This window comes from Pseudohalioglobus lutimaris (genome assembly GCF_002866825.1).
GTDB classification, from domain to species: domain Bacteria; phylum Pseudomonadota; class Gammaproteobacteria; order Pseudomonadales; family Halieaceae; genus Halioglobus; species Halioglobus lutimaris.
On the sequence record NZ_PKUS01000018.1, the window covers coordinates 57,672 to 113,672 of the forward strand.

Below are 56,001 nucleotides of genomic sequence, written 5' to 3' on the forward strand. Positions count from 1 at the left end.
CCAACAGCGGCGCGGGCAGGGCTGCGAACGCGTCATTTGTTGGGGCATATACAGTGATGTTGTCGGTCGTTGCCAGGGCGTCGCCCAGGCCAGCGGCGGTGACAGCGTCAACCAAAGTGCTGAGAGCCGGTGTGGCAACGGCGGCATCGACGATGGTGCCGTCAAAGTTGGCCAGGTTGGTGGAGGTGCACTCGGAGAACGATGCGGCCTGCGCACCAGTGGACAAACCCACGGCGAGTGCGGCGGAGGCGATAGCGATAGACAGTTTGTTTTTCATGGTTAGCTCCAGAATTTTTCAATGAGTAAGTGGTGGAATACGCCTGGTCGCAATTTGCTGATTGGCTTCGCCCCTCCCGCGCTGTTCCTGGCCATCAGCAATTACTTACACGTTGTTACGGTCCGAATTTGGGTCTGGATTTATCGACCCTGGGGGTTTTGGTTTTTTCTTCCCGCGTCATCGCACCTCTGTGAACTTCGATTTCAGCATTAGTTGACTCTAATATAATGAATTACTAATATATGGGTTCTTACTGGATGCAGGGTGAGCTCCGTGGACTTATCTGCTATGCAAAACAATGCCGAGGCCGCGACCGGGCTGCTTAAGTCCCTGGCTAATCCTAGTCGCTTGCTGGTGCTGTGCGCCCTGGTTAGCAGAGAGCACACCGTGGGTGAACTGGAAGTTCTGACAGGGCTTAGTCAGTCTGCCATTTCGCAACATATGGCCCGCCTGCGTGAGGCGGGAATCGTCGATACCCGGCGCGACGCCCAGCGCATTTTTTATTCTCTGGACAATCCAGAAGTGCGTGCAGTCCTGGAAACGCTGCACGACATTTACTGCGCTGATGCGTAACGATAAATGGAGAAGCGCGAGCGATGGGAGGTTGTATGGCAAAGGTAGTGATAATGGGAGCCGGTATCGGTGGCGTGTTGCTGACATATGAGTTGAAGGCGGAGCTGGGTGCTGCCGGCGTTCACCGGTTCCCACGAGGCGACATGGGCGACGATCTGCCTTGCAGACATGGGCGATAGCGGCGCCGCAGTCGTGGCAATCCCACAGATGTCGCCGCGCAATGTTATCTGGGCAAAGCAAGGCAAGTGGGTGCACCTGGCGAAGGTCGCCTTTGAGAAATATCACCTGCGTAAGGTGCGCAGAGGTAGTACTTATCCCATACATGAGAAGTTCATTCTCAAAATGATGGGCATTGAAAAACTGAAATCATGAGGACACTGTTATGAACGTTGACAAACTGGTGCTGGCAATCGCCGGCGTTTTCATTTTGCTCAGCCTGGTGCTGAGTCACTTTCACTCGCAAAATTGGTTGTGGTTTACTGCCTTCGTCGGTGCAAACCTGTTTCAGGCGGCCTTTACCGGATTCTGTCCTCTGGCTGTTATCCTGAAAAAATTGGGACGACAGCCAGGCTGTGCTTTCCAGTAATCGCTTGTCGCGGAAACTCTACAGATTATGAATCACCCCGTTGATCGCCTTATCCACTACTCGCTTCGTGGCGGCCTGCCCAAACTGATTTTCGTGGCGGGTCTGTTCGCTGGAATATTGGCGTTGCTGTATACGCCTCGTGAGGAGGAGCCGCAAATTGTCGTGCCGATGGTGGATGTGCTGGTAGAGGCACCGGGCCTGGGTGCACAGCAGGTAGCGCGACAGGTAACGATTCCGCTGGAAAAACTGCTGTCGCAGATTCCGGGGGTAGAGCATGTGTACTCGTCAACAGGGACTGGCCGGACTGCTGTTACCCTCAGCTTCCACGTGGGGGAGGATCGGGAAGATTCGATCCTGAACGCATACAACAAGCTTTATTCAAACCAGGATAGCCTGCCGCCGGTGGTCAGTCGCTGGATGATGCGACCGGTGGAAGTGGATGACGTGCCGATTGTTATGCTGGGGCTGTGGAGCGATGACCCGCAGCGCTACAGCGACTTTGAGTTACGGCGCATGGCGGATGAAGTGTCTACTTTCTTGCAGGGTATCCCCAGTACCAGCGAGGTGAATGTTGTCGGTGGCCGCCCGCGTACGGCGCGCATTCTGATAGACCCGGAAAGTATGGGTGCACGCAATACCACGGCCCAGGATATCGTCCAGGCGCTGGCCGTGTCCAATGTGCTGCGCAGTGCAGGGGACTGGTCCTTCGGCAACCAGTCCATCGAACTGCAATCTGGCGACGTGCTGCGTGACAGCGGCGAGCTAGAAAGCCTGGTGATCAATGTTATCGACGGCGTGCCGGTGTATCTGCGCGACGTCGCGCGTATCGTGGACGGCCCGGCTGAGCCCGACAGTTATACCTGGATCGGCTTCTCGCCGCATCACGCGGCAGGCGATATCGGTACGCGGCCCATGGTGGCGATTTCCGTTGCCAAGCAGCCGGGTTCGAACGCCGTCGGTGTGGCCCGTGATGTGCACGATCTGATGGCCGAGCTGCGGGACAATTTCCTCCCCGGTGAAGTGCATGTGGAAGTGCTGCGCGATTACGGGCAGACCGCCAATGAAAAGGTTAACAACCTGGCCAGTAGCCTTGGCTTCGCCATTTTTACCGTGGTGGTGTTCATAGGGGTATTTCTCGGCTGGCGTCCGGCTGTTGTTGTGGGCCTGGCGGTGCCTATTTGCTACGGACTGACCCTCGCCATGGACATGGCACTGGGTTACACCATCAACCGGGTGACCCTTTTCGCCCTTATTCTTTCCCTTGGCTTGCTGGTGGACGACCCGATTACCGGTGTCGACAACATCAGCCGGTTTATGGGGCGCAAGGATGTTACACCAGGTGAACGGGTGGTCGCCGCGATGAGCGAGATCCGGGTGCCGCTGATTATGTCTACTGTGACCATCATTTTTGCCTTCCTGCCGCTGGCTGCCATCACCGGCATGATGGGGCCATACATGGCGCCCATGGCTTTCAACGTGCCCGCCAGCGTGGTGACCAGTACGCTGGTCGCGTTTCTGGTGACGCCCTGGCTGGCCAGCAAGTTATTGAAGGAGGCGCCAGTAATCGAGAGCCCCGCGGCGGCAGACGGAGGCCTTTACGGGCGATGGATGGCGCCGCTTCTGGGCAATCGCCGGCGCGCAAAAATGAGTCTGTGGCTGGTGCTTGGGCTGTTCATCGTGACTGCAAGCTTGCCCTTGTTCCGGCTGGTGCCACTGAAGTTGCTGCCTTTTGACAACAAGGACGAAGTGCAGGTGCTGATCGACATGCCGGAAAGTGCCAGCCTCGAGCAGACCGCCGCTATGGCAAGGCAGATAGCCACGGAAGTGACCCGATTGCCGGAAGTGCGCGCAGTGGCGGCGTTTGTCGGTGAGCCTTCACCTATAGACTTCAACGGGATGGTGCGTGGCTATTATCAGCGGGTCGCGCCAAACCTGGGTGACCTGCGCATTACCCTGGCAGACAAGAGCGAGCGTGCGCAACAGTCGCACGGCCTGGTGCTGCGTTTGCGTGAGTTGCTCAAGCCCTTCAGTGTGGATGGTGTTTCCATCAAAGTGGTGGAGGTGCCACCCGGCCCGCCCGTGTTAAGTACCCTGGTCGCTGAAATCTACGGTGACGCCGTGACGCCCTACGCGACCCAGAAACAGGGCGCACATGCGCTGATGGAGCGCCTGGCACGCGAACCGCATGTGGTGGAGATCGACTCCACCATTGAGGCAGACAGGACCCGGCTGCGTTTTGTCACCGACCGACAGAAGGCTGCCATTTCAGGGATCGCCACAGATGACATTGCCCAGACTCTGGCAATGGCTAACGATGGTTACGTGGCCGGATACGTACAGCTACCGGATGAGGCCCGGCCCCTGCCCATCGAGCTGCGCCTGCACCCGCAACAACGCGTTGCGGACAGCGACTTCCTGCGACTGTTGGTGAAAGGCCGCCAGGGGGTGGCGAAGACCAGTACCGCCCAGGGCCTGGAGATTGCGCCGCAGCCGCTGGCCGCCATGGGAGAACTGGGCGCCTTTGAGGCGGGGTTGGCTGACCAGACCATTCATCGCAAGGACTTGCGCCCCGTCGTATACGTGATGGCCGAACTCAACGGTCGCACCCCGGCTGAGATCATAGCTGACGTCCATGCGGATATGGATAAGCCGGCGGGGACTGCTAATGATTGGCAGTCTCGCACCTTCCTCAATAGCGGTGCGGGTGACGGCTGGGGCCTCCCTGAAGGTACTGACGTGCAATGGACCGGTGAGGGCGAGTGGCGCATCACCAAGGATGTGTTCCGCGATATGGGTCTGGGCTATGCTTTCGCATTGGCGGCGATCTTTTTCGTCCTGCGGGTACAAACCAGCTCCACACCTCTATCCCTGATTATCATGCTGTCCATTCCGTTGACCGTCATTGGCATCATGCCGGGCTTCTGGATGATGAACCAGTTCGGCGAGCGCTGGGTGGCGGGAGCGCCGGATCCGGTCCTGTTCACTGCCACGGCCATGATCGGGATGATCGCGCTGGCCGGCATTGTGGTGCGTAACTCACTGATTCTGGTTGAGTTTATTGCCCAGGCAAGGGAGCGAGGAGCCAGTATTCGCGATGCTCTCCTGCAGGCGGGCTCCGTGCGCATGCGCCCGGTACTGCTGACTGCCGGTACCACGATGCTGGGGAATCTGATTATCACCCTTGACCCGGTATTCTCCGGCCTGGCGCTGGCAATTATCTTTGGCATCGTCGCTTCGACGGCATTTTCCCTGATCGTGGTGCCTCTGGTGTACATGCTGGTATTTGATAAACCGAATGAGGCGTCGGAGCCCGTTATCTCTCCGGCGGAGGACCTTTAATGATGAACAAACTGCTGCTTCCCCTGGCTGCCGTAGCGCTACTGTTAGCAATGATGGCGTGGATGGCGGGGTATTTCAGTGAAAAAATTGAACCCGGTCTGGCGCAACCGGCCACTGCGAACACTGCCGATGCAGTTGAAGTGCGCCGTGAGGTGGCGACGTTCACCGAGCCGGTACCGGCATCGGTAGAAGCAAAGGAGGCGACGATCATATCTTCACGATTGTTGGCTCGCATCACCTCGATCAACGTTCGCGCCGGTGATTATGTAGAGGAAGGGCAGTTGCTGCTGGAACTGGAGCAGGCCGACCTGCTTGCCCGTGCCCAGCAGGCACGGGACCGGGTTCAGTCAGTGGAGGCGAGGATGCGAGAGGCGCAGCAGAACCTCGACCGCAGTGAGGCGTTGCACAAGCGGGGTCTGATTGCGGTGGCGGCACGTGATGCCGCCCGCGCTGATGCCGCCGCCCTCGAGGCAGACCTTTCCTCAGCGCGTCAGTCGCTGCAGGAGGCAGAGGCCGCAGTGGGCTTCAGCGAAATCCGCTCGCCGATTGCAGGCCGGGTAGTTGATCGTTTCGCAGAACCCGGTGATACCGCCTCTCCGGGCGCCAAACTGCTTTCTCTTTATAATCCGTTTTCACTCTGGGTAGAGGCAAGAGTGCGAGAGCAGTTGGCGTTGTCGCTGGAAATGGGTCAGACCCTGACTGTTGAAGTGCCCTCTTTGGGCAAAACCCTGGATGCGAGAATCGAGGAGATCGTACCGGCAGCAGACCCCGGTTCGCGCAGCTTTCTGGTGAAGGCAGTTCTGCCCAGTGAAAAAAACCTGCTACCGGGTATGTACGCCCGGATGCTGGTGCCTGCTGGCGAGCGCGTGCGAATGCTGGTCCCTGCAGACCGCGTAGCGCAGGTGGGGCAGTTGGATGTGGTGTGGGTGGCGCAAGAGGGTACTGTGGTGCGCCGCTTTGTTCGGCTGGGCCGACCTGCGGGGCAGGATATGGTCGAAGTGGTCAGCGGGCTCGCTGAGGGCGAACGGGTGATGCCGCGCCCCTGATCACCATGCAAAAGATGGCGACCAGGTTCACGGTATTCGATAGTTATTCGTCGAGGAAGCTGCGCAGGTAATCAGAACGGGTCGGATGGCGCAGCTTGCGCAGTGCCTTGGCCTCGATCTGGCGGATACGCTCACGGGTGACATCAAACTGTTTGCCCACTTCTTCCAGGGTGTGGTCAGTGTTCATGTCGATACCGAAACGCATGCGCAGTACCTTGGCTTCGCGCGCGGTGAGGCCCGCCAGCACTTCCTTGGTGGCTTCCTGAAGGCCTTGCCCTGTCGCGGAGTCGACCGGCGAGGAGATGGTGCTGTCCTCGATAAAGTCGCCCAGGTGAGAATCTTCATCATCACCGATAGGGGTCTCCATCGAAATCGGTTCCTTGGCGATCTTCAGCACCTTGCGCACCTTGTCTTCCGGCATATCCATGCGCTCGCCCAGTTCTTCGGGTGTCGGCTCGCGACCCATCTCCTGCAGCATCTGGCGGGAGATACGATTGAGCTTGTTAATGGTCTCAATCATGTGTACCGGAATACGAATGGTACGCGCCTGGTCGGCGATGGAGCGGGTGATAGCCTGGCGAATCCACCAGGTAGCATAGGTCGAGAACTTGTAACCGCGACGATATTCAAACTTGTCCACAGCCTTCATCAGGCCGATGTTGCCTTCCTGAATAAGGTCCAGGAACTGCAGGCCGCGGTTGGTGTACTTCTTGGCGATGGAGATCACCAGGCGCAGGTTGGCCTCCACCATTTCTTTCTTCGCGCGTCTTGCCCGGGCTTCGCCCATTGACATACGGCGGTTAATTTCCTTGATCTCGCTGACGGTCAGGCCGCTTTGCTCTTCGACCTGCTTGATCCTGCGCTGCATGCGCTGGATGGTCTCTTTTTCAGCGTTGAGCTTGCTACCGTAATCTTTCTTGCGCGCGTGCCTGGATACCCACTTGAGATCTGTTTCTGAACCCTGGAAGGAAGAAATGAAATCCTTGCGGGGCATGCCGCAAACCTTGATGGCGAGGCGCATGATTTCCCGTTCCTGATCGCGCACGGCGGTAAGGATGTTGCGGGGAGTGTCACTGATCGGATCAAAAACGCGGGGAGTCAGCTTGAAGAACTTGAACAGTTCACCCAGTTTCTCCATTTCCTTGATGCTGGCCGGGTCCTGGCGACCCTTGGCGGCAATGGCCTTCTCGGTTTTGTTGTACTGGCGCTTGAGTGCAGTGAAGCGCTTCTTCGCCTCAACGGGATCAGGGCCGGTGTCGACCTCTTCATCATCATCGTCGTCGTCAGTCGTCGCGTTGGCGGCGGCCGCTTCTGCCATTTCGGCAGCAGAGGGCACGTGCTCAGCCGGATCCAGGTAGCCGACCATGATGTCGGCCAGGCGGCGCTCTTCCCTGGTGACCAGCTCGTATTCGTTGAGAATCTGCTTTACCGCACCAGGATAGAGTGCGAGGGCAGCCAGGAGTTCTCGAATGCCTTCTTCAATGCGCTTGGCGATAACGATCTCACCCTCGCGCGTCAGCAGCTCAACCGTGCCCATCTCGCGCATGTACATACGCACCGGGTCGGTCGTTCTGCCGGCCTCGGTCTCCACGGCGGCCAAAGCGGCAGCGGCCTCCGCTGCGGCGATGTCATCGGCCGAGGAGTCGCCCTCTGTCATCAGCAGTTCATCGGCGTCGGGAGCCTGCTCGAATACCTGTATGCCCATGTCGTTGATCATCTGGATGATGTCTTCAACCTGGTCCGGATCGGAGATGTCCTCGGGGAGGTGGTCGTTCACCTCGGCATAGGTCAGGTAGCCCTGTTCCTTGCCTTTGGCGATGAGGGCTTTCAGGCGTGACTGTTGTTGTACCGCGTCATTCATTAAGCTGGCACCTTTGAATATACAAAAAAAAATCAGCCGGCAATTATAGACATGAAACAGTGCCTTAACCACCTAAAAGCCGGGATATTTAGCTAAATATGGCCCGAATATGCCCTGATCTTCGGATTTTCTTATATGAGGGCGAATCGGCCGATTACAACGGCGTGTAGTGAAAGAAAAATCAGTGATGAATTACGCTCGTCATATCAGTGATCGCGTCGGTTTCGTTCCTCATCACGCTGCCGTTTTTCCTGCAATAACTCACGTAAACGTTGCTTTTGCAGTTCACTCACCTCAGCGTAGTTCGTGAGTTTGAGTTTGTCGACCTGCTCGGCAAGTTTTGATTGGTGTGGCAATCGGTGTGCAAGGTTATGCATGATGTCGGCAAACTGCTGCTCTATTCCCTCGGTGGGAATGAGGCGCTCCTGGCCGGCCAGTCGATTGAGCAAGCCTCCCTCCGGAGTGCCGTACCAGTGCCCCAGCAGCATGCCGGTATTGGACTCCGGTCGGCGTTGCACCAACTCTATCAGCGACCTCAGCAATATCGCGTCGTCACCGCTCAGATCCTGTAACTTTGCAGTCTGTACGTTGCGAGCGATTTCAGGCTTGTGCAAAATCAGGGCGATAGCGCTCTGGGCGAGGTTGGAGTAACCCCGCATGGGCGCGTCCGGAGGCCGTGATGGCGCCGAGTGCGGTGTGTCATCATCACCATCGAAGTGGGCATAGTCATCCATCTGCGGTGGTGGCAGATCCTGGTAATCCTGTGGTGGCGCTGAAGTCGGCTCAGCCGCCTCTCCGGGAGCGTAGCGCTCCCGGGCAGGCGCAGGCGCAGTCACTTCCAGGCGCAGCAGGCTCTCCAGTTCCAGCCCGGTGTGTTCGGCGAGCGCCTGGAACATCAGTTGTCGATACACGCCTTCGGGTAACTGCCTGATATAGGGAAGGGCAAGCTTGCTCAGCCGTGCGCGGCCGTCGAGTGAACTGGTGTCTATGCCCTCGGCAACGGCGGCGAACAGGAATTCCTCCAGTGGCTGTGCCGAGCTCAATCTTTCTTCGAATTCTGCGGCTCCGCCACTGCGTACCATTGTGTCCGGGTCTTCGCCCTCGGGCAGGAACAGGAAACGTGCCTGGCGGCCATCTTCCATGCAGGGCAGGGCGGCCTCCAGAGCGCGAAAGGCGGCCTTGCGCCCGGCTTCATCGCCATCAAAGCAAAAAATCACTTCCGGGCAGCGCCGGTATACCCGTTCAAGATGGGCTTTGCTGGTGGCCGTGCCGAGTGTCGCGGTGGCGTAGCTGATGCCATACTGGGCGAGGGCGATAACGTCCATATAGCCCTCGACAACCAGCACCCGCTCCAGTTTGCGGTTAGCCTGCAGTGCTTCGTAAAAGCCGTATAGCTCACGACCCTTGTGGAAGACGGCTGTTTCAGGTGAGTTCAGGTACTTGGGCTTGTCGTCGCCCAGCACCCGCCCACCGAAGGCGATGACCCGCCCGCGTTGGTCGCGGATGGGGAATACCACCCGGTCGCGGAAGCGGTCGTAGACACGGCCCTTGTCGTTTTCCACCAGCATGCCGGCTTTCATCAGCTGCTGCCGCTTTTCGTCGCTGTCGCCCAGCGCCTTGATCAGGTTGTCCCAGCCAGGGGGTGCGAAGCCCAGCCCGAACTGCTGTGCGATCTGGCCGGTGAGTCCGCGCTGTTTGAGGTAGCCCACGGCGTTTTCGCGCTGCGGGTGCTGGCGCAACTGCAGCTTGTAGTAATTGGCTGTCTGTTCAAGCAGCTTATACAGGGACTTGTTGCTTTCCTCCTGTCGTTCTTGTGCCTGGCCGCCGCGCGAGGGCTCACGCTGTACTTCCAGGCCAACACTGGTCGCCAGGGTTTCAACGGCCTTGGGGAACTCCAGGTTCTCGTAGTCCATTACAAAGCCGAGGGCATTGCCGCCGGCGCCGCAACCGAAGCAATAGTAAAACTGCTTGTCGGGGCTTACCGAAAAAGAGGGTGTTTTTTCTTCGTGGAAGGGGCAGCGCGCGCTGTAGTTCTTGCCGGTTTTCTTCAGTTTCACCCGTCTGTCGATCACTTCGACGATGTCGACGCGATCGAGCAGGTCATCAATGAAGGTTTGTGGGATTCGTCCGGCCATAGCGGGTTAGTGTAACGCCATTGTGATTGTTGCAGTATGCCGTTTTGGTGCAAGCGGCAGTCTCAGACTATGAACTATCGGCACACAGGTCCCTGACCCCGTCACGAAAACCGCCAGAAAGCAGCATCCTTGCCGGGCTTGGGCTCCGCCATCCCTGGCTGCGCACATTTTCGTGACGGGGTCAGGCACCTGCGTGCCTCGCGCGGGTATTGGCGCAGATTGCGTTACGGAGGCCTGGTGAGCGATCACCCCGGTGCCGGGACGTGCGCAGCCAGGGATGGCGAAGCTCGAGCCTGTCATGGACGACGCATTTTGGTGATCCCGGTACCGGGGTGATCGCTCACCAGGCCGGATAGCCTGCCTTCACCACAGGGCTCGCACAGCAGGCCCGGTGTTGTAGTGATTGGGTGAGAGCGGGTAGCTGAAACGCTATCCGAGAAGCCGTGCTTTAACCAGGCCGCTGACCGCGCCCATGTCTGCCCGACCCTGGAGTTTGGGTTTGAGCTGGCCCATTACCGGGCCCATCGCCGCCATACCGGAGGCGCCGGATGCGGCGATGGCCTCGTCGATCAGGGCGATAATTTCATCCTCGGAAAGTTGCTGGGGCAGGAATTCCTGGAGCACCGCGATCTCGGCGTTCTCCTTGTCGGCCAGTTCCGTGCGGCCGGCGTCCTGGTACTGCTGAGCAGAATCGCGGCGCTGTTTGACCATCTTGTCGAGTACCGCCAGGGCACGGGCATCGTCAACGTCGATGCGCTCGTCAACTTCGATTCGCTTGAATTCGGCCTGTATCAGCCTGATGGTACCCAGTCTGTCTTTATCCCTGGCCTTCATGGCCGCCTTCATAGCGGCCCGGATGGTCTCGGTGAGCGATTGCTCAGTCATAGGGGATTCAACGCCTAGTAGAGGCGGACGCGCTTGCGATTTTCCCGGGAGACCTTCTTCAGGTGACGCTTGACCGCAGCGGCTGAGGCACGCTTGCGTACGGTGGTGGGCTTTTCGTAGTGCTCACGCTTGCGTACTTCAGCCAGAACGCCGGCTTTCTCGCAGGAACGCTTGAAACGACGCAAGGCTACGTCGAAAGGCTCGTTTTCCTTGACCTTGATTTGGGGCATTAACTCTACACCTGTCTCTGTTGTTTGTTACGGGCACCGGTTAATGGGCCGGTGAACGCCTGAAAGGGCGCGCATTCTATACTTATCGGAAGGGGTTTGCAAAGGCCTGCGGGCCGCTGAAGCCGGTAATATTCAGGGCCGGGCGGGCTGATATGGGAAAATCTGCGCGGCGCGGTGGGAAATCGCCCGGAAATCAGGCTGGTTTGCGTCTTTTGCAGCCAGTATCATGCGCTCGTTAGTCAAATGAGACTCCTTTTATGTTGATCCTGGGCCTGGAAACTTCGTGTGACGAGACCGGTGTTGCGCTGTTTGATACAGAGCGCGGTCTGCTGGCGCACGCTCTGTTCAGCCAGGTCGATATTCACGTCGAGTACGGTGGCGTGGTGCCCGAGTTGGCCTCCCGTGATCACGTACGTAAAACCTTGCCGCTTATTGAGGAAGTCATCAATGATGCAGGCATTACCGCGGCCGAAATAGAAGGTGTGGCCTACACTGCCGGCCCCGGCCTGGTTGGCGCCCTGATGGTAGGGGCGACTCTGGCCAGGTCCCTGGCCTGGGGCTGGGGTGTTCCCGCCCTGGGTGTGCATCATATGGAGGGCCACTTGTTGGCACCCATGTTGGAGGAGGAGCGCCCCGACTTTCCGTTTATCGCCCTGTTGGTTTCGGGAGGGCATACCCAGTTGGTAAGAGTCGATGGTATTGGCCGCTACCGGTTGCTGGGCGAGTCCCTGGACGATGCGGCGGGTGAGGCTTTTGACAAGACCGCAAAAATGCTTGGCCTGCCCTATCCCGGTGGTCCGCATATTGCCCGCCTGGCGCAGCAGGGTGAGCCCGGGCGCTTTGACTTCCCCCGGCCCATGGTGAACCGGCCCGGGCTGGACTTCAGCTTCAGCGGGCTCAAAACCTTTACCTTGAACACTGTGGAGGCCTGTCGGCAGAATGGGGAGCTCAGCGAACAGGAGCGCTGTGATATTGCCCGGGCTTTTGAGGACGCTGTCGTCGCCACGCTGGTGATCAAGTGCCGTCGTGCGCTGCAGCAGGAAAACCTGCACACCCTGGTAATGGCCGGTGGCGTCAGTGCCAACGCGAACCTGCGAGCAGAACTGAAACGGGCGCTGGCGAAAGAGCAGGCCCAGGTGTTCTACCCGGCGCCGATGTTCTGCACTGACAATGGTGCCATGATTGCCTACGCTGGCGCCCAGCGTTTGCTGGCGGGTCAGGTGGATGGCGCAGAAACCCGGGTGCGACCGCGCTGGCCCATGGAAGAGTTGCTGCCCGTCGAGGGTGCCGCATGACCGATATTGTTTATATCCGCGGCTTGCAGGCAGAAGCTGTAATCGGTGTCTATGACTGGGAACGCTCAATCCGCCAGACCCTGATCCTGGATCTGGAACTGGCCAGCGATAACCGCGCTGCCGCCGCGACGGACGCCATCGAGGACGCGGTTGACTACGACGCCATATCAGGGCGTATCCTGGGCTACGTGGGAGACAGCGAATTCCAGCTGATCGAAACCCTGGCTGAGCGCATCGCGGAGCTGTTGCAGCGCGAATTTGGCGTGACCTGGCTGCGGCTGCAGTTGGCCAAGCCGGGCGCGGTAAAGGCTGCGGACAGTGTTGGCGTGATCATCGAGCGCGGCAGTCGTTCCTGATGGCGCGCGTCTACCTTGGTTTGGGCAGTAATATTGAGCGGGAACGCTACATCACCGCTGGCCTGGATGCCCTCGACGGTCTGTTTGGCGCGCTGCAGCTGTCCCCGGTCTATGATTGCCCTGCAATGGGTTTTGAGGGGCGACCGTTTTTGAATCTGGTGGCCGGCATTGACACGGAATTCAGTCCGGCGGAGCTCGCCCGCACCCTGCGTCATGTTGAGACGGAGCATGGGCGCCCGGCAAACGCGCAGCGCAATTCACCCCGTCAGCTTGATATCGACATTCTTACCTACGATGATCTCACCGGCGTGATTGACGGGGTGGAGCTGCCGCGCGCCGAGATTCTCTACCACGCCTTTGTATTACGTCCGCTGGCCGACCTGGTGCCGGATGAATGTCACCCGGTGTTGGGAGAGACCTATCGCTCGCTCTGGGAGGCCTTCGACCAGGGCTCACAGCAGATTGCCCCGATCGTTTTCCACTGGCGTGGACGTCAGCTGCCCAAGCCCTGAACGCCGGCTCTAAGTGACTCCAGCCTGCTTGCGCGTTCGCCGCTGATGGCTTCTCCTATTGCCTTGCCGTGCAGGCCCTTGTCGGCGAAGTCGCTGGCGTTGACTTGCGCGGCCAGCTGCTGTGCGCGACGCAGGTAGTCAGCCTGTGGGTAGGGCTTGTCTTCACTTCCCAGGCGCCCGCGTGCATCCGCTTCACAGGACAGCAGGAAGGCCTCGAAGCGCTCAGGCCGGCGCAGTGCATCGGTGACGGTGAGCAACTTGAGTAGTGTTTTACCGCGTAACTCCATGGCCCGGTGACTTAGCAGGTGGTACTCGCAGACTTTCAGCGCCAGCTCTCGGTACAGGTTCGGTGCCTTGAGTCGGCGACAGGCGGCTTCAACCAGCTTGACGCCGCGGTGTTCATGGGCGATATGTCGTGGCAGCTCCTGCTCAGGCGTAAGACCTTTGCCCAGATCGTGTAGCAATACGGCGAAGCGTACGTCGTTGCCGCCATTCAGCCTCACGGCCTGCTGCAGTGCCAGCAGCGTGTGTGCGCCGGAATCGATCTCCGGGTGATGCGCCTCCGGTTGCGGCACACCAAACAGCGCATCCAGTTCGGGTAGCAGTTTCGCCAGCGCGTTGCACTGCCGCAGCACTTCAACGAAGACCTCCGGGTTGCGTTCACCCAGGGCACGATCCATTTCGATCCACACACGTTCGGCCGGCAAATGCGCCAGCTCGCCCTGCCCGACGATTTCGGTCATCAGCGTCATCGTCTCTTGGGCAACGCTGAAGCCCAGGTGGGCGTAACGGGCGGCGAAGCGGGCGGTGCGTAAAACACGCAGGGGGTCCTCGACAAAGGCGGCTGACACATGGCGGAGCAGGCGCCGCTCGAGATCGTGTTGACCGCCGTAGGGGTCAAACAGGTTGCCGTCCTCATCCAGCGCCATGGCGTTGATCGTCAGGTCGCGTCGCAGCAGATCCTCCTCCAGAGTGACGTCTTTGTCGCAGTGGACGGCAAAACCAGTATATCCGTGACCCTGTTTGCGTTCGGTGCGGGCAAGTGCATGTTCGTCGCGGGTTTGCGGATGCAGGAAGACGGGGAAGTCCTTGCCTACCTGCTGGAATCCCAGGGCCAGCATTTCATCGGGGGATGCGCCCACCACCACCCAGTCCTGTTCGTGGACGGGATAGCCGAGCAGTTGGTCACGGACAGCGCCGCCGACAAGATAGGTTTGCATAGGGTGAGTCTACAGAAAGCGGCAGCCGCTGGGGACCTCGCTCGCCTAATCAGGTATGGTTTGGTTGCCACTTTCGCAGCGGCAGCGGGTCCAGGCACCTGTCTCGAGACAGTAGAGTGATAAGGAGCCGCCCCAGACGCAGCCCGTATCCAGCCCGATTGCATTGGGTGTGTCGGTTTTCCCCGCCAGTGAGGCCCAGTGGCCGAACAGGATGCGATCATTGACTGTCTTGCGTCGCGGGTGACTGAACCAGGCTGATACTTTTTTGCCGTTACAGGGTGCTTCGGGGCCCTTGTGAACCAGATCCAGCCAGCCCTCGTCCGTACAGTAGCGCATGCGCGTCAGGTAGTTGGTTATCACTCGCAGACGGGCCATTCCCGTCAGTTCCCCGGACCATACGGCGGGTTCGTTGCCGTACATGGTGCGCAGGAACTCTACGCAATTCGGGCCGCGCAGTACTGTTTCGACCTCTTGAGCGCGCTTTACAGCTTTCTTTACTGACCACTGCGGGGGGATCCCTGCATGGACCAGAGTATAGTCATGCTCGTGGTGGATCAGCGGTTGGTGAATCAGCCACTCAATGAGCTCCCCACGATCCGGCGCTTCGAGAATTTCGTCCAGCGTGTCAGCTTTTGACGGGCGCCTCGCGCCGCAGGCAATCGCCAGCAGGTGCAGGTCATGGTTGCCCAGGACCATCACCAGGCTGTCCCGCAGCTGGTAAAAGAAGCGCAGGGTCTCCAGGCAGGACGGGCCTCGGTTAACGATGTCGCCCGCCGACCATAATACGTCTGTTGCAGGGTCAAACTTTACCGTTTGCAGCAGGCACTTGAGGGGTTCCAGGCAACCCTGTACATCGCCGACTGCATAGGTGGCCATGTCAGTTCAATGCCGTCGGCGTATGCAGGGTGAACGGTGCTACAGGCACTTCGAATGTGGGCAGTTCACCGGGCGATACGTCCATGGGCTCCCTCACCACCATATAGTAGCTGCCCTGCATATAGCCCAGGGGAGTGGCCAGCGTGGCACCGCTGGTGTAGCGGTACGATTCACCTGGAGGGATCACCGGCTGCTCACCCACTACGCCCTCACCGCGCACCTCCTGTATCTCTTCGTTGGCATCGGTGATGATCCAGTGGCGTGAGACCAGCTGTACGGGCAGGTCGCTGGCGTTGCTGATAGTAATGGTATAGGCGAAGGTGAAGTGCCCTTCATCCGGAATGGAATGATTGGGAAGGAAGGTGGTCACCACACTGACACCGACCAGCGAGGGGTTGAACGGGATGTTAGACATTGATGGCGTTAGTGATATCGATAAATTTTATTAGTTCCAGGGTTTCTGCCCGTGCGCCCGGGTCGATTCCCAGTTGCTCCAGCGCGCCACTATCTATAAGCCCTTTAAGGTTGTTGCGCAAGGTTTTCCTGCGCTGGGCAAAACAGGCCTGCACCACCTGACGCAGCCGGGCCTGGTCGCATTGCGGCCACGGATTCTGCGTCCAGGGGGTAAGTCGCACAATGGCGGACTGTACTTTCGGCGGCGGATCGAACGCCTCGGGCGGCACATCGAACAAATGTTCCACCTCGCACTGGTATTGCGTCATGATGCCAAGTCTTCCCCAGTTTTTGCTACCCGGCTTTGCGGCGAGTCGTTGCACGACCTCCAGCTGTAGCATGAAATGCATGTCGCGGATGATCGTTGCATTCTCCAGCAGCTTGAAAATCAACGGTGTGGAAATGTTGTATGGGAGGTTCCCCACTACACGCAGCTGCGCATCGCCACGGGCCAGCGAGGCGAAATCGAACTTCAGCGCGTCGGCGCTATGCAGCGTAAAGCGCGGATGGATGCTGAAGCTGGCGAGCAGGCCAGCGATCAGGTCGCGGTCCAGCTCGATCACATCCAGCTGGCAGCCGGAGGGTGCGAGGGTTTCGGTCAACGCACCCTGCCCGGGGCCTATTTCAACAATGTGATCGGTCACAGTGGGCGCAATCGCCGATGCAATGCGGCCAATGACACTGTCATCGGTCAGAAAGTTCTGGCCGAAGCGTTTGCGCGGACGATGTGCGGTAGGTCGGGATGACATGGCGGCTATTGTACCTGTGACCGACGTGAATACTACTGATTGCCGTTACCGGGCAGAGAATTCTGGTAAACTCCTACTCGCCGGATACAGCCAGCTCTAGCCGAACGGAAACGACTTCAACCCATGACCCTCCGCCACTATTTCAGTCTTGTCGATGTCCAGGCTCGTATGCTGTTAAAGGCGGACTCTTCGAAATTTTCACTGGGCTTCCTCTGGTGGTTTCTTGAGCCGCTGTTGTGGGTGTCAGTATTTTTCCTGGTATTCAACCTGATCCTGGATTCAGGCAGAAAATCAGGCGACTTTATCCTCTTCCTGACCTGCGGCAAGTTTGCCTTTATCTGGTTTTCCAAGACCGTTTCGCAAGCCTCTGGCAGTATTATTGCGAGCCAGGGGCTGGTGGGCAAAGTGAATATGCCCAAGTCACTGTGGCCGATGTCGGTTGTTCAGGAGAGTCTGTACCGGCAGGCAACGGTATACCTTTTACTGCTGCTGATACTGGTTGTGTTTGGTGTTTATCCGGGCGCGCCCTGGCTGTGGATGATTCCCGTACTCGCGGTCATGTATCTTGGTATTGTTGCCTGCAGCCTGATCGGTGCCTGCCTGGTTTGCATCTCCCGCGATTTCCAGAAAGTTATTCCCCTGGCGATGACCTTTTTGCTGTTCACCTCGGGCATCTTCTGGGATGTACGGCAGATCGCTGACCAGGAAAAAGCCGCGCTGCTGTTAACGGCCAATCCGCTGGCGTTCATGATCGACGCACACCGACAGATTCTAATGCACAAGCAAGCGCCGGATCTGCTGCATCTTGGCCTTATCGCGCTGGCCTCGTCGGTGTTGATCGCACTTTCAGTAGGGTATATGAGAAAGCATAGCCAGTACCTCGCATTAAAGGTGCTGACCTGATGACGCCGGAAAACCCACAGGTAATGCTGGAGTTGCAGGATGTCTCCCTCAGTTTTCGCAGCAGCAAGGGCAGTTTCGATGACGGGGTGCATCACGTGCTGGACGGCGTGTCCTTCAAGCTATACGAGAATGAAACACTGGGAATCGTCGGGCGTAATGGCGTTGGCAAGACCACGATGTTACGTATTATGGCCGGTATTCTCGCCCCCACCAGCGGTACGGTCATTACCCGGCCGGACGTGGCGGCGTCGCTGCTTACCATCGGCCTAGGCCATAGGCTGGATCTCAACGGGCGGGACAACGCGCTGCTCTCGGCCATGCTCCAGGGGGCCAGCAAGTCTGAGGCACTTGGTTACCTGGAGGAGATCAAGGCCTTCTCGGAATTGGGGGATTCATTCGAGGAGCCGGTGAAAACCTATTCTGCGGGTATGAAGTCACGCCTGGGCTTCACCACCGCGCTGCTGACCCACGTTGATATCCTGTTGGTCGATGAGATCCTCAGTGTCGGTGACGCCGAATTCAGGCAGAAGGCGGAACAGGCGATGAAGCAGCGCATCAGTGGCAACCAGACCGTGGTCTTCGTTTCCCATTCCAACGCCCAGGTCAAGGAGCTCTGTGATCGCGTGTTGTGGATCGACAAAGGGAAAATTCGTGCTGAGGGAGACCCGGAAGACACTCTGGCTCAGTATCGGGCCTCAATGAAAAAGTAGGCCCCTGGCCTCAGAGGCGGTCACTGATCTCCCTGGCCGCCTTGCGCAGTGCAACCCAGGAGGCCAGCGCTTCTCCGAAGTCCGCCGCGAGACTGCGGAACTGGTTTAATAGCTGTGCATTGTCCTTGCCCTCGGGCAGGTTACTCATATCCTTTATCTCGGCCACGGTTTGCATGGCCTGGCTGACGTTGTTGGCGCTGTCCTGCAGCCATGACTGCCAGGCGGGCGGGCGAATACTGCCGTCTGCAAGCAGGGAGTTGAGCTTGTATTGTTCCAGGCCCTGCAGCTCGGCGACCTCCCTGCGGAACAGGGTCGCCAGGCCGCGATCATTCGTCTGTGAAAGTGCGGTGGCCATATTGGCAAGCCCCTGCAGTCTGGTTTCGGGGCTGATGCCTGACTGGTAAACCGTATGATCGGTCACATACTTGCCCATGCTGAACAGGCCTTTGCCTGTCTTTGGCTCAGGTTCCCCTTCGCCCTGGCGCGCTTCTACCGGAAGATGTGGCACACACCAGTCGTAGCTCAGGATGGTTCCCTCCGGGTGCATGTGTTCAGTCATGGCACCGAACAGGTAGTCCTCGCCGCGATACACCGGGAAGTAAGGCGGGAGCAGCTGTGAGTTATCCAGTCCGGTTGCCTGTGACATGACCGCCATCTTGGTAAAGCAGGGGCGGGTGTGGCCCAGCCAATAACTGCGCGACGCCAGAGCGCCCTCCAGTCCACCGGGAAAGGCCGCCAGATGTCTGGCGGTGTCACCCTGGGCAAAGTATATCCAGTCAGTACTGGGGGAACCCGGGTCACCCAGCGTCCCGCACTGGGTGACCAGAACAGGGGAGTGGGCGTTCCATAAACGCAGGTAGCTGGCATTGGCGTCTTCGAGCTCTGCGGCCTCAACAGGGCGGCCCTGCAGTTTCTGCGTGGCCTGGCCCATATTCAGTCCGAGACATTGGCTGTGACCCGTCAGCGGATCGAAATCGGCAACAGTGCTGGCGGACAGCATCTCCTGATGATTGGCATAGAAGTCCGCTTCTCGTTCCGGGGTGCCAAACTCTATCCCCGGCTTCCGGTGAGGCGGGAGCAGGGCGGTACACAGCACATCATCGTCCAGTACGATGGCACGGTAGCCGACGGAGAGCAGCAGGCAAAGGTTGCGGGCAAGGCCATGGGTTTTTTCCCCGGACCAACGCTGGCGATCGATGAGAAAGCGAATGGCGTCCTCCTCATCCGGTCTGGCGCTGATGAGGTCAGCCATGAACTGGCTCGCCTCTTCGGCCCCGAAGTAGAGCAGGTCGCGCGGCGACGACAGGTTGAACTTATCCACCGCTTCCCGGTTTCGCTCTGCGTTGGCCGCATCGCGCGAGTCATCTATGAGGAACAGTGCCTGATGTCGGCTCAGGTTGCCGGCTCTAAGCATTGATTCCAGCAAGCGCTCAATTGCTGTCGGGCGGTCGCAGGTAATGATAAAACCGCGGGTCGCCGGCAAATCCACCGGTGGGGATACGGGTGCATTGAGGCGTTCACAGACACTCTCCGCGGACACCATCAGGCCTGCATCCCTGAGCATGCCCAGCACGTTCATCACGTCACTGGTTTGCCCCGCGAGCTCCGGTACGGTAGCGGTCAGGTGTTCTGCGTGTCGTTCCAGCGTGCGGAACGTTCTGCAGGTCTGCATGCTTTGAGCGACCGGCGGAGCCACCATGACCTGGGCATCGCTGAACTTGTCGATGAGCAGTACCGCACCGGTGAGCATATGCACGGCTTCGCACTCGGTGAAGGCATAGAGGCCCGTAGAAGGAGTTTGTGTGGGGTTGCTCATTACTGGCTCTTGGCAAGGGGTGAAAGAACGTTGATTCTATTGGCGTGGCCCAGAGGTGTAAACCAGGCGGCGGAAGAAGCGACTGTCTCAGGCGCTCGTCCGCAGGTCATTGGTGCTCATGTCCAGGGCAGTACGCAGCGCGGTAAACAGACTGTCGGGGGCAGCCTTGCCTGCTCCGGCAAGGTCAAGGGCTGTGCCGTGATCCACCGAGGTACGGATAACGGGCAGTCCGAGGGTGATGTTGACGGCATTGCCAAAGCCGGCGTACTTGAGCGTGGGCAGGCCCTGGTCGTGATACATGGCAAACACGGCGTCACAGTTGGCCAGTGCTTTTCGATTGAAGGCCGTGTCTGCAGGCAGCGGGCCCAGCAGTTGCAGGCCCTGCCGCTTGAGCTGCTCCAGTGCGGGGATAATCACATCGATTTCCTCATGTCCCAGGTGGCCCCCTTCACCGGCATGGGGATTGAGCCCGAGGACGGCGATGCGCGGCGCTGCAATGCCGAACTTTGATTGCAGGTCACTATGAACGATATGCAGGGTTTCGCTCAGCAGTTCCCCGGTAATGGCATCGGGAACATCCCGCAGTGGCAGGTGGGTAGTCGCCAGGGCCACCCGCAATTCGTCGCAGGCCAGCATCATCACCACACGGGCAGTCCCGGTGCGTTCAGCAAGTAATTCTGTATGCCCGGAAAAGGCAATGCCGGCGTCATTGATGATCGACTTTTGTACCGGAGCGGTGACCATGGCGGAGAAGGTCTTGTCCATGCAACCGTCTACAGCGCAGTGCAGGGTGTCGATGACGTATTGCGCGTTCGCCGGATTCAGGCTGCCCGCTGTGCAGGAAGCCGCAAGCGCTATTGGGCGTACCTTCAGCGTACCGGGCTGGTGTGGCTGGGGTGCTGCGTTGGGCTCAAACTCTACCAGGTCTACTGCCAGGTTCAGTTGCCTGGCGCGAGTGCGCAGCAGTTCAGGGTCGCAGACGGCAACGATTTCTGCGTTCCATGCCTGCCCGGCAGCAGCCAGAGTGATGTCCGGGCCGATGCCAGCCGGCTCGCCGGGAGTCAGGGCAATGCGCGGAATCACTTGATGTCGACAAAGGCTTCGTCGCGGATCTGCCTGAGCCAGGCGTCCAGTTCTTCATCGTACTTGCGCTGGTGCAGGTAGTTCATAGCCTTGTTGCGCGTCGCAGTGGCGGTCATATCCTCATCACGGCGCTCCAGTACCTCCAGGATGTGCCAGCCAAACTGACTGCGCACAGGCGAGGATATCTCTCCGACAGGCGTGTCACCCATGGCCTTTTCAAATTCGGGGACCATCTGTCCAGGACTGGTCCAGCCCAGGTCACCGCCTTCCTGGGCCGAGCCGATGTCATCTGAGTATTCGCGCGCCAGGTCGGCAAAGTCCTCGCCACCCTCGATGCGTGCCTTCAGCTCGGTTACCAGTTCCAGAGCCTGTTCGTCAGTCATGATCTCGGATGGCTTGACCAGGATATGGCGCACCCGGGTCTGGCTCACCAGCATGTTTTCGCCACCGCGGCGGTCCGCCATATTGATGAGGTGGAAACCGCTGTCGGAACGCACCAGTTCTGTATCACCCTTGGCCAGCGCTGGGGCGACATCGGAGAACAGGGAGGGCAGGTCGTCCAGCTTGCGCCAGCCCAGATTGCCGCCGCTGAAGGCGTAAGGTCCGGGGGCGCTGACTGCGGTCTCAAATGGACTGCCGGCGCGAATTTCAGCCAGTACCTTGTTGGCGTAGGTCTCGGCGCGTGAGATCTCGTCCGCCGGAGCGCTGGGTGAGACCGCCAGCAGGGCATGCAGAATCTGGTATTCCGGCTGGGTCAGCTTCTGGCCTTCTTCTGTTGCCAGGAAGTTGTCGGCCTCCTGCTCTGAAATCTCTATACGTTGATTGACGTTGCCGGCCTGGACTCGCTGGATGATCATTTCCCGGCGAATCTGCTCACGCATGGCCTGGTAAGACTGCCCCTGCTCTTCCAGTGCCGCGCGGAATTGGTCCAGGCTCAACCCGTTCTGGGCAGCGACACGCTGCATGGCGCTGTTCAACTGACTGTCAGAAATGCGCACGCCAACACGCTGGCCCTTCTGTAGCTGTATATTCTCCAAAATAAGTCGGTCCAGCGTCTCGCGGATCAGTACATCTTCCGGAGGCAGTTCCACGCCGCGTGATGTCAGTGTTTCACGCACCTGTTTGAGGCGCTGGCGCAGTTCGCTGGCCATGACCACGTCATCCTCTACGATGGCGACAACCTGGTCCAGCATCTCGGTCTCAGCGCGCGCTGTCCCCATGAGCAGCATGGATGCCGTCAGGCAGCAGCCGAGCAACGTTGATTTAATATTCACTGTCGTTAAAACCTCGGATCATATCCTTCATGATGCTGCTGGCCCGGCTGCCGAAGCCGCCCATGCCCTTGAGCACGATCTGAATCTGGGTGGAGTCTTCCCGCTCGAGCAGCGGGTCATTAAAGTCGGGGTTTTCCCCGGCAGCGGTATCAAAGTACCGCAGGTAGAGCAGCCGCACTTTCCAGCAGCAGCTATCATATTCCACTCCGAACATATCTTCCACGCTGGTATTGGCCTCGACCGAATAGTTCATCGCGGCGAAAACGCGCCAATTACGGCCCGCCGGGACGAAAAATGAGACGTGGGCCTGCTCGGTGGGAGGCTGCTCGGTATTCACCGTGGTCAGCGGACGACGATAGGAGTAGCCCAGGTTGATGATACTGCCGTCATCCCGCGTATAGCTGGTAAAGAAATTGCCCGAGTTCATCTTGTCGCTATAGGGATCCCAGATCAGGCTGGCGCGCGCACTCAGCCGCTCATTCGGGTAATAGGCTACTTCGGCTGCAAGTTCAGAGCCTCCTGTTTCCAGAGGCTCGTCCGTGGCCTTCAGGCGGACCTCGCGATCGCGGAAATAGATGATCTGGCCGAGGCTGGCGCTGAACTCCTCACGGCCATCTTCCTCATCGATAAAGCGTGTAGTGAGGCCCACCGAGACCTGGTTGGCGTCGTCGATACGGTCGCGTCCGGAGAAGCGCGTGTCGCGGAACAACTGGTTGTAGGTAAAGGTCAGCTCGGCGCTGTCGAAATCGGGTTGGTCGGTCTGCTCATCAAACCCACTGTAGAGGTAGTAGAGTCTTGGCTCCAGAGTCTGCAGCATGGAGTTGCCGAAGAGAGTCGTCGAGCGATCAAAGTACAAACCACCGTCGAGATTGACCAGTGCCGCACCGGCGTCCGGGCTGTTGTCCTCGAAGTTGTCGTTCTGGTTCAGGTCGTATTTCAGGAAACGGTATCTTGCGTTGGGGCGCAGGAAACCATAGGTCCAGAGCATGGGGTAGCTCAAGCCCGCTTCCGTATACAGGCGATTGCCGGTCACCCGGTCATCATCGCTGTCGAAGCTTGAATACTGGGCCATAAAAATCGGGTCGATTTCAAAGGGGGTGCCATCCGGTCGGTAGCGACCAGTGATTTGCGGCAGCTTCTTGTAGTCGTTATTGATGTCATCCGCCAGACTCTGGAACTGCTGCACTTCCACACTGGCCAGCCAGCGATCCCCGAGGTAGTCCAGCCCGCCGAACTGCAGCAGTTCGGTCTTGCGTTTTGAATCAAGACTGGAGGTCTCCAGGTCCTTGATATAGTTGACGTCGCTGGCCTTGCTGTAGTCCACCCTGGAGCGCCAGCGCTGGTTGAACAGACCGTTTTGCTTGACCACCGCCAGCCAGCGATCGTAATTGCGGTCACTGGGGTATTCGTCTTCGTAGCGCTTGTCGTTGTCCATGAATGCGCCGCCTACCATCCATTCGCCAATCAACGGATTCAGGTAGCGCGCTTTGGCTTCATGGTTGATGCCGCGCTCCTCGATGTAGCGAGGGGAGTAGAGCAGGTCGTAGTCGGGTGCCAGGTTGACGTAGACCGGCACTGAAATGTCGACGCCACCGCGGGTGTCAGAGCCTATATCCGGCCATAGAAAGCCAGTACGTCGGCGGTCGTCCAGTGGGAATTGCATCCATGGGGAGTAGAATATGGGTACGCCGGCGATGTCCACCCGGGCACCGCGGGCTACGCCCAGTCCTTCCTGGACATCGAGTTCCAACTCGCCTGCACGAATTCGCCATTCGTCTTCACCCGGGGCGCAAAAGCTGAGTTGGCCACCGTGGATATGCAAAATACCGTCTTCATCACGTGACAATACTTCGGCATTGCCGTGCAGGTGCTGTTCGTGCAGCGCGAACTGACTGTTCTCGATGCTTGCTTCGCCAGTGCGGGCCAGGATGGTAGCTCTTTCCCCGCGCAGCAGGATGCCGGGTTCGCGCAATGTGATATCGCCTTCCAGCACCGCTGTGCGGTCAACCTGGTCGAAGCGGGCACTGTCAGCCCGAATCTGTCGATAGCCCTGGTTGGCTTCGACATTGCCGCTGAAGGTGACCGTATTCTCTGTCAGTTCGGTGTTGTCTGCGCGCGCATTGAGATCGGACTCTTCAGGTGTGACTGATGTGTCGACATCACGCAGTGGATCGAGATAGCGACCATCGCAGTTGACGCACTGGTCATCACGCAGTTCTCGCGGCACCTGACGGGCTTTCACCCAGTCCAGGGGGTGTGCCTGGGCTTGCTCGCTGTTATCCTGTGCCAGCGCCGACGGGACCAATACCATCAGGGCGACGGCCAGGCAGAGAAATTGAGTGCCAGTGCGCGGTCCGGGAGCGGGAAAACTGAGCGTCATTCTTATCAGGGTTGTTTGGCGGTGAAAGGCGAAGTCTAATGCATCGAATCCCCCTTGTCCGAGAAATTTTCCCTGTCACCGGTCCGCCGCAAGGATCGACCCGCAGTGAAGGAGTTATCATTGAGTTCCACCCCCGCAGACCCTGAACTGCTGCCCTGGGCACTGTCGGTGCTCGGCGCCTCCAGTGCCCAGGCGTTTGCGCCGATTGCCGGAGACGCCAGTGCGCGCCGATACTTCCGCCTTACCCTGGCCGAGCACAGCTTTATTGCCGTGGAGGCACCCCCACAGAGTGAGAAGAACGCTGAGTTCCTGGCTGTTCGAGCGCTACTGGATGCGGCGGGTATCCGTGTGCCGGCAATGGTGGCGGCGGATCTGGCGCGCGGTTTCCTGCTGTTGGGAGACCTGGGCGACAGGCTGCTGCTGGCAGAACTCACGCCCGCATCGGTTGACCGCAGTTACCGGGCGGCGTTTGATGTGTTGCAGAAAATGGGTGCCACAGCGGTACCTGATCCGGATTGGCCGCATTACGATGATGAACTGCTGAGCGAAGAGCTCAGCCGATTTCCTCACTGGTTTGTGGTGGAGTTGCTTGCTGCGGAGCCGCCCCCCAATACGCTCTGGGAGACGTTCAGTTCGCGTCTTACTGCCAGTGCCCTGGAGCAACCCCGCGTGCTGGTCCATCGTGACTTTCACAGCCGCAATCTCATGCCCCAGGCCGACGGTGCCCTGGCAGTGATCGATTTTCAGGATGCCGTGGTTGGGCCGGTCTCTTATGACCTGGTATCCCTGTTGCGTGACTGTTACATACGTTGGGAGCCGGAGCAGGTAAGCGCCTGGGCGCTGGCTTACCTGGCCCGGCTGCAGCAGGCTGGTGCGCTTGTGGGCGTGTCGGAGGCGGTTTTTCTGCGCTGGTTTGACCTGATGGGTCTGCAGCGTCATCTCAAAGTACTGGGCACCTTTGCCCGGCTTTACCTGCGTGACGGCAAATCCGCATACCTCGCTGATCTACCCCTGGTGATGCGCTATATTCGCGAGGTTTTGCACCAGCGCCGGGGTGAATGTGCCGACATCGCTGCCTTCGCGGACTGGTTTGAAACCGCCGTTGTGCCGGTTTTTTCTGCCCAGCCATGGGGCCCTGCGCCGTGAGAGCAATGATCCTGGCTGCCGGGTTCGGAGAACGTATGCTGCCCCTCACCGGTCACACTCCCAAACCCCTGCTGCAGGTAGCAGGCACACCTTTGATCGAGTATCACCTGCGCGGGCTGGCCGGGGCGGGGTTTGCGCAGGTGGTGATAAATATCTCGCACCTAGGCCGGCAAATAGAAGCGTATTGCGGTGACGGCTCCCGCTGGGGGCTGGAAATTACCTACTCGCCAGAGGAGCAGCCACTGGAGACTGCCGGTGGTATTCAGCGCGCGCTGCCAGTGTTGGGTGCTCAGCCCTTTCTGGTGGTCAATGGTGATGTGTGGATCGACTACCCATTCCAGCGCCTGGGCAGGTGGCAGTTGAAACCCTGGGAGACTGCCCACCTGGTCATGGTCGATAATCCGCCGCAGCACCCCCTGGGCGATTTTTGCCTGGACGCGGAGGGCAGGGTGACGTATCGGCCGGCAGAGCGTGTCGGCTATACCTACGCCGGCCTCGGTGTGTTCGCGCCGGCATTCTTTGCCCACATGGAGCCGGGTAAGCTGGCGCTGCGTCCACTACTGGATGCAGCGATTGCCGAGGGTTGCCTTGGCGGTGAGCACTTCCGTGGCGACTGGGAAGATGTCGGCACGCCGCAGCGGCTGACGGAACTGGATGCGCGCATCAGCGCGGCTGACAGACGATAATTCAGGCGTTTGCGCCTCGTCCCTGCGCGCTTGAACAGTTAGAATAGCGCTCTGTATTGGCCCGGAACCCAGATCATGAACGACTACCAGATAGCGCCCTCCATCCTCTCCGCTGACTTTGCTCGCCTGGGGGAAGAGGTGGACAATGTCCTCGCTGCCGGCGCCGATATCGTCCATTTCGATGTGATGGATAACCATTACGTGCCCAACCTCACGATCGGGCCCCTGGTGTGCAGCGCGTTGCGCAAGCACGGTGTAACGGCCCCCATCGATGTGCACCTGATGGTCAGTCCGGTGGATCGCCTTATCGGTGACTTCGCTGAGGCGGGTGCCACTTACATCACGTTTCATCCTGATGCCTCCACGCATGTCGATCGCTCCTTGCAGATGATTCGCGATGCGGGCTGCAAGTCTGGCCTGGTGTTCAACCCGGCAGCGGGCCTGGACGCGCTGAAGTACGTGATGGACAAGGTCGATATGGTGCTGCTGATGTCAGTTAACCCCGGGTTCGGTGGCCAGTCTTTTATTCCGTCCACGCTGGACAAGTTACGTGAGGCGCGAGCGCTGATCGACGCCTCTGGCCATGATATTCGCCTCGAAGTGGATGGTGGGGTTTCAGCTAAAAACATTGCCGAAATTGCTGCCGCGGGTGCCGATACTTTTGTCGCGGGCTCCGCGATCTTTAATCAGCCGGATTACGCTGAGGTGATTGCCCGGATGCGGTCTGAGTTGGCCGGGAGTTAGCTGCTTACAGGCCGCTGTTTGTTTCCTGGATCGCTCAGGAGAGGGGCTATGCCGCCTCCCTGACCGCGCTGTATGTTCTCCAGGCCGCCCTCCGGCAAGAGTACAGCGCAGGGATCGTTCTCGACCAGCCATTTGCCAATACCATGCCGCCATGTAAAATAGGCGCACTTTCAATCCGGAGACCGCTGTGCAAACAGCCCCGCGTAACAGCATCGAAACCCTCTCGATGCGTGAGATCACCTGCTGGCGATGGTAGCCAGGACCTCGTCACGACCTGTTTACGCAAACCATTCTCCGAGGAACACCCATGAATTCACAGGACTTTGCCGCGCTGGCGGCACAAGACTACAACCGTATACCCGTTAGCCTGGAAGTGCTGGCCGACCTGGAAACGCCGATCAGCGCTTATCGGAAACTGGCCGAGGGTCCCTACTCTTTCTTCTTTGAATCTGTCCAGGGCGGCGAAAAATGGGGTCGTTATTCCATTATAGGCATGCCCTGTCGCACCGTTCTCAAAGTCCATGGTTACCGTGCTGATGTATATGAAAACGGTGCTCTGGTTGAGAGTGAGGAGGTTGCGGATCCGCTGGCCTATGCCGAGGCCTTTCACCAGCGTTATCGGACAGCCCCCCGCGATGACCTGCCCGTGTTTCATGGCGGGCTGGTGGGTTACTTCGGTTATGACAGCGTACGCTATGTAGAGCCACGCCTGGCGGCCGGTCAGCCGGCGGATGAACTGGGTACCCCCGATATTCTGTTGATGGTTGCCGAGGAAGTCCTGGTGTTCGATAACCTGGCGGGTACGATTCGCCTGGTGGTCAGCGTTGACCCCGCTGCAGAAAATGCTCTGGCGTCAGCGCAGCAGCGCCTGCGGGAGCTGGTGGCAAAATTGCGTGACCCCATGCCACCGCTGCCTGAAGTCGTACTGGAAGGCGCTGACAGTGCTGAACTGGAGCAGCAGGCCGAGTCGCATTTCACCGAGGCCATGTACTATCAGGCGGTAGACAAGGTGAAAGAGTACGTGCTCGCCGGAGACGTGATGCAAGTAGTGCCGTCCCAGCGTATGAGCGTGCCGTTCTCGGCGCCTCCGCTGAATCTCTATCGCGCGCTGCGCAATCTCAATCCCTCACCCTACATGTATTTCCTGGACCTTGAGGACTTTCATATCGTCGGTTCCTCTCCGGAAATCCTCGCCCGGCTGGAGCAGGGTGAGGTCACGGTGCGGCCCATTGCCGGAACGCGGCGACGAGGCTATTCCGAGGAGGAGGATCTCGCGCTGGAAGCGGAGCTGCTGGCTGACCCCAAGGAGATTGCCGAGCACCTGATGCTGATCGACCTGGGGCGTAACGATGTGGGCCGTATTGCCGAGATCGGCTCCGTTGAATTGACCGACAAGATGGAAGTAGAGCGTTACTCACACGTTATGCATATCGTCTCTAATGTCACCGGCCAGCTCAAGGGTGACCGCACCGCCATCGATGTGCTGCGGGCAACCCTGCCCGCCGGCACGCTCAGCGGGGCACCAAAAATTCGAGCGATGGAGATCATCGACGAGCTTGAGCCGGTCAAACGCGGCGTCTACGGTGGCGCGGTGGGTTACATTTCATGGGCGGGTGATATGGACACTGCGATCGCGATTCGCACCGCGGTAATCAAGGACGGCAGACTGTATGTGCAGGCTGGCGGCGGTGTGGTGGCCGATTCTGTACCGCGGCTGGAGTGGAAGGAAACCCACAACAAGGCCCGTGCCATGTTCCGCGCCGCCTCCATGGCGCTTGCCGGAGTGGGGAGCTGATATGTTGCTGATGATAGACAACTACGACTCCTTTACCTACAACGTGGTGCAGTACCTGGGCGAACTGGGCGCGGACGTCCAGGTAGTGCGCAACGATGAAATCGCGGTCAGCGATATCAAAGCGCTCGCCCCGGAGAAAATTGTTATTTCGCCCGGTCCGTGTACCCCTAACGAAGCCGGTATTTCCATGGAGGTCATCAAGGCCTACGCCGGCAGACTCCCGATTCTTGGCATCTGCCTGGGTCACCAGAGCATTGGCCAGGTGTTTGGTGGCAAGGTGGTGCGAGCACGCCAGGTCATGCACGGGAAGACTTCCCCGGTTCATCATCGCGGACAGGGCGTGTTCCGTGGTCTGAGCCAGCCTTTTGAAGCCACCCGCTACCACAGTCTGGTGGTGGAAAAGGCCAGTCTTCCCGACTGCCTGGAAGTCACCGCCTGGACCCAGACTGAATCGGGTGCAGTGGATGAAATCATGGGCCTGCGCCATCGCGAGCTGGCCATTGAGGGCGTGCAGTTCCACCCTGAATCGATTCTTACCGCGCACGGTCATGACCTGCTGCGGAATTTTCTGGAGCAATAGCATGAATATTCAGGAGGCTATCGCCGCACTGGTGGCGTCACAGGATCTCAGTCGTGACGAAATGGCCGGTGTAATGCACCAGGTAATGTCCGGCGCCGCCACCGACGCACAGATAGGCGCCCTGCTGGTCGCGCTGCGCATCAAGGGTGAGACCATCGCAGAGATTGCCGGTGCTGCCCAGGTGATGCGTGAATTGGCGACGCCGGTAGAGGTGGATTGCCCTAACCTGGTTGACCTGGTAGGCACCGGTGGCGATGGGGCCAACCTGTTCAACGTTTCCACCGCTTCAACCTTTGTGGTGGCCGCGGCCGGCGCCCATGTCGCCAAGCATGGAAATCGCAGTGTGTCTTCCAGCAGCGGCAGTTCGGATGTACTGGAGACGCTGGGTATGCCTTTGGATCTGCGTCCGGATCAGGTGGCGCGTGCCGTCCAGGAGGTCGGCGTGGGATTTATGTTCGCCCCGGCTCACCACAGTGCGATGCGCCATGCAGTCGGCCCGCGTCGCGAGCTGGGGCTGCGTACGGTGTTCAATATCCTGGGTCCACTGACCAACCCGGCTGGCGTCAAACGGCAGGTCATCGGCGTGTTTTCCGCTGAGCTATGTGAACCGATGGCCGAGGTCAGCAAGGCGCTGGGCGCTGAGCACGTGATGATTGTGCATTCGGACGACGGCCTGGACGAGATATCAATTGCCGCCGGAACCCGTGTCGCCGAACTGCGCGATGGAAGCATAGAGACCTATCATATTACGCCGGAGGAATTCGGGGTGGCCCGTCAGAGCCTGGATGGGCTGGCCGTTGCCGATGCCAATGAGTCTGCAGCCCTCATTCGTGGCGCGCTGGCCGGAGCTACTGATCCTGCCTCGTCCAGGGCCGCCGCCATAATTGCCCTGAACGCCGGTGCCACCATCTATGTAGCTGGTATTGCCAGCACGCTGGCTGATGGCGTCGCCATGGCAGAGGACTTACTGGCCAGTGGCCAGGCTGCCGAGAAACTGAACTCGTTCATCGATTTCACCCAATTGATGCGCGCAGAAGGGAAGTAGTGTCATGTCGGTAACTCCCCCCACTATTTTGCGTAAGATACTCGCCCGCAAGGCAGAGGAAGTGAAGGAGCGTCGAGCAAAGGTGTCGCTCGCGGGACTGGAGTCACGTATTTCCGAGCAGGCGGCGCCTCGTGGATTTGCGGCTGCCATGGCGGCGAGAGTCGCCGCGTCGGCGCCAGCGGTAATCGCCGAAGTGAAGAAGGCCTCGCCCAGCAAGGGAGTCATTCGGCAAGACTTTCATCCGCAGCAGATTGCGGTCAGCTACCAGAACGGGGGTGCTACCTGCCTGTCAGTACTCACCGATATAGACTTTTTCCAGGGCGCCGATCTTTACCTGCAACAGGCCAGTGCTGCCTGCGCCCTGCCGGTAATTCGCAAGGACTTCACCGTCGATCCCTACCAGGTGGTTGAAGCGCGTGCTATTGGCGCGGACGCGATACTGTTGATCGTCGCTGCCCTGGCGGATGAGCAGATGCGAGAGCTGGCCGATACGGCCATCGAACTTGGACTGGACGTGCTGGTGGAAGTGCACGACCGGGCAGAGTTGGATCGGGCGCTGGAGCTGGAGACGCAGCTGGTAGGGATTAACAACAGAGACCTGCACAGTTTCGATATGCGCCTGGAAACGACCCTGGAATTGTTGCCGCATATCCCCGCGGGCAGGGTGGTCGTCACCGAAAGTGGAATTCATACGCCTGCCGATGTGGCGTTGATGCGCGAGCACGACGTGCATGCCTTCCTGGTCGGTGAGGCGTTTATGCGCGCCGATGAGCCCGGCGAAAAACTAAGGGAGTTGTTTTTCTAAGAGGGCCAGGCCATCCCCGGGTCTATCGCGCGGCCCGACTGCAGACGCTGACCCTAGCGGGTGCCAAAGACCACCATGGTTTTTCCGGAGACCGAAACCAGTCCGTCCTGCTCCAGGGACTTCAGTACCCGGCCTGCCATCTCCCGTGAGCAGCCAACGATCTTGCCAAGCTCCTGTCGGGTGATCTTGATCTGCATGCCGTCGGGGTGGGTCATGGCGTCGGGCTCCTTGCATAGGTCCAGCAGGGTATGGGCAATGCGGCCAGATACATCAACAAAGGCGAGATCGGAGAGCTTGCGTGTGGTCTGGCGCAGTCGCTTGCCCAGCTGGCGCGCTACGGCATAGAGGATTTCGGGGTGCTGGCTGCTTATCTGGTGGAACTTGGTATAGGAGATTTCCGCCACTTCACACTGGGTTTTGGCAACCACCATGGCACTACGCTGGGGAGCCTCGTCTTCGAACAAGCCCATCTCACCGACGAAGTCTCCCGGATTGAGATAGCTGACGACCATCAGGTGGTCTGGCTCAGACTCATCTTCCACCATTACTGAGACGGATCCATCGAGGATCAGGTAGAGTTTGTCACCGGCCTCACCCTGTTTCATCACCGAGGCCTTGGCTTTGTACTCCTTGCGTTGGCAATGGCGCAGGAAGCTCTCGACAGTCGGCATGGCTTTGGTTATTTGCGGTTTGAGCAATGGGTTATTCCCTAAAATTATGTCGCTTTGTTTTGTATTAGTTTATCCCAGACCCGGTCCAAGTAAAACGGTACTTGTTGTGCTAAGCTCCCCGACCGTTTTTCCCCAGTATGAAGAGAAAGTTCGATGAAGGCGACGGTAAAGTGGACCGATGGCGCAATGTTTGTAGGCGAATCCGGGAGCGGCCATGCGGTGGTTATGGACGGCTCTGCGGACCTTGGAGGACGTAACCTCGGACCAAGGCCTATGGAAATGCTGCTCATCGGCACCGGTGGTTGCTCCACCTACGACGTGTTGGGCATGTTGAAGAAGTCGCGTCAGAACGTCGTTGACTGTCAGGTTGAGATCGAGGCAGAGCGCGCGGATGCCGTGCCCGCCGTCTTCACCCGTATCAATCTGCACTTCGTGGTGACAGGCGTGAAGCTGAAAGAGAACCAGGTCAAGCGCGCGGTGGAGTTGTCGGCTGAGAAGTACTGCAGCGCCTCTATCATGCTTGGCGCGGCCGGGGTGGAGATGACTCACAGCTACGAAATCCGCGAGTTTGACGCGGGCTGAGACTCAGCCTCCCAGCTGGTAACCCAGCGCTTCCAGGTCCGCGTCAACCAGGGCCTGAGTGCGGGTATTACTGGCCTCAAATTGTCCCTGCGGTAAGGCCTCCATGTGGTGGCGGAAGCGGCGCTCCATTGCCGGGCCAAGCTTACGATCCAGCCATCCATCCTGCCTTGCCCGAAACGCCGCCATCCTCTGGAATTGCCGTTCCTCGGTCTCTTCCAGCAGCCCATTGCTATTATAAATACTGCGGTAGAGGCGGTTGCCCAGCCTCTTTTTCTCTATGCCAAACAGGGATGAGCCAGGGTTCAGCCTTTGCTGCAGCGGCAGCGCTGCCAGCTGTTGCTCGTCTGCGGGTAGAGCGCAAAACCGGAAAACGTCTGCGGCGAAGCGCCTGGGGTCCAGCTGAAACTGTTCGAAGCATAAAACCTTCACGCTTTCCGCGCCAAAGCGCTGCTGGTAGTAGCGGATCAAGCGATCATATTCCAGGGCTTCCAGTTGAAAACTGGGCGCGATGTGCCGCCAGTGCGGCGGGGAGTTAAGCAATTTCTTGATAGGGTAGGGGTTGCCCCAGGCGACCAGGGTCCGGTACAGGGAACGCAGCATGGAGCGCTGCTCACGGATCACCATCAGTATCCTGGCTTGCGGAAAGCAGGCCTGCAGTTTGTCTGCATTGTATTTTGCGTTGTAGCCGCCATGAGATAGCGCGCCCACCAGGTTTTCCGAGCTGCATACGGGCATCAGTGACCTGTCGCCCGCCGCCTGGTGGCAACGCTGGGAAAACGTTTCGCAAAAATCACCCGGTTCGAAGTCCAGCGGGTTTGGGCTGACCAGCCCCAGCTGTATGTCAAACGCGTTGAGCGGGTTGATGAAGCCGAACTCGGGCAGAAACAGGCACTGCTGCAGCCAGGTGGAGAGGCATTTTGGATAGCCGATGTGAACCAGGGGCGCGGTAATTGTCACGGCTTGCCTAGTCCCCGAAAAACGGGAGCTCTTCCACCGAGTCGACAGGACGCTCGGGCCAAAGGGGTTTTCCCAGCTCGCCGAGGCGTTTTGCCCTGCGCTCGCCATACTTTGACGCCGCACTGATCAGCGCCTGGGCCTGGGGGCTGATGCTGCCATAGAAGAGCGGCTCGCGCGTCAGCGCCTTGTACTTGCCGCGCCATAACTCGCTCAGCTGGCTATAGAATTTTCCGACGACCTGCTCCCGGGTTTCATTGGAGGTCACACCACCGTGAAACTGGTGGAAGCTGGCTTCCCCCATGAGCAGCAGGTAGACCGTGCCGGGCAGCAACCCCAGGGCGCGAAACATATGCAGGTTGATGGCCCCGCCGCCTTCGTAGTCGAAGCGGGTATCGGCATGCTCGATCTGCGCCAGGTTGGCCCGGGGCACGAAGTAGCAGTTGGACTCGGAGATCGGCTGCATGAACCCACGTGAATGCGCGCTGCACCAGACGCTGACCCGGAACAACTCATAGCCGTCCTCGCGCCATTCCACACTACCCAGCAAGCGGTCCTGCTCGGCAATATCGTAGCCGTTCCCTGTGCTGATATTTTGTTCTTCCGGTCCGAGGTGGTGAACGGGAATGCCAACCAGGCAATTGGGATGTGCGCGGAAGCAGGCCAGGGCATGCTCGATGACCCGGGGGGTAATCATATGCGCGCCATCTATCATGATGCCGACATATTCACCGCGCGCCTGCGCAAATCCAAAATTGAGGGCATGTACCGGCGTTTTCGCGGTTTCTTCACGCAGGAAGTAACGAAAATTGCCCTGTAGCGCATCCAGCTTCTCCGCCGCAAAGGGACGGTCTGAACTGTTCTCCACGACGATGACTTCGTAATCCTGTGCGTCGACATTACGTTGGTAAGTCGCAGACAGGGTGAACAGGGTTCTCTCCAGTTGTTCCGGCATGCGGTAAGCAACGACGACAATGGAAAGGAGTGGTTTCCTGCTCACAATCAGCTCTTGCCCGACAGCTTGCGCTTCACCGCCGCTTCCCGGGACTGGCGGAATTTGCGCGCCTGGCGCCGGCTTTTAAGGAACTGGCCGCCGATGCTGTAGAGCTCGCCCAGTGCCTGGCGGTCTTCGGGTGAGTCGGCGAAAAGCAGTTGAATGAGCTGCGACTCCTGTTCCAGCGGTTTGCCCCCGGGTTTGCGTAGCACGCCCAGGCCGTGCCCATGTTTGAAGGCAAAGGTCTGGTGTTGCTGTTCCAGTTCCTCCCAGAGTCTCCAGACCCCGAAGTCCCCCTGGCGTTCAGCAATATCGTGAAACAGGATAATGCCCCCCTCCGCGACTTTCGGATACCAGGTGTTGAAATCGTGGGATACCGCCTCGTAAGTGTGCAGGCCATCGATGTGCAGCAGGTCGATCGATCCGTCGCTGAACTGGGGCGAGGCCGCATCGAAAGTCATACGCAGCAAGTAGGCATAGTGCCGGTAGTGCTCGCGCACATGGCCTGCCAGGGCATCGTAGATCTCTTCACCGTAGCTGCCCGTGTGTTGATCACCCTCCCAGGTGTCGACAGCGTAACAGGTGCAATCCTGCGAGTGACTGCGTACAGACTGGCAGAAAACGCCAAAGGAGAAGCCGCGCTGGCTGCCCAGTTCGACGAGTAGCCGGGGCGCCTTGGCGGCGACCAGGTCATAGCCGAAGCAGGCGTGGTCCATCCAGGTACTCTGGCCGCGTAATCTGGGCTCGAAATCAACGCGCAGGCTGGGAGGAACATAAAGAGACATAGCGTGGGAACCTGGTTGCGGCCGCTGCCTGGAATGGCCAGATCAGAGCAATTTTCAAATAATTATCAATTAGTTGCGGGCATTCTACGCGCAGCCCGAAGGCCTGCGCAAGCGATCTGCTCAGGCGTCACGGTTCTTTTTGGCGGCCTTGAGCCTGGCTTTGGCGGCACGGTCACCCTGGTCTGCTGCGCGCTCCAGCCACTGCAGGTACAGCTCCATGCTCTGAGGCACACCGTGGCCGGAATAGTACATTTTTGCCAGCAGTTGCTGTGCCTTGAGCTCCCCGGCTTCCGCATGATGACGCAAAATCGGTTCGGCGCGGGAGTAGTCCTCGCGCATGTAGGACTTGATACCCAGGTGTAGAGGTTGAACCGGTTCCGCAGCCCGCACGGCTTCTCCTGGCTGCCTTTGGCGCAACCAGAGTATCAGGGCAATTACCGCTGCCAGGGAGAGAAGGAGAATCAAGTACTGCATGGGTTTCCCAGGATATCGTCTGTATCGTTGTCGGGCAGGAATTGAACAGGGCAATGCGGTGCTATACTCTTGTGCCCCATGACTGACCCCCTTCGCGGGCCAGCTTTACATCCGGAAGTTGCGTCATTATGAAGTTTTCCCACGTGCTAGTCGATATCGAGTTGACCAACCGCTGCAACGCCCTTTGCTCATTTTGCCCGCGTGACAAAACCCCGCAGCAAGGTTATCTCAGTCGGGAGAATTTCTACCAGGCGATCGATCGAGTACTGGAGCTTCCCCAGCCCCTGCCCAAGGTCACGTTTACCGGCCAGGGAGAACCGACCCTGCACGCCGATATTGTTGAATTCATGCAACACGCCACGCAAAAGGGGCTGCGTGTTGGGATGACCAGTAATGCTTCGCGCATGCACGCGCAGCTGGCGCAGGACCTGGTTGACGCCGGGCTCAAGGAAATAAGCCTCAGTATCAGTGACTTTGGTGAAGATTATGAAGAGGTCTATAACCTTGACTTCGACACGTCGATGAACAATGCGCTGAAGTTTGTGGAGATCGCGAAGGACAAGGTGCAGATCACCATTAACATTGTCGAGCACGATATCAACAAGTCCAAAGTTGAGGAGATGAAAGCCTTCTGGCGTTCACACGGCGTAAACCGCTTCCTGGTGTTCGCGCAGAACAACCGGGGTGGTGCCTGTGAAAATGGCAAGTTGTTCCTGGAAAGTCGCGCCACTCTGGATGAGGCAGAGGGGCTGATGCGCGACCACGGTATCTCCACGCTCTGCGACGCAGCCTTCAAGTTTCTGTTTGTGGGCTGGAGCGGCAATTACTACGTGTGTTGCAACGACTACGAGAAAACCACGCCCCTGGGCCATGTCACCGATATTGGTTTCACCGCGCTCAACGACACCAAGGTAGACTTGTTGGCACGCGGTGGTATTTCCGCCTGCCTTGACTGCGACCTGGATCCGACCAACCGGGTGCGTGAAATCCTGCTGGAGCGTGATCATGGCTTTGCCAGCGACGAGGATGTGAGCAAGGTGTTGCAGAACCTGCGCCGGGACCAGCAACAATTTCCGGGTATGCATGAGGATCTCGACTGGCGCGAACGCATCCTGCGCGACGATCACGGATTACTGGCACGCTCTTCCTGACGTGCGTTCCGCCTGCCTGCCGCTGTTGCTGGTTATCCTGCTGGCCGCGTGTGGTACGGAAACCCCGGGTGCAGGCGATGACAACAATAGGCCGAATATCCTGCTGATACTTGCCGATGACCTGGGTAACAATGACCTGGGTATTTTTGGCGACGGCAGCGCAACCACCCCCAACATTGACCGTCTGGCGCGACAGGGTGTGCGCTTCACGCGGCATTACGCCCACGCCACCTGTCGCCCTTCACGCGTGGAGTTGTTAACGGGGATGGCCGCCAGCCGGATTGGCGTACCCCCTCATTTGCGCGGGATAGGCCCGGAAGTCGCCACACTGCCGGAAATATTGTCAGAGGCCGGTTATGCCACGTTGCACCTGGGTAAATGGCACCTGGGCCAGGACCAGCCCTCCGCCTTTCCCGACCGCCAGGGCTTCACCGAGTGGTTCGGTTTCCTGCACGCCCTGGAAACCGGCAATGGCGTCGCGGGACCCGCCCGATCCTCCTATTACAATCCCTGGCTGCAAGGCTCCTCCCTCGCACCCCGCCAGATTAGCGGGCACCTTACCGATATACTTACCGATGCTGCTGTTACCAGGATCAAACAGCTTTCCGCCGCGACAGCCCCCTGGTTTATCAATCTCTGGTACTTTGCCCCGCACACTCCCGTGCAGCCGCCGGCTCGATTCGCCGCAAAGTTCCCGGAAACAGCAGAGGGGCGCTATCTGGCCCTGGTGGCGCAATTGGACGACTCGGTAGGTCGCCTGCTGCAGGCACTGGATGAGGCGGGTGAGTTAGCCGACACACTGGTGGTGTTTGCCAGCGACAATGGTGGTGTGAACAAGGACCGCAACAGCAACAAGCCCTACTTTGGGAAAAAGAACACGTTTTATGAGGGTGGCCTGCGCACACCGCTGATTCTCTCGCGACCGGGCACCCTGGCTCCGCGGGAAGTCCGCGCGCCGGTATTCATTCGCGACCTGATGCCATCATTGCTCGCGCATGCCGGGCTGCCGGTGCCGACGGGATTGGACGGGAAAGAGCTGACACCGTTACTCCTAGGCGGCGATGTCCAGGGGCGCGAAACGGTTTTCTGGGACATGGCCAGCTTCGACTGGTCACAGCGTGGCGTCCTTGACCTGGCCGGGGAGTACCTGGTTTACCAGAACAAGATGCAGCGCCACGGCGAGGCGGGGGCGTACTTCGCGCCCCCGCAGGTCGCTTCCGCAAAAGCCCTGGACCCGATTGAGGCTGAATATGCCAGTTGGGCAGAGTCGGTGCGCAGGGTTGCATTGACGGCGACCGAGCGGGGCGGGCAACGCCACTATACTGGCAACAGTTACCGGCGCACACCGGGTTATGGGGCGTGGACTTTACAGTTGCCAGTCCTCGTTGGTGCGGCGCCCCCGGTGTTGGCACAGCAGGAAGGCCACTTTTCCCTGCGCATCGCCGGGCGGGACCTGGAACTGGTGCTACCCGGTACGCGCGCCGAGTTTGCCCTGCCCGGTGATGGCTGCCAGTTGCTCACCATCTCCACGTATTACCAGTGGTCGGTGCGTCGACCGCGACGGTCCACCGGCCACCTGGCGGTGAGGCTGGGAGAGCGCGTTTTGCACAGCGCCAGTTTTCCCCTCAATAAAACGCAGTTGGTAGACAACTATCCGGCCTTCAAGCTTGATTCGCCTGCGGGAGAGCCAGTGATCAGTAATGCGTTCCTGTCTGCTGATATCACAGGGCATTACCAGCGAGCCCTGGGGTCTGCGGCGAACTGCGGGCAGTGAGGGAGGTTACGGCTGGTAGCCGAGGCGGTCCAGACGGTCTAGCTGCCCGGCGCTGAAATCCTCGCGCCAGTTTGCCTGAAGATAGCGACCAATAGATGCGGGAGGGGCTACCAGCGCAGCCATAGCGTCAAGCTCCCCGGTGGGAATATCCAGCGCCAGGAACTCCATGAGTTTGGCCAGCTCTGCCGCCGGCGCGGCGCAGAGTTGTTCGAATCTGAGCGTGTAGGCTCTGCCAGCGAGGTGGCGGTCGCAACTTTGCAGCGCCACTTCGTTGGCCGTTAACCAGTAATCAAGTACTGAACCCGGGGTGATCCTGCCGCCCTTGTCGCGTGTGAGCTCCACCCCCACAGCCTTGCTCCAGTTGTTGGCCTGTACCTGGTTGCCTGAGTAGGCCATATCCAGGCCATTGCGCATCAGGTGCACATATTGCATGCGTGGAAAGTACCGGGCGAGATCCGCTATCCAGTGAAAAGTCCCCGGAACCTTCCAGCCAGCCCGTCCGTTCAGGCCCAGCTGTTGGCGCCTGGTAGCGAGTAATGATTCGAATACCTGGTAGGCGTTGGCCAGCAGGGTGTCGCGGGAGAACGTTTCCAGCAGAGGCTGGGTCAGTATTTTACGGTAGGGTGGCCACTCCAGTGCGTCGCCGGCTTTGTTGATCGGTGATGCCATCGCTACACCAGCGCGTGCCAGCAGCGCGGCCACCAGTCTGGTGCCACTGCCGCCCACGGCACCCACCCCGATAGGGTCCTCGATCAATTCAGCGGGTCCGGCGTGCACATCGATATGCCCCTGAATCAGGCGTTGGTAGGGCGGCAGTAACTCATCGTTGAGAACGGTAGACATGAATCAGGGCCGGGTATCTACAGATGTTGCCAGCAGCGCCTGCCCGCGTGGAAGGCAGAGGTCACTGACATTGAAGCTGCCGCTGTCGATTGCCCTCTCGCCGCGGTATACGGTCACCTTGTGGCTGTCGACCTCGATATGCCTGATCAGGTCGTGAGTGGACCCGGCAGCGAGCACCAGCTCGAAAACCAGCCGGGTGAGCGGTTCCTTTTCGGGATACAAGTTCACCGCGCCCGCCGGGTCATCCACCGGGTCATGGGCCCAGGCCCAGTCCTCGATAACATAGGCGCCGCCCGGGCGAAGCCTGGGGAACAGCAGGTTAAAAGAGGTGCGTGTCTCGTCGACAAAGTGGGAGGCGTCATCGATGACCAGATCCAGCGGCGTGTCGCCGAACTCGGTTTGCAGTATTTCTGCCAGGGTTGCTGAATCTGCCTGGTCAATGCCGTAGAGCGGCGTCAGAGTGCGCCCCTGTGCGGACGTAGCCCGGTAGGTGTCCAGAGCCACAATGCGCTCTTCGTTCAGTTCAACAGCAACCAATTTTTTCGGGCGGCACAGCTCGTTGAAGAACACACAGCTGCCGCCCTGCCAGATGCCCAGTTCGAATATCTGCTGCGGACTGATTTCTGCGGCCAATCGCGCATAGTCGCGCACCATGTCCGCATCTTTTTGCAGGAAGTACTCATCGGGTGTGGATGGCTGCGAGCCGAACATCCAGTCGTAGCAGCGAAAAGCTGTTTCACCAACGCGGAAACGGGTTTTGTCCTGCCATTGAATCATTTGCTGCCGCCGCTAGTGGAACAGGCAATCGCCTGGTTGTGGAAGCGTTTGCCCGGTGCTGACCCTGGTGTTGCTTCCAGAGGCTGTCGTTGGCGGCGGGCCTTCAAATCCGGTAGCTGCTGCCAGTCATCACCTGGGATATGGCGGACATGGCATCCTTGACCGGGCGTGGGAAATCCTTGCCACCAGCGGCCAGCGCATTCAGTCCGTGACGTTCCTCGTCTTCCAGCATCTGCTGCAGGATAAGCCGCGATTTACGATCCTCCTCGGGCAGTTGCTTGAGGTGGTCCTTCAGGTGATTGCAGACGCGCTCCTCGGTGGCGGCGACAAAACCCAGGCTGATATCGTCGCCAATGGCGCCGGCGATCGCACCCAGTGCGAAGGACATGCCATACCAGGCTGGATTGAGTACGCTGGGTCGACTGTCCAGCTCGCGCAGGCGCTCCTCGCACCAGACCAGGTGATCTATCTCCTCGTCTGCGGCTTCGCGCATCTCATCTCGCACCTTGGGCAGTCGGGCGGTGAGGGCCTGACCCTGGTACAGCGCCTGTGCGCAGACTTCGCCGGTATGATTGACCCGCATCAGGCCGGCGACATGTTTGCGTTCATTTTCCGCCAACGGGGTATCCGTGTGACCATCGGAAGGCGAGGGGCGCCCGGCCGAATGGCCGCGATTGGTGATGGTGCGCAATACTGAGTCCGCTTCGGTAATAAAGCGGTCCAGCATAGAGAGTCTGCGATGACGCATAAGCTTGCCTGCCTGTTGGCTCAGTCCTGACTATAACGCGCGATGGCGCGCCAGCCAATGTCACGGCGCAGGGTGACACCGTCCCAGCTGATCTTGTCGGCAGCGCGGTAACAAGCCTGTTGGGCGCTGGCGATATCCTGTCCCAGGGCGGTCACACACAATACACGGCCACCGCTGGTAACAATATTGTCACCATCCTGTGCGGTGCCGGCGTGAAACACCTTGATGTCCTGTTCCTGCTCTGCATCCAGCCCGTGAATAACCGCACCCCTGGCGTAGTTGCCGGGATAGCCGCCCGCGGCCAGGACCACGCCGATGGCGCAGCGCGCATCCCACTCGGCGCTGGCTTTGTCCAGTTCCTGATCCAGGGCCTGCTCACAGAGCGCGACCAGGTCTGATTGCAGCCGTACCATAATGGGCTGGGTTTCCGGGTCGCCAAAGCGGCAGTTGTACTCGATGACCCTGGGTTCTCCCTGCGGGGAAATCATCAGGCCAGCGTACAGGAAGCCAGTGTAGTCGTTGCCCTCTGCGGCCATACCGTGCACGGTGGGCATGATCACCTGATCCATAATGCGCTGGTAAATGACATCGTCCACCACCGGTGCCGGTGAGTAAGCACCCATGCCGCCAGTGTTGGGGCCGGTGTCACCCTCACCAATGCGCTTGTGGTCCTGGCTGGTGGCCATGGGCAGTACATTCTGTCCGTCCACCATCACGATGAAACTGGCTTCTTCGCCTTCGAGGAACTCTTCGATAACCACCCGGCAGCCGGCCTCGCCAAAGGCATTGCCAGAGAGCATGTCGGTTACGGCGTCTTCGGCCTGCTCCAGGGTCTCGGCAACGATGACGCCCTTGCCGGCAGCCAACCCGTCGGCCTTGACCACGATGGGCGCGCCTTTGTCGCGCAGATAGGCCAGTGCAGGTTCCAGTTCAGTGAAGTTGGCATAGTCGCCCGTGGGGATCCCATGGCGGGCAAGGAAGTCCTTGGTAAAGGCCTTTGAGCCCTCCAGTTGGGCGGCGCCCTGGCTGGGACCGAAACAGCGCAGCCCGCGGTCTGCGAAAAAATTGACCACGCCCTCCACCAGCGGCGCCTCTGGCCCGATGATGGTCAGGCCAACGCCGTTGTTCTCTGCAAACTCGGCCTGTGCGGAGAAGTCCATCACATCAATGGCCACGTTCTGCAGACCGGGCTCGTTTGCGGTGCCGGCGTTGCCGGGTGCCACGTAGACGGTATCCACCCGGTCGGACTGAGCCGCCTTCCAGGCCAGTGCGTGTTCCCGGCCACCGCTGCCGATTACCAGTACGTTCATTGTGCTTTCCCGATGCTGTTTGTTTGCTTATTGGTTCTGGTCATACCGGTTGTTGTGTCTCAATTTTCTGGGCACGTTCCCGGCGGGGACGTGACGTTAATGACGGAAGTGCCTCATGCCGGTGAAGACCATCGCCATGCCGTGCTCATCAGCCGCGGCAATCACTTCATCGTCGCGGATGGAGCCGCCGGGCTGTATCACCGCAGCGATACCGCGCTCGCCGGCGCTGTCGATACCGTCACGGAAGGGGAAGAAGGCGTCGGAGGCCATCACCGAACCTTTTACCTGCAGGCCGGCGTGTTCCGCCTTGATGGCGGCGATGCGCGCAGAATTGATGCGGCTCATCTGGCCCGCTCCCACGCCCACGGTCTGGCCATTGCTGGCGTAGATTATGGCGTTGGACTTGACGAACTTGGCCACTTTCCAGGCGAACAGCAGGTCGCTGAGCTGTTGCTGGGTAGGTGATATCTTGCTGACCACTTTGAGGTCGTCGGGGCTGATCATGCCCAGGTCGCGGTCCTGTACCAGCAAGCCGCCGTTGACGCGTTTGTAGTCCATGGCCGGGGTCGGTGCCGACCATTGGCCGCACTCAAGCAGGCGAACATTTTTCTTCTGGGCAACTGCCGCTGCGGCCTCAGCGCTGATGCTGGGCGCGATAATCACTTCCACGAACTGGCGCTCGCAAATCGCCGCTGCCGTGGCCCCGTCAAGCTCACGATTGAAGGCGATGATGCCGCCAAACGCTGACTCGGTGTCCGTCGCGAACGCCAGGTCGTAAGCCTTGCCGATCGTCTCGGCTACGGCCACGCCGCAGGGGTTGGCGTGCTTGACGATGACGCAGGCCGGCTGGTCGAAGTACTTGACGCATTCCAGCGCGGCGTCGGTATCCGCCACATTGTTGTAGGACAGTTCTTTACCCTGTATCTGGGTTGCCGTGGCGATGCCCGCTTCAGCGGGGTTGCTTTCCACGTAGAACGCCGCTTTCTGGTGCGGGTTCTCGCCGTAGCGCATTTCCTGCACTTTGTGAAACTGGGTGTTGAAAGTACGAGCGAAGTTCTCTGAGCCGCCAGGTACCAGTTTTCCAAAGTGATTGGCGATGGCTCCATCGTAGGCCGCGGTGTGCTCGTAGGCCTTGATCGCCAGGTCGAAGCGCGTCTCCAGGCTGGTAGCGCCGCCGTTGGACTGCATTTCCTCAATAATGGCGTCGTAGTCAGATGCATTGACGACGATATTGACGAAGCGGTGATTTTTGGCAGCGGCGCGCACCATGGTGGGACCGCCGATGTCTATGTTCTCCACGGCATCTTCCAGCGTGCAGTCGGCCCTGGCCACGGTTGCCTCGAAGGGGTACAGGTTAACCACCACCATATCGATAGCGTCAATGCCATGGTCAGCCATGACGGCGTCGTCCTGGCCGCGACGAGCGAGAATGCCGCCGTGTACCTTGGGGTGCAGGGTCTTCACCCGACCGTCCATCATCTCCGGGAAACCGGTGTACTCGGACACTTCGGTAACGGCCAGGCCGTTCTCCTGCAGCAGGCGATAGGTGCCGCCCGTGGACAGCAGTTCCACACCGAGGTCACGTAGTTTGCTGGCGAATTCGACGATCCCTGACTTGTCCGAGACGCTGATCAGCGCGCGGGCGACGGTTACCGGTTCACTCATGGGGCTAGTCCTTATTGCCAATCATATTGTATTGCTTGAGCTTTTTGCGCAGGGTGCCGCGATTCAGGCCGAGCATAACGGAGGCTTTGGTCTGGTTGTTGCGCGTGTAGACCATGATCTCCTCCAGCAGGGGCTTTTCTATTTCCGCGAGCACCATCTGGTAGACGTCGGTGGAAATCTGGCCGTCCAGTTCTGCCAGGTAACGGCGCACACTGGCGGTCACCGCATTGCGCAGGTTGGTTTCGTTGCCGGGTTGAAGTTGTTCGTCGTTAGCGGCGTTTTCGCCGTCCACTGCTGCGGGTAGGGGTTCAGCCCTGCTCATGCTGCGAGCTCCTCATTGGTGTCAGTTGGAAAGAAGTGTTTGATGTGTTCAAGCTGCGCGGCTGCCGATTCCAGTTGATTAAAGCGCGCGCGGTGGGTGTGGCAGGCAGTCTGTCCTTGCAGGTACCAGCCCACGTGCTTGCGGGCAATGCGCAGGCCCATGAATTCACCGTAAAAAGTGTGCAGTGACAGCAAGTGCCGACGCAGTATGGCGAGTTGATCCCTGGCGGATGGTTCCACGAATTGCTCTCCCGCCAGGTGTGCGGCTACCTGTCCGCACAGCCAGGGTCTGCCCTGGGCAGCGCGGCCGATCATGACGCCGGCGGCACCCGTGGCAGCGATCACTGCCGCCGCTTTTTCAGGGGAGTCGATGTCGCCATTGGCAAACACCGGGAAGTCCGTTGCCTCGACAATGCAGGCAATAGTGTCGTACTCCGCCTGCCCGTTGAACTTGTCAGCGCGGGTGCGGCCGTGAACGGACAGTGCGGCAATACCGGCGTCCTCGGCGATACGGGCAATGGTTACCCCGTTGCGCTCCGCGCGGCTGGCGCCGGTGCGAATCTTCAGGGTGACGGGCACGTCCACGGCTGCAACCACAGCTTGCAGAATGTCCCGCACCAGCTTTTCGTCGGCCAGTAGTGCAGAGCCAGCCGCCTTTTTACAGACTTTCTTGGCCGGGCAGCCCATATTGATGTCGATAATCTGCGCGCCGCGGCCCACATTATAGAAGGCCGCTGCTGCCAGTTCGGCAGGGTGGCTACCTGCAATCTGCACCGAGCGCGGTTCAACTTCTGCATCGTGCACACTGCGTAATGCGGTTTTGCGTGAATCCCGCAATCGTGGATTACTGCTGATCATCTCGGATACCACCAGCCCTGCGCCCATTTCCGCGCACAGGCGGCGAAATGGCAGGTCGGTCACACCGGCCATCGGCGCAAGGGCGACCGGGTTGGCCAGCTTGTAGGGTCCAATCTGTGGCATTGAGAACACTGTGTTTAGGGTGGTGCAAAAAGAGGCGGTATTCTACTCGGATGGGGTTTGCGGTGAAAGAATTTCTGCACAAAAAACGGCCAGATTTGAGGATAGACGGTGCTTTTCGGGGTTGGGTCGCCAGGTGATGGGCGTTTTGGGTCCAAGCGGCCTGCGCCCGGTGACTCCCGGTCGGAACGGCCGGGAGTCACCGGGCGCAGGCCCAGAGCAGCGGTGCCAATACGGAGGAAGGCACAGGCCGACGACTAGTTTGCGAGGGGCAGTTCACCGCGAAGACAAACCCAGCCCTCATGCTCCCCGACCACTGACAGCTCGAGCCGCGGCGCGTAGTGCTCGATCATCCCCGCAGCCTGGGTATTGAGCAGTCCGGAGAGCATCAGTGTGCCGCCGGGCTGGAGCAAGTGCAGCAGCGTGTCCGACAGCTCCATCAGTGGCCCCGCTAGAATATTGGCGATGACCACTTCAGCCTGTGCTTGCCAGGCGGTGGCATCATATTGCCCCGGCAGGGCCACAGGGAATCGCTTTTCTGCCACGCTATTGCGCCCGGCATTATCGCGACTCGCCACCAGCGCCTGGGGGTCATTGTCCACGCCCAGCGCCCGGGTCGCGCCCAGTTTCAGGGCGGCGACAGCCAGAATGCCGGAGCCGCAGCCGTAGTCGACCACGGTAGCACCGTCCAGGTCCATGCCGTCCAGTTGTGCGAGGCACAGCGCAGTGGTGGGGTGGGTGCCGGTGCCGAAGGCGAGGCCCGGGTCCAGTAGCAGGTTGACCGCGTCGGGTTCCGGCGGCGCCAGCCAGCTCGGACATACCCATAGGCGCTGACCGAATTGCATGGGCTGGTAGTGCTGCATCCATTCGCGCTCCCAGTCCTTGTCCTCCAGAATCTCGATGCGTTGGTTGCAGTGGGAGAGCAGGTCATCGGGAAAATGTTCAAGCACCGCGCGCATGTCTGTGTCCGCGGGGAACAGGCCGGTGAGCCGGGTTTGCCCCCACAGCGGCGTTTCGCCGACTGCCGGCTCCAGCACCGGCTGGTCGGCGTTGTCTTCCATGGTGACGGCAACCGATCCGCTGGCCAGCAACAGGTTTTCCAGTGCAGGCACCTGTTCCGGGTCGGTATCCAGGCGCAGTTGAATCCAGCTCATGTTTGCCGGTGCGCGGGAGACACTGTGGGCGCCGTAATTTCAGCTGCGCGACAGCGTGCCCATCGCGCAACATCAATACCCACGGTGGCTAGTCCTCAAGCTTGCTCTCGAGGTAGTGAATGCTCACGCCACCTGCCTGGAAAGCGCGATCCCGGGTGAGATCCCGGTGCAGGGGAGTGTTGCTGCGGATGCCCTCGATCACCAGTTCATCCAGCGCCCCGCGCATCCTTGCCAGGGCCACGTCACGGCTCTCACCGAAGGTGATGATCTTGGCAATCAACGAGTCGTAAAACGGCGGCACGGTATAGCCGTCGTAAAGATGAGAGTCGCAGCGTACGCCCAGGCCGCCCGGGGCGTGAAAGGTGGTGACTTTACCAGGTGATGGCAGGAAGTTCTGCGGGTCCTCGGCGTTGATACGACACTCGAAAGAATGGCCACGGAACTCGATATCTTCCTGCTTTACCGACAGCGGCAGGCCAGCGGCGATACGCAACTGCTCTTTGACGATATCGAAGCTGGTGATCATCTCTGTGACCGGGTGCTCAACCTGAACTCGCGTATTCATTTCGATAAAGTAGAAGCCACCGTCCTCGTAGAGGAACTCAAAGGTACCGGCGCCGCGGTAGTCGATCTCCAGGCAAGCGTTGACGCAGGCTTCAGCGACTTGCTTGCGCAGGTCATCGGGTATTCCGGGTGCCGGTGCCTCTTCCAGTACTTTCTGGTGCCTGCGTTGCAGGGAGCAATCGCGATCCCCCAGGTGAATTGCGCCACCCTGGCCATCGGCGATGATCTGTACTTCTACGTGGCGCGGCTTCTGCAGGAATTTTTCCAGGTAGACCACGTCTGAGCCAAACGCGGCCGCGGCCTCGGACTTGGTCACTTCGATGGAGCTGATTAATACTTCCTCGTTGTGCACCACGCGCATGCCGCGCCCGCCGCCGCCAGCGGCAGCCTTGATAATGACCGGGTACCCCACACGCAGTGCAATTTCCCTTGTGCGATCGTGATCGTCGGTGAGCGGGCCGTCCGAGCCCGGGACCGTGGGTACGCCGGCGCGTTTCATCGCTTCGATTGCCGAGACCTTGTCGCCCATCAGGCGGATAGTGTCTGCGGTGGGTCCGATAAAGATAAAGCCGCTCTTTTCCACCTGGTCGGCAAAGTCGGCGTTTTCCGCCAGAAACCCGTAGCCTGGGTGGATTGCCGTGGCATTGGTCACCTCCGCCGCGGAAATAATGGCCGGAACGTTCAGGTAGCTCTCGGTGGATGAAGGGGGGCCAATGCAGACCGACTCATCCGCCAGGCGCACATGCATCAGCTCGGCGTCGGCCGAAGAGTGCACAGCAACCGTCTTGATATCCAGTTCTTTGCAGGCGCGCAGGATACGCAGTGCGATCTCACCGCGATTGGCGATGAGTACTTTGTCCAGAATGGGCATGTCTAGCTCCTCGGGGCGCCTTAAACGATAGTGAACAGAGGTTGGTCGAATTCAACCGGTGCTCCGTTGTCCACGAGTATGGCCCCTATCGTGCCGGACTTGTCTGCCTCGATCTGGTTCATCATCTTCATGGCCTCGACGATGCAAATTACGTCGCCTACCTTAACCTGTTGACCGACTTCGGCGAAGGAGGGGGAAGTGGGTGCGGGGGAGCGATAGAAGGTGCCGACCATCGGCGACTTCACCACGTGTCCTGAGGTGGCTGGCGCGCTTTCGACAGGGGTAGTCGGTGCTGCAGGCGCTTCTGCCACCGCTGGGGCCGCCACCGGCGCCATCGCCGGTGGGGGCGCGGCATAGATCGGGGCATGCTGGGCCGCTGCGATCAGGTTTTGGGCGCTGTTGCGACTGATACGAACGGACTCTTCGCCTTCCTTGATCTCTATTTCGTCGATATTGGACTCTTCCAGGAGCTCAATCAGTTTCTTTACCTTGCGGATGTCCATACTGGCCTCTCTTGATTAATGTTTCAGGTTTGTTCCAGGTGGCGTAAGGCCGCCTGCAGTCCAAGCTCATAGCCCTGGGGTCCCAGTCCACAAATGACCCCAAGTGCAATGTCAGAAAAATAGGAGTGTTGGCGAAACGCCTCCCTTGCGTGCACATTTGACAGGTGGATTTCAATGAAAGGAATTTGCACGGCGGCCAGTGCGTCACGCAGCGCCACGCTGGTGTGGGTGAAAGCTGCGGGGTTGATCAGGATGAAGTTGACGCCCTCGTGCCTGGCGTCCTGTACGCGCTCTACCAGCTCGTATTCCGCGTTACTTTGCACGTGGAGCAGGTGGTGCCCGCGTTCCCTGGCCTGTTGTTCAAGCAATTGGTTGATATCGCTGAGGGTGCTGTGTCCGTAGATCCCGGGCTCGCGTTCGCCCAGCATGTTCAGGTTGGGGCCGTGTAGTACGAGTATCGTCGCCATGTTGAGTTGCACCAGGGGCTGGACGGATTAACGGCAAGTTTGGCGTAATAATGGTGCACTGTCTACGGTAAACTAGGGCGATTGGTAATTTTTCGAATTTTGGCGACAATTCGCTGCTGTATTGCAGAAGTTAGCCATATTTATCCCGTAGTGGTCCCGCTGGTGACGACGACAGAATGTTTGCAGTGTAAACAGCGTGTTGCCTAGAGATGCCCCTGGTTTGTCGGCACGATCGCCGCAATTCCTTTCTTTTTCACCGAAACTGACTCCAGCGCCTCAAGCACGGTGTCGGCGGTGAGTATTTGCGGCAGTATCAGTGGCCCAGACGCCGTGTTTGCGGAGTACATCAGGTAGAGTGGAATGCCGGTGCGGCCGTGTCGGCTGATAAACTCGGCGATATCAGCATCATAATTGGTCCAGTCCGCCACCATGTAGACCACGCCGTGTTCAGCAAAGGCGGCTTGCATGGAATCGGTTAGTAGCACGGCGCGTTCATTGGCGATACAGGTAATGCACCAGTCAGCGGTCACATCCACGAACACCGGGTTGCCCGCTTTTCGCAGATCGGCGAGGCGCTGCTCAGACCATGCTACATGGCTGTCTGCCAGGGTCGAGGCATGGCTGCCGTTCTCGTCCAGCCCGCGCCAACTGCCCAGTGAAATAGCCAGTAGCGCGCAGGCTACGGCCAGGCCGCGTTTCCAGCCGCCCAGGCTCCACAGCCACAGTGCCATCGCCAGGGCCAGCGCCCCGGCCAGTACCGCCGCCATGGTATTGACGCCGGTTTGCCGGCCCGCTACCCACAGCAGCCAGATCGCAGCTGCATAGAGTGGAAACGCGAGAAACTGTTTCAGGGTTTCCATCCACGGGCCTGGACGTGGCATGAGTGCGCGCGCGGCGCCACTGTAGCTGAACAACAGCAGGGGCGCAGCCATGCCCAGGCCGAGTGCAGCAAAGACGGACAACCCGACCAGTGGTGGTTGGGTAACGGCAAAGCCCAGGGCGGTGCCCATGAATGGCGCGGTGCATGGGCTGGCGACAACCACCGCCAGCACACCAGTGAAGAAGCTGCCGGCGGGGCCGCTCCGGTTGGCCAGGCCGCTGCCGGCATTCATCAGGCTGCCGCCCAGGTGTACCAGGCCCGACAGCGACAGGGCCATTGCCAGGAACAGGTAGGCCAGGGCGACCACGAACCCGGGGCTTTGCAGTTGAAAGCCCCAGCCCACCGCCTTGCCTGCCTGTTGCAGGCCGATCAGTACAGCGGCAACGGCGACGAAGCTGACTACCACACCAGCGGTGTACACCCAGCTTTGCAGATGCCGGTCATGATCGCTGCTGCGTGCGAAACTGAGCACTTTCAGCGACAGAATAGGGAATACGCAGGGCATCAGGTTAAGAATGGTGCCGCCCAGAAAGGCGAGCAGCAGCATATAGGGCAGGGAGCCCAGGTCAGCATTTGCGGCTCCGGCCTTGCGGCTTGCCGTTGGTGTTTTGCTGCCGGGTCGCTCGATCTCGCGAGCGCCCGCACTGGCGAGGTCCAGCGTGAAGTACTGTGTGCGCGGTGGATAGCAAAGGCCGGCGTCGGCACAGCCCTGAAAGGTCACGGCGAGCACCGATCCCTCGGAGAGTGGGGGTGACGCCGTTAGCGGAATGTCGGCCTGTTGGTAGTAGACGCTGACATCGCCGAAGTACTCATCGGTGCGCTCAAGTGCCGGTGGAAACTGTGGAGTCAGTGTTTGTGTGCCGTTGTTGGCCTTGAACTTGAACGCGTGCTGGTAGAGGTAATAGCTGTCCGCGATCTGCCAGTACAGTCGCAGGCGGCCGTCATCAAGTACCTCGACCTCCAGCTGGTAGGCTTCTTCCACAGGCAGGAAGTCCTGCACGGGCGTCGCGGTAAAGGTCGGGGTGCCGGGTTGGCCCAGGCCCTGGCCCAATGCCAGAGGGGTGAAAAGCAAGAGCAGCGCTGTGATCAGTACGCGCATGGTTATCCTTGGTAGCCGAGTCGTGATGGGGCGAGTGTACCAGCCGGTAGCGCTGGGCCCAATCTACTGCCGCGTCTGTGCGGGCAATGATATAGTGTACGACGCTTGAATCTGCTGTTAGTTTCCACCTGGAGTAAATTGTGCTGTTGTTCCGCTTCTTGTTGTTCATCCTTGTGTTTGTCACCGGCCCGGCGCTGGCCGAGGTGCAGCTGTCGTCTGCCTGGATTAGAGCGCTGCCGCCCACGCAGCCGGTGACGGCAGCGTATCTCAAGGTGATGAACCACGGCGAGCAGGCGGTGACGATCACCGGCGCGCGGGTAGAGGGCGTCGGCAGAGTGGAAATGCATACCAGCCGGGAGGTGGAGGGGCTGGTCAGAATGGAGCAACTCAGTACACTGATGTTGGCACCGGGGCAGACTTTGTCTTTCGCGCCGGGAGGGACTCACCTGATGTTGTTTGACCTGGTCACCATGCCCCAGCCCGGCGACAGTCGCGAAGTTTGTCTGCAGTTGGCATCGGGCCCCGAGGCCTGTGCACGGGCAGATGTGCGCAAGAGCGCTGGGGAAAGCCAGCACGATCACCATCAACATCATTAAGAAGGCATACTTCAGATGAACGCAGTAAAAGAAACTCTTGCGGACTGGCGCGATGGCCTGTTCGATCTCCTGCCCGACACTCGCCCCGTGCGCTGGGGGGTGTTGGCCCTGGTTGTTTACCTGCTGGTGGCCACTATTACCGGTATTTTCTGGAGTCTCACACCGGATCACTTTGACCCGGAGGAGAAGGCGGCGCAGTACGCAACAGAGGACGGCGGCGAAGTCGTCACCGGCTCAGTAACCACCGCTGCTCTCATGGGGGTGATGGAGACCCTGCTGGAGAAGCCCGGGGGTTATCTGCACAATGACCGTTTTCCGCCCGGTATCTGGCTGGATAACATGCCCAACTGGGAATACGGTGTGCTGATCCAGGTCCGCGACCTGTCTCGAGCCATGCGTGAAGTGTTCAGTCGCTCCCAATCACAGTCAACGGAAGATGAGGACCTGGCGATGGCGGAGCCCCGCTATCACTTCGATTCAGATAGTTGGGTGCTGCCCTCGTCTGAGTCCGAGTACCAGCAGGCCCAGGACTTCACCCGCAAATATTTTAGTCGGTTGTCAGATGCAGACGCTCCGGGAGCGCAGTTTTACGCGCGCGCAGACAATCTGCGGTACTGGCTGTCGACAGTGAATACCCGTTTGGGCTCGCTCTCCCAGCGCCTCAGTGCCAGTGTAGGCCAGCGCCGCCTGAATACGGACCTCGCCGGGGATGCAGGTGCCAGTCAGTCCACGCAGGGGCCGGTGGAGATGGAGGTCAAAACGCCCTGGTTGGAAATCGACGATGTATTTTATGAGGCCCGCGGCACGACCTGGGCCCTGATACACTTTCTCAGGGCTATTGAAGCGGACTTCGCCGACGTGCTGGAGAAGAAAAATGCTCTGGTGAGTTTGCGACAGATTATTCGTGAACTGGAGGGAGCGCAGGAGACCGTATGGAGCCCGATGATTCTCAATGGCACCGGCTTCGGCCTGGTAGCCAATCATTCCCTGGTGATGGCTTCCTACATTAGCCGGGCCAATGCAGCCATTATCGATCTGCGGGATCTTTTACTGCAGGGCTGAGCGAGCTTACGGCTCCTCTGTGTAACGCAGGCGTGTGCCAGTTTCCAGTGAGAGCCGTATTTCTTGCGCGGAGAGCTCCTTGGGGAAATAGGTGCCGGAGAGCTTGGCGTCAAGCAGGCTGGCGCCCTCCAGGTTGGTGTTGCGGAAATCGATACCGCTGAGATCTGCATTGCGGAAGTAGGAATCCCTGAAGTCCAGGCCCTCCGCATCCATATTGCGCAGGTCGCGCCCGCGGTAGTCGCCGCTTTGCAGGTCGCTGGTGTCCATTTTGTGCCGCTGCTCGTTGAAACTCTTGATGTCCTCGTTCCGCAGAAGCTGGTAGAGAGGGTCGGGCTTGATAACGGGCTTGTTCATGGTTTTACCTTTCAAATGATGTCCCGGCCGGGTGGAGGATAGCTTAAGCTCCCCCGGTGGGCTATGACAAGAGAGCGGGTTTGAGTACACAGACCTATAACGGCTTCCTGTTGACCCGTAACTGGCGAGACGGGCCCGGGGGAGTAGAGCTGGAATTCTGGTTTTCCACAGACCAGGGTCCGCTTTGCGCTCTGGTGCGGGGCGAGCAGAGCGTCTTCTTCCTTGCCGACAATGAGTTGGACCGCGCGCAGGCGTTGATTGGCGAGAACCCGGGTGTCGAGATCAGGCCGTTGCCGCTGCGGAGTTTCAGCATGGCCGCTGTTGCCGGTGTTTACTGCCGCAGCTACCGCCATTCGCGTCAGCTGGCGGATCGTCTTCGCGACGCCGGATTGGAGCCGCTGGAGGCAGACATCAACCCCGCCGATCGCTTTCTGATGGAGCGCTTCGTTACCGGCGGCGCGCAGATACAGGGCGAGGCGAGCCCGCGTGGCGACTATCTGCGTATCGAGAATCCCCTGATTCGCCGTTCGGATTATCGCCCCGTACTCAAGGTCGCCTCGTTTGACATCGAGACAGCGATGGCGGGCGTACAGCTATTCTCCATTGCCGTGCACGGCGTGAGTGCCAGTGAGCAGCAGCGTTGCGTCTTCATGCTGGGTGAAGGCGCTACACAGGACTACGTGCAGACCTGCAGCAGCCAGGAAAACTTGTTACAGGCCTTCCTCGACTGGCTGGTTGATTTTGATCCGGATGTGCTGATCGGTTGGAACGTCATCAACTTTGACTGCTGGTATTTGCAACGTGTGGCGGACCAGCTTGGCCGTCGGCTATTGCTGGGACGGGACCGTCGCCCGGCGCACTGGCGCAGCCTCGATGACGACGGGGAGCGCCGCGCGGTGCAGTGCCCGGGACGGGTGGTGCTGGATGGCATCGACATGCTGCGAGCCGCGTTTTACAGCTTTGAGAGCTTTGCCCTGGACAATGTCGCCCACGAACTGCTGGGGGAGGGCAAGTTGCTCCACGGTGCCGGCCGTGGCGAAGAGATCGGCCGCCTGTTCAGGGAGGACAAGACATCGCTTGCCGCCTATAACCTCAAGGACTGCGAATTGGTCACGCGTATCTTTGAGACCACAGCGATGATGGACTTTGCCGTGGCTCGCACGGCAATGACTGGCCTGAATATGGATCGCATGGGCGGTTCGGTCGCGTCCTTCGATAATTTGTACCTGCCGCGCCTGCACCGTGCAGGGTATGTCGCACCCAATGCCAGCGCTGACCACACTGCCAGCCCCGGAGGTTGGGTCCTGGACTCAACGCCCGGCATCTACGATCACGTGCTGGTGCTGGACTTCAAAAGCCTGTATCCCAGCATCATCCGTACCTTTGCCATAGATCCCCTGGGCCTGGCCCTGGGAGCATCAGGCGAGCTTGGCGAGGAGGCCTGTGTGCCCGGTTTTCTCGACGCCCGCTTTGCACGGGATGGGCACATACTGCCGGACCTGATCCAGCAACTGTGGGCGCAGCGTGACGCCGCCCGTCAGGCGGATGATGCGCCGCTCTCCCAGGCCATCAAAATCATTATGAATTCATTTTACGGGGTGCTCGGGTCACCGGGCTGTCGATTTTTCGACGCCCGCCTGGCCACGTCGATTACCCGTCGCGGGCACCAGATACTGCAGCGTACGCGTGATTACATCGAGCAAGCGGGGCACCGGGTCATCTATGGGGACACCGACTCTGTTTTTGTTTGGATTCAGACAGCCGCTGATGATGCGGCGGCGGTCGCTGCGGGCCGAGGGCTGGAGGTCAGTCTGAATCACTGGTGGCAGCAGCAGATCGCCGATGAGTTCGGTCTGCACTGTGCTCTGGAGCTGGAGTTCGAAACGCACTACAAGCGCTTCCTGATGCCAACCGTGCGCGGCTCAGACAAAGGTAGCAAGAAACGCTATGCCGGCGTGGTAGCGGGCCGGGAGGGCGACAGGCTGGTCTTCAAGGGTCTGGAGAATGTGCGCACCGACTGGACTCGATTGGCGCGCTCATTCCAGGAGGAGCTTTATCGGCGGGTGTTTATGGAGGAGCCCTTCGTCGATTTCGTGCGTCAGACCAATCTGCAATTGCTCGCGGGGCAACGGGATGGTGAACTGGTCTACCGTAAGCGGCTGCGCAGGAAACTGGACGACTACCAGCGCAATGTGCCGCCGCATGTGCAGGCGGCCAGGCTCTATGCGCAGAGAGGGCTGGCGCCCCCGTCACGCGGCAGCTGGGTTGAGTATGTCATTACCGCAGCCGGCGCAGAGCCGGCGGAGATGCCACATGCGCCGCTGGACTATGAACACTACGCAGAGCGTCAGCTACAGCCGGTAGCCGACGGCATACTCGGTTTTATGGGCACGTCTTTTCGCGCAATCGTGGACAAGCAGATCGACCTGTTTTGAGCCCTGCCGCTCAGTCGCCGAAGAAATCTGCACGCAGGTCCGGGTAGTCGGCGGCTGGCAGGCGCGGGCCATATTTGGACACCACCCGTCCCGCCGCCAGGCTGGCGAAGCGTCCGGCCGTGGGAAAGTCCTCGCCGCGGGTAATTGCATACAGGAAAGCCCCGGCGAACATGTCACCGGCGCCATTGCTGTCCACGGCGTGAACCTTGTGCGGTGGAATCTCAGCCAGCTCAGTGCCGTCGAAGGTAATAGCCCCTTCAGCCCCGCGGGTGATGACAAAACTGTCGGCGATCTGCTTCATCTGCTCAATTGCCACTTCGAGCGAGTCGGTCTGCCCCCAGCCCAGCGCTTCGGACTCATTGCAAAACAACAGGTTAACGCGTTCACCTATCATCTCTGCAAGGCCGTCACGGAAAAATTCCACCATGCCTGGATCCGACAGACTGATGGATGTTTTCACACCTGCCTGCTCAGCGATTTCTCGCGCTTTTACGGCGGCTGCTCGCCCGGTCGGCGACGTCACCAGGTAACCCTCCAGATACAGGTATTCAGACTCACAAATTGCCTCCGGTACCAGCTGGTCCACGGATAGTGTTTCGCTGATAGCCAGGTTGGTATTCATGCTGCGT

Annotated in this window: 55 protein-coding genes (2 of these 55 running past the window's edge); 23 read left to right on the plus strand and 32 right to left on the minus strand. The window is 59.5% G+C overall.

The window, feature by feature from the left end; translation table 11 throughout:
* Positions 1 to 277, minus strand: partial view of a fasciclin domain-containing protein gene (locus C0039_RS13435; RefSeq protein ID WP_075999397.1) — the 5' portion only. 251 nt of this gene lie to the left of the window's left edge; only the first 277 of its 528 coding nucleotides appear in the window; its start codon is at positions 275 to 277; its stop codon lies beyond the left edge, outside the window.
* A gap of 288 nt (positions 278 to 565) precedes the next feature.
* On the opposite strand from C0039_RS13435, the gene C0039_RS13440 reads away from it, so the two are divergent.
* The 5 genes from C0039_RS13440 to C0039_RS13460 all read left to right on the plus strand — a co-directional run bounded on the left by C0039_RS13440 (position 566) and on the right by C0039_RS13460 (position 5,821).
* A complete protein-coding gene (locus C0039_RS13440; protein WP_207796449.1) occupies positions 566 to 850 on the plus strand; it encodes an ArsR/SmtB family transcription factor in 285 nt (94 codons plus the stop codon).
* Between the two features lie 108 nt (positions 851 to 958).
* Positions 959 to 1,222: a hypothetical protein gene (locus C0039_RS13445; RefSeq protein WP_101518348.1), complete on the plus strand. Its 264-nt coding sequence runs from the start codon at positions 959 to 961 to the stop codon at positions 1,220 to 1,222.
* Positions 1,223 to 1,232: 10 nt separating this feature from the next.
* The gene (locus C0039_RS13450) at positions 1,233 to 1,436 is read left to right on the plus strand and encodes a YgaP family membrane protein (RefSeq protein WP_075999396.1); all 204 of its coding nucleotides are present in this window, start codon (positions 1,233 to 1,235) and stop codon (positions 1,434 to 1,436) included.
* A 27-nt stretch (positions 1,437 to 1,463) separates the two neighbouring features.
* Positions 1,464 to 4,775, plus strand: a complete 3,312-nt coding sequence (locus C0039_RS13455) for an efflux RND transporter permease subunit (RefSeq protein ID WP_101518349.1) — start codon at positions 1,464 to 1,466, stop codon at positions 4,773 to 4,775.
* Positions 4,775 to 5,821, plus strand: coding sequence for an efflux RND transporter periplasmic adaptor subunit (locus C0039_RS13460; RefSeq protein WP_101518350.1), 1,047 nt, complete (start codon positions 4,775 to 4,777; stop codon positions 5,819 to 5,821). Before C0039_RS13455 ends, C0039_RS13460 begins: the two co-directional genes overlap by 1 nt.
* A gap of 43 nt (positions 5,822 to 5,864) precedes the next feature.
* On the opposite strand, the gene rpoD is transcribed toward C0039_RS13460, so the two are convergent.
* From rpoD to rpsU, 4 genes are all read right to left on the minus strand, one after another.
* Positions 5,865 to 7,682: an RNA polymerase sigma factor RpoD gene (gene rpoD, locus C0039_RS13465; protein WP_075999393.1), complete on the minus strand. Its 1,818-nt coding sequence runs from the start codon at positions 7,680 to 7,682 to the stop codon at positions 5,865 to 5,867.
* A gap of 206 nt (positions 7,683 to 7,888) precedes the next feature.
* Positions 7,889 to 9,817, minus strand: a complete 1,929-nt coding sequence (gene dnaG / locus C0039_RS13470) for a DNA primase (RefSeq protein ID WP_101518351.1) — start codon at positions 9,815 to 9,817, stop codon at positions 7,889 to 7,891.
* Between the two features lie 429 nt (positions 9,818 to 10,246).
* Positions 10,247 to 10,702: a GatB/YqeY domain-containing protein gene (locus C0039_RS13475; protein WP_075999391.1), complete on the minus strand. Its 456-nt coding sequence runs from the start codon at positions 10,700 to 10,702 to the stop codon at positions 10,247 to 10,249.
* A 14-nt stretch (positions 10,703 to 10,716) separates the two neighbouring features.
* A complete protein-coding gene (gene rpsU / locus C0039_RS13480; protein WP_075999390.1) occupies positions 10,717 to 10,932 on the minus strand; it encodes a 30S ribosomal protein S21 in 216 nt (71 codons plus the stop codon).
* A 257-nt stretch (positions 10,933 to 11,189) separates the two neighbouring features.
* On the opposite strand from rpsU, the gene tsaD reads away from it, so the two are divergent.
* The 3 genes from tsaD to folK are packed head-to-tail and all read left to right on the plus strand — an operon-like array spanning position 11,190 to position 13,095.
* Positions 11,190 to 12,227 (plus strand): tRNA (adenosine(37)-N6)-threonylcarbamoyltransferase complex transferase subunit TsaD, encoded by a 1,038-nt coding sequence (gene tsaD / locus C0039_RS13485; protein ID WP_101518352.1) that lies wholly within the window; start codon positions 11,190 to 11,192, stop codon positions 12,225 to 12,227.
* Positions 12,224 to 12,583, plus strand: a complete 360-nt coding sequence (gene folB, locus C0039_RS13490) for a dihydroneopterin aldolase (protein ID WP_101518353.1) — start codon at positions 12,224 to 12,226, stop codon at positions 12,581 to 12,583. Before tsaD ends, folB begins: the two co-directional genes overlap by 4 nt.
* Complete coding sequence (gene folK, locus C0039_RS13495; RefSeq protein ID WP_101518354.1) at positions 12,583 to 13,095, plus strand: 2-amino-4-hydroxy-6-hydroxymethyldihydropteridine diphosphokinase; 513 nt, start codon at positions 12,583 to 12,585, stop codon at positions 13,093 to 13,095. Before folB ends, folK begins: the two co-directional genes overlap by 1 nt.
* Here folK and C0039_RS13500 read toward each other — a convergent pair.
* From C0039_RS13500 to rsmA, 4 genes are read right to left on the minus strand one after another with little or no spacing between them, the layout of a single operon-like run.
* Positions 13,077 to 14,315, minus strand: coding sequence for a multifunctional CCA addition/repair protein (locus C0039_RS13500; protein WP_075999386.1), 1,239 nt, complete (start codon positions 14,313 to 14,315; stop codon positions 13,077 to 13,079). The genes folK and C0039_RS13500 overlap by 19 nt on opposite strands.
* Positions 14,316 to 14,360: 45 nt before the next feature.
* Positions 14,361 to 15,191, minus strand: a complete 831-nt coding sequence (locus tag C0039_RS13505; protein ID WP_101518355.1) for a symmetrical bis(5'-nucleosyl)-tetraphosphatase — start codon at positions 15,189 to 15,191, stop codon at positions 14,361 to 14,363.
* A gap of 1 nt (position 15,192) precedes the next feature.
* Entirely contained in the window at positions 15,193 to 15,606 is a 414-nt protein-coding gene (gene apaG / locus C0039_RS13510; protein WP_075999384.1) for a Co2+/Mg2+ efflux protein ApaG, read from the minus strand.
* Entirely contained in the window at positions 15,599 to 16,393 is a 795-nt protein-coding gene (gene rsmA, locus C0039_RS13515; protein WP_101518356.1) for a 16S rRNA (adenine(1518)-N(6)/adenine(1519)-N(6))-dimethyltransferase RsmA, read from the minus strand. Before rsmA ends, apaG begins: the two co-directional genes overlap by 8 nt.
* Positions 16,394 to 16,516: 123 nt before the next feature.
* Here rsmA and C0039_RS13520 point away from each other — a divergent pair, with 123 nt between their 5' ends.
* Complete coding sequence (locus tag C0039_RS13520) at positions 16,517 to 17,296, plus strand: ABC transporter permease (protein ID WP_243391618.1); 780 nt, start codon at positions 16,517 to 16,519, stop codon at positions 17,294 to 17,296.
* On the plus strand, positions 17,296 to 18,006 hold the full coding sequence (locus C0039_RS13525) for an ABC transporter ATP-binding protein (protein WP_165787134.1): 711 nt from the start codon (positions 17,296 to 17,298) through the stop codon (positions 18,004 to 18,006). The genes C0039_RS13520 and C0039_RS13525 overlap by 1 nt, the downstream gene beginning before the upstream one ends.
* Before the next feature lie 10 nt (positions 18,007 to 18,016).
* On the opposite strand, the gene C0039_RS13530 is transcribed toward C0039_RS13525, so the two are convergent.
* The 4 genes from C0039_RS13530 to C0039_RS13545 form a co-directional block, all read right to left on the minus strand.
* The gene (locus C0039_RS13530; protein WP_101518357.1) at positions 18,017 to 19,822 is read right to left on the minus strand and encodes a hypothetical protein; all 1,806 of its coding nucleotides are present in this window, start codon (positions 19,820 to 19,822) and stop codon (positions 18,017 to 18,019) included.
* Positions 19,823 to 19,909: 87 nt separating this feature from the next.
* The gene (gene pdxA / locus C0039_RS13535) at positions 19,910 to 20,905 is read right to left on the minus strand and encodes a 4-hydroxythreonine-4-phosphate dehydrogenase PdxA (RefSeq protein ID WP_101518358.1); all 996 of its coding nucleotides are present in this window, start codon (positions 20,903 to 20,905) and stop codon (positions 19,910 to 19,912) included.
* Positions 20,902 to 22,179, minus strand: a complete 1,278-nt coding sequence (locus tag C0039_RS13540; RefSeq protein ID WP_101518359.1) for a peptidylprolyl isomerase — start codon at positions 22,177 to 22,179, stop codon at positions 20,902 to 20,904. The genes pdxA and C0039_RS13540 overlap by 4 nt, the downstream gene beginning before the upstream one ends.
* Positions 22,169 to 24,559: an LPS-assembly protein LptD gene (locus C0039_RS13545; protein ID WP_243391619.1), complete on the minus strand. Its 2,391-nt coding sequence runs from the start codon at positions 24,557 to 24,559 to the stop codon at positions 22,169 to 22,171. The genes C0039_RS13540 and C0039_RS13545 overlap by 11 nt, the downstream gene beginning before the upstream one ends.
* A gap of 120 nt (positions 24,560 to 24,679) precedes the next feature.
* Here C0039_RS13545 and C0039_RS13550 point away from each other — a divergent pair, with 120 nt between their 5' ends.
* The 7 genes from C0039_RS13550 (at position 24,680) to trpC (ending at position 31,360) form a co-directional block, all read left to right on the plus strand.
* Positions 24,680 to 25,705 carry an aminoglycoside phosphotransferase family protein gene (locus C0039_RS13550; protein ID WP_243391620.1) on the plus strand — a complete coding sequence of 342 codons (1,026 nt, stop codon included), beginning with the start codon at positions 24,680 to 24,682 and terminating at the stop codon, positions 25,703 to 25,705.
* 5 nt (positions 25,706 to 25,710) lie between these two features.
* Entirely contained in the window at positions 25,711 to 26,391 is a 681-nt protein-coding gene (murU, locus tag C0039_RS13555; RefSeq protein WP_341476652.1) for an N-acetylmuramate alpha-1-phosphate uridylyltransferase MurU, read from the plus strand.
* A 75-nt stretch (positions 26,392 to 26,466) separates the two neighbouring features.
* Positions 26,467 to 27,135, plus strand: a complete 669-nt coding sequence (gene rpe / locus C0039_RS13560; RefSeq protein ID WP_101518361.1) for a ribulose-phosphate 3-epimerase — start codon at positions 26,467 to 26,469, stop codon at positions 27,133 to 27,135.
* A 307-nt stretch (positions 27,136 to 27,442) separates the two neighbouring features.
* Positions 27,443 to 28,930 (plus strand): anthranilate synthase component I, encoded by a 1,488-nt coding sequence (gene trpE / locus C0039_RS13565; RefSeq protein ID WP_075999375.1) that lies wholly within the window; start codon positions 27,443 to 27,445, stop codon positions 28,928 to 28,930.
* 1 nt (position 28,931) lies between these two features.
* Positions 28,932 to 29,510, plus strand: coding sequence for an anthranilate synthase component II (locus tag C0039_RS13570; RefSeq protein ID WP_075999374.1), 579 nt, complete (start codon positions 28,932 to 28,934; stop codon positions 29,508 to 29,510).
* A 1-nt stretch (position 29,511) separates the two neighbouring features.
* Positions 29,512 to 30,555, plus strand: coding sequence for an anthranilate phosphoribosyltransferase (gene trpD, locus C0039_RS13575; RefSeq protein ID WP_075999373.1), 1,044 nt, complete (start codon positions 29,512 to 29,514; stop codon positions 30,553 to 30,555).
* Positions 30,556 to 30,559: 4 nt separating this feature from the next.
* Entirely contained in the window at positions 30,560 to 31,360 is an 801-nt protein-coding gene (trpC, locus tag C0039_RS13580; RefSeq protein ID WP_075999372.1) for an indole-3-glycerol phosphate synthase TrpC, read from the plus strand.
* A 53-nt stretch (positions 31,361 to 31,413) separates the two neighbouring features.
* On the opposite strand, the gene crp is transcribed toward trpC, so the two are convergent.
* A complete protein-coding gene (gene crp / locus C0039_RS13585) occupies positions 31,414 to 32,058 on the minus strand; it encodes a cAMP-activated global transcriptional regulator CRP (RefSeq protein WP_075999371.1) in 645 nt (214 codons plus the stop codon).
* 126 nt (positions 32,059 to 32,184) lie between these two features.
* Here crp and C0039_RS13590 point away from each other — a divergent pair, with 126 nt between their 5' ends.
* Positions 32,185 to 32,613: an OsmC family protein gene (locus tag C0039_RS13590; RefSeq protein WP_075999370.1), complete on the plus strand. Its 429-nt coding sequence runs from the start codon at positions 32,185 to 32,187 to the stop codon at positions 32,611 to 32,613.
* Positions 32,614 to 32,616: 3 nt separating this feature from the next.
* Here C0039_RS13590 and C0039_RS13595 read toward each other — a convergent pair whose 3' ends face one another.
* The 4 genes from C0039_RS13595 to C0039_RS13610 all read right to left on the minus strand — a co-directional run bounded on the left by C0039_RS13595 (position 32,617) and on the right by C0039_RS13610 (position 35,820).
* Complete coding sequence (locus C0039_RS13595) at positions 32,617 to 33,570, minus strand: sulfotransferase (protein WP_165787135.1); 954 nt, start codon at positions 33,568 to 33,570, stop codon at positions 32,617 to 32,619.
* A gap of 7 nt (positions 33,571 to 33,577) precedes the next feature.
* Positions 33,578 to 34,567 carry a glycosyltransferase family 2 protein gene (locus C0039_RS13600; protein ID WP_133126002.1) on the minus strand — a complete coding sequence of 330 codons (990 nt, stop codon included), beginning with the start codon at positions 34,565 to 34,567 and terminating at the stop codon, positions 33,578 to 33,580.
* 2 nt (positions 34,568 to 34,569) lie between these two features.
* Positions 34,570 to 35,346 (minus strand): class I SAM-dependent methyltransferase, encoded by a 777-nt coding sequence (locus C0039_RS13605; protein WP_075999368.1) that lies wholly within the window; start codon positions 35,344 to 35,346, stop codon positions 34,570 to 34,572.
* A gap of 120 nt (positions 35,347 to 35,466) precedes the next feature.
* A complete protein-coding gene (locus tag C0039_RS13610; RefSeq protein ID WP_101518364.1) occupies positions 35,467 to 35,820 on the minus strand; it encodes an SEL1-like repeat protein in 354 nt (117 codons plus the stop codon).
* A gap of 128 nt (positions 35,821 to 35,948) precedes the next feature.
* On the opposite strand from C0039_RS13610, the gene C0039_RS13615 reads away from it, so the two are divergent.
* Positions 35,949 to 36,971 (plus strand): radical SAM/SPASM domain-containing protein, encoded by a 1,023-nt coding sequence (locus C0039_RS13615; protein WP_075999366.1) that lies wholly within the window; start codon positions 35,949 to 35,951, stop codon positions 36,969 to 36,971.
* Positions 36,904 to 38,745 (plus strand): sulfatase family protein, encoded by a 1,842-nt coding sequence (locus C0039_RS13620; RefSeq protein ID WP_101518365.1) that lies wholly within the window; start codon positions 36,904 to 36,906, stop codon positions 38,743 to 38,745. The genes C0039_RS13615 and C0039_RS13620 overlap by 68 nt, the downstream gene beginning before the upstream one ends.
* Positions 38,746 to 38,751: 6 nt before the next feature.
* On the opposite strand, the gene C0039_RS13625 is transcribed toward C0039_RS13620, so the two are convergent.
* The 12 genes from C0039_RS13625 to C0039_RS13680 all read right to left on the minus strand — a co-directional run bounded on the left by C0039_RS13625 (position 38,752) and on the right by C0039_RS13680 (position 50,925).
* A complete protein-coding gene (locus tag C0039_RS13625; protein WP_075999364.1) occupies positions 38,752 to 39,588 on the minus strand; it encodes a sulfotransferase family protein in 837 nt (278 codons plus the stop codon).
* 3 nt (positions 39,589 to 39,591) lie between these two features.
* Complete coding sequence (locus C0039_RS13630; protein ID WP_101518366.1) at positions 39,592 to 40,365, minus strand: class I SAM-dependent methyltransferase; 774 nt, start codon at positions 40,363 to 40,365, stop codon at positions 39,592 to 39,594.
* 103 nt (positions 40,366 to 40,468) lie between these two features.
* Entirely contained in the window at positions 40,469 to 41,113 is a 645-nt protein-coding gene (gene coq7 / locus C0039_RS13635; RefSeq protein ID WP_075999362.1) for a 2-polyprenyl-3-methyl-6-methoxy-1,4-benzoquinone monooxygenase, read from the minus strand.
* Positions 41,114 to 41,133: 20 nt separating this feature from the next.
* On the minus strand, positions 41,134 to 42,423 hold the full coding sequence (gene purD, locus C0039_RS13640) for a phosphoribosylamine--glycine ligase (protein ID WP_075999361.1): 1,290 nt from the start codon (positions 42,421 to 42,423) through the stop codon (positions 41,134 to 41,136).
* A gap of 96 nt (positions 42,424 to 42,519) precedes the next feature.
* On the minus strand, positions 42,520 to 44,088 hold the full coding sequence (gene purH / locus C0039_RS13645) for a bifunctional phosphoribosylaminoimidazolecarboxamide formyltransferase/IMP cyclohydrolase (RefSeq protein WP_101518367.1): 1,569 nt from the start codon (positions 44,086 to 44,088) through the stop codon (positions 42,520 to 42,522).
* A gap of 4 nt (positions 44,089 to 44,092) precedes the next feature.
* Complete coding sequence (fis, locus tag C0039_RS13650) at positions 44,093 to 44,410, minus strand: DNA-binding transcriptional regulator Fis (protein WP_075999359.1); 318 nt, start codon at positions 44,408 to 44,410, stop codon at positions 44,093 to 44,095.
* Positions 44,407 to 45,390: a tRNA dihydrouridine synthase DusB gene (gene dusB / locus C0039_RS13655; RefSeq protein WP_101518368.1), complete on the minus strand. Its 984-nt coding sequence runs from the start codon at positions 45,388 to 45,390 to the stop codon at positions 44,407 to 44,409. The genes fis and dusB overlap by 4 nt, the downstream gene beginning before the upstream one ends.
* A gap of 254 nt (positions 45,391 to 45,644) precedes the next feature.
* Positions 45,645 to 46,541, minus strand: coding sequence for a 50S ribosomal protein L11 methyltransferase (gene prmA, locus C0039_RS13660; protein ID WP_101518369.1), 897 nt, complete (start codon positions 46,539 to 46,541; stop codon positions 45,645 to 45,647).
* A gap of 88 nt (positions 46,542 to 46,629) precedes the next feature.
* Positions 46,630 to 47,970 carry an acetyl-CoA carboxylase biotin carboxylase subunit gene (accC, locus tag C0039_RS13665; RefSeq protein WP_076002146.1) on the minus strand — a complete coding sequence of 447 codons (1,341 nt, stop codon included), beginning with the start codon at positions 47,968 to 47,970 and terminating at the stop codon, positions 46,630 to 46,632.
* 26 nt (positions 47,971 to 47,996) lie between these two features.
* A complete protein-coding gene (gene accB / locus C0039_RS13670; RefSeq protein WP_101518370.1) occupies positions 47,997 to 48,479 on the minus strand; it encodes an acetyl-CoA carboxylase biotin carboxyl carrier protein in 483 nt (160 codons plus the stop codon).
* Between the two features lie 23 nt (positions 48,480 to 48,502).
* Complete coding sequence (gene aroQ / locus C0039_RS13675) at positions 48,503 to 48,946, minus strand: type II 3-dehydroquinate dehydratase (protein ID WP_075999355.1); 444 nt, start codon at positions 48,944 to 48,946, stop codon at positions 48,503 to 48,505.
* A 203-nt stretch (positions 48,947 to 49,149) separates the two neighbouring features.
* On the minus strand, positions 49,150 to 50,925 hold the full coding sequence (locus C0039_RS13680) for a protein-disulfide reductase DsbD family protein (protein ID WP_101518371.1): 1,776 nt from the start codon (positions 50,923 to 50,925) through the stop codon (positions 49,150 to 49,152).
* Positions 50,926 to 51,065: 140 nt separating this feature from the next.
* Between C0039_RS13680 and C0039_RS13685 the strand changes: the two genes are divergently transcribed.
* Positions 51,066 to 51,521, plus strand: coding sequence for a copper chaperone PCu(A)C (locus C0039_RS13685; RefSeq protein ID WP_165787136.1), 456 nt, complete (start codon positions 51,066 to 51,068; stop codon positions 51,519 to 51,521).
* Positions 51,522 to 51,536: 15 nt separating this feature from the next.
* Complete coding sequence (locus C0039_RS13690; RefSeq protein ID WP_075999352.1) at positions 51,537 to 52,583, plus strand: DUF2333 family protein; 1,047 nt, start codon at positions 51,537 to 51,539, stop codon at positions 52,581 to 52,583.
* A gap of 6 nt (positions 52,584 to 52,589) precedes the next feature.
* On the opposite strand, the gene C0039_RS13695 is transcribed toward C0039_RS13690, so the two are convergent.
* Positions 52,590 to 52,937, minus strand: coding sequence for a pentapeptide repeat-containing protein (locus C0039_RS13695; RefSeq protein ID WP_075999351.1), 348 nt, complete (start codon positions 52,935 to 52,937; stop codon positions 52,590 to 52,592).
* 80 nt (positions 52,938 to 53,017) lie between these two features.
* Here C0039_RS13695 and C0039_RS13700 point away from each other — a divergent pair, with 80 nt between their 5' ends.
* Positions 53,018 to 55,372: a DNA polymerase II gene (locus C0039_RS13700; RefSeq protein ID WP_243391621.1), complete on the plus strand. Its 2,355-nt coding sequence runs from the start codon at positions 53,018 to 53,020 to the stop codon at positions 55,370 to 55,372.
* A 10-nt stretch (positions 55,373 to 55,382) separates the two neighbouring features.
* On the opposite strand, the gene C0039_RS13705 is transcribed toward C0039_RS13700, so the two are convergent.
* Positions 55,383 to 56,001, minus strand: the 3' portion of a protein-coding gene (locus tag C0039_RS13705) for an adenosine kinase (protein WP_075999349.1). The gene runs 383 nt beyond the window's last position; the window shows 619 of its 1,002 coding nt (coding positions 384-1,002); its start codon lies beyond the right edge, outside the window; its stop codon occupies positions 55,383 to 55,385.

Excerpts from the sequence above, each read along its gene's own strand:
- C0039_RS13440 (WP_207796449.1), top strand. The coding sequence starts at position 566 with ATGCAAAACAATGCCGAGGCCGCGACCGGGCTGCTTAAGTCCCTGGCT.
- C0039_RS13450 (WP_075999396.1), top strand. The coding sequence starts at position 1,233 with ATGAACGTTGACAAACTGGTGCTGGCAATCGCCGGCGTTTTCATTTTG.
- C0039_RS13455 (WP_101518349.1), top strand. The coding sequence starts at position 1,464 with ATGAATCACCCCGTTGATCGCCTTATCCACTACTCGCTTCGTGGCGGC.
- C0039_RS13460 (WP_101518350.1), top strand. The coding sequence starts at position 4,775 with ATGATGAACAAACTGCTGCTTCCCCTGGCTGCCGTAGCGCTACTGTTA.
- rpoD (WP_075999393.1), bottom strand. The coding sequence starts at position 7,682 with ATGAATGACGCGGTACAACAACAGTCACGCCTGAAAGCCCTCATCGCC.
- dnaG (WP_101518351.1), bottom strand. The coding sequence starts at position 9,817 with ATGGCCGGACGAATCCCACAAACCTTCATTGATGACCTGCTCGATCGC.
- C0039_RS13475 (WP_075999391.1), bottom strand. The coding sequence starts at position 10,702 with ATGACTGAGCAATCGCTCACCGAGACCATCCGGGCCGCTATGAAGGCG.
- rpsU (WP_075999390.1), bottom strand. The coding sequence starts at position 10,932 with ATGCCCCAAATCAAGGTCAAGGAAAACGAGCCTTTCGACGTAGCCTTG.
- tsaD (WP_101518352.1), top strand. The coding sequence starts at position 11,190 with ATGTTGATCCTGGGCCTGGAAACTTCGTGTGACGAGACCGGTGTTGCG.
- folB (WP_101518353.1), top strand. The coding sequence starts at position 12,224 with ATGACCGATATTGTTTATATCCGCGGCTTGCAGGCAGAAGCTGTAATC.
- folK (WP_101518354.1), top strand. The coding sequence starts at position 12,583 with ATGGCGCGCGTCTACCTTGGTTTGGGCAGTAATATTGAGCGGGAACGC.
- C0039_RS13500 (WP_075999386.1), bottom strand. The coding sequence starts at position 14,315 with ATGCAAACCTATCTTGTCGGCGGCGCTGTCCGTGACCAACTGCTCGGC.
- C0039_RS13505 (WP_101518355.1), bottom strand. The coding sequence starts at position 15,191 with ATGGCCACCTATGCAGTCGGCGATGTACAGGGTTGCCTGGAACCCCTC.
- apaG (WP_075999384.1), bottom strand. The coding sequence starts at position 15,606 with ATGTCTAACATCCCGTTCAACCCCTCGCTGGTCGGTGTCAGTGTGGTG.
- rsmA (WP_101518356.1), bottom strand. The coding sequence starts at position 16,393 with ATGTCATCCCGACCTACCGCACATCGTCCGCGCAAACGCTTCGGCCAG.
- C0039_RS13520 (WP_243391618.1), top strand. The coding sequence starts at position 16,517 with ATGACCCTCCGCCACTATTTCAGTCTTGTCGATGTCCAGGCTCGTATG.
- C0039_RS13525 (WP_165787134.1), top strand. The coding sequence starts at position 17,296 with ATGACGCCGGAAAACCCACAGGTAATGCTGGAGTTGCAGGATGTCTCC.
- C0039_RS13530 (WP_101518357.1), bottom strand. The coding sequence starts at position 19,822 with ATGAGCAACCCCACACAAACTCCTTCTACGGGCCTCTATGCCTTCACC.
- C0039_RS13545 (WP_243391619.1), bottom strand. The coding sequence starts at position 24,559 with ATGACGCTCAGTTTTCCCGCTCCCGGACCGCGCACTGGCACTCAATTT.
- murU (WP_341476652.1), top strand. The coding sequence starts at position 25,711 with ATGATCCTGGCTGCCGGGTTCGGAGAACGTATGCTGCCCCTCACCGGT.
- rpe (WP_101518361.1), top strand. The coding sequence starts at position 26,467 with ATGAACGACTACCAGATAGCGCCCTCCATCCTCTCCGCTGACTTTGCT.
- trpE (WP_075999375.1), top strand. The coding sequence starts at position 27,443 with ATGAATTCACAGGACTTTGCCGCGCTGGCGGCACAAGACTACAACCGT.
- C0039_RS13570 (WP_075999374.1), top strand. The coding sequence starts at position 28,932 with ATGTTGCTGATGATAGACAACTACGACTCCTTTACCTACAACGTGGTG.
- trpD (WP_075999373.1), top strand. The coding sequence starts at position 29,512 with ATGAATATTCAGGAGGCTATCGCCGCACTGGTGGCGTCACAGGATCTC.
- trpC (WP_075999372.1), top strand. The coding sequence starts at position 30,560 with ATGTCGGTAACTCCCCCCACTATTTTGCGTAAGATACTCGCCCGCAAG.
- C0039_RS13590 (WP_075999370.1), top strand. The coding sequence starts at position 32,185 with ATGAAGGCGACGGTAAAGTGGACCGATGGCGCAATGTTTGTAGGCGAA.
- C0039_RS13605 (WP_075999368.1), bottom strand. The coding sequence starts at position 35,346 with ATGTCTCTTTATGTTCCTCCCAGCCTGCGCGTTGATTTCGAGCCCAGA.
- C0039_RS13610 (WP_101518364.1), bottom strand. The coding sequence starts at position 35,820 with ATGCAGTACTTGATTCTCCTTCTCTCCCTGGCAGCGGTAATTGCCCTG.
- C0039_RS13615 (WP_075999366.1), top strand. The coding sequence starts at position 35,949 with ATGAAGTTTTCCCACGTGCTAGTCGATATCGAGTTGACCAACCGCTGC.
- C0039_RS13620 (WP_101518365.1), top strand. The coding sequence starts at position 36,904 with ATGAGGATCTCGACTGGCGCGAACGCATCCTGCGCGACGATCACGGAT.
- C0039_RS13625 (WP_075999364.1), bottom strand. The coding sequence starts at position 39,588 with ATGTCTACCGTTCTCAACGATGAGTTACTGCCGCCCTACCAACGCCTG.
- C0039_RS13630 (WP_101518366.1), bottom strand. The coding sequence starts at position 40,365 with ATGATTCAATGGCAGGACAAAACCCGTTTCCGCGTTGGTGAAACAGCT.
- coq7 (WP_075999362.1), bottom strand. The coding sequence starts at position 41,113 with ATGCGTCATCGCAGACTCTCTATGCTGGACCGCTTTATTACCGAAGCG.
- purD (WP_075999361.1), bottom strand. The coding sequence starts at position 42,423 with ATGAACGTACTGGTAATCGGCAGCGGTGGCCGGGAACACGCACTGGCC.
- purH (WP_101518367.1), bottom strand. The coding sequence starts at position 44,088 with ATGAGTGAACCGGTAACCGTCGCCCGCGCGCTGATCAGCGTCTCGGAC.
- fis (WP_075999359.1), bottom strand. The coding sequence starts at position 44,410 with ATGAGCAGGGCTGAACCCCTACCCGCAGCAGTGGACGGCGAAAACGCC.
- dusB (WP_101518368.1), bottom strand. The coding sequence starts at position 45,390 with ATGCCACAGATTGGACCCTACAAGCTGGCCAACCCGGTCGCCCTTGCG.
- prmA (WP_101518369.1), bottom strand. The coding sequence starts at position 46,541 with ATGAGCTGGATTCAACTGCGCCTGGATACCGACCCGGAACAGGTGCCT.
- accB (WP_101518370.1), bottom strand. The coding sequence starts at position 48,479 with ATGGACATCCGCAAGGTAAAGAAACTGATTGAGCTCCTGGAAGAGTCC.
- aroQ (WP_075999355.1), bottom strand. The coding sequence starts at position 48,946 with ATGGCGACGATACTCGTACTACACGGCCCCAACCTGAACATGCTGGGC.
- C0039_RS13680 (WP_101518371.1), bottom strand. The coding sequence starts at position 50,925 with ATGCGCGTACTGATCACAGCGCTGCTCTTGCTTTTCACCCCTCTGGCA.
- C0039_RS13690 (WP_075999352.1), top strand. The coding sequence starts at position 51,537 with ATGAACGCAGTAAAAGAAACTCTTGCGGACTGGCGCGATGGCCTGTTC.
- C0039_RS13695 (WP_075999351.1), bottom strand. The coding sequence starts at position 52,937 with ATGAACAAGCCCGTTATCAAGCCCGACCCTCTCTACCAGCTTCTGCGG.